The sequence below is a fragment of the Spongiactinospora rosea genome, assembly GCF_003315795.1.
GTDB classification, from domain to species: Bacteria; Actinomycetota; Actinomycetes; order Streptosporangiales; family Streptosporangiaceae; genus Spongiactinospora; species Spongiactinospora rosea.
On sequence record NZ_QMEY01000032.1, the window covers coordinates 1 to 57,671 of the forward strand.

Genomic DNA, 57,671 nt, shown 5'->3' on the forward strand with positions numbered 1-57,671 from the left:
CTTCACGGCGGCCTGCACAACGCGATCACGAACTGCGGGAATCGATAACGGGCGCAACTCCTCCCGCACCCCCGGCTTCGGGATCAGCACCCGCCGCGCGGGCAGCGGACGATAGCGTCCCTCCCGTAGTTCGCAGGCCAACTGGCCGAGCAGCCGGTCCACGCCGTACTCCTCGGCCTTGGCCAGGGTGACCTGGTCGATACCCGGTGCGCCGTTGTTGCCACGCACCGTCAGCCACGCGCGCGCCAGAACGTCTCTGCGGTAGATCTTGTCCATCAGCGCGTGGAATCGACGCCCGGGCTCGGCCTTGGCCGCCCGGTAGAGCGTGTGCTGCAAGGCTCGGACCGGATCTCGCGGAGAACGTCCACCAGATCCACCAGCGGCGGGGATAGCCGAAACGGCACTCACCGGGCCCCTCCTCAACATCGCACGCATCGACGAAGCAGTGGCCCTTCCCATCGCCGCCGGTTGTGTTGTCCGGTCGACTGGTAGCGGTACTACGGCCACCTCCGACGCCCACCCGGCCGACCATCCACTTCCCGAGGTCATCGGTTATAGGACGCCACGCTCCGGCGACTCTTTCCGCAGGTCACCGGGCCGGGGAGGGCCTCCCCAGTTCCCGCCGTCACTATCGATGCGTTCCATGCCCCATACGCCGGGGAGTTCTTGACGGCTGCGCTTCCAGGCTCTTGGCCGCGTCCGTGGCCTTCGCCCTGATCTCGAAAGGCTCGGCTCTCCCTTGTCCCGCCCCGCAGGACGGCTGAGTAACGACGCCGCAGGCTTCGCTTCATGCTACGGACCGCATCGTTGCTTCCCCTTGAAAGGGCCTTTGACGCTGGGCTTCGACCCCGCCCGTTTCCCGACGAAGCCGCCAGCCTGCTACCGGGCCTCCTGGCAGCTACCCGGACCGGACTTCCACCGGCAAGCGACGACGAGCTTACGAACACAAGATGAGCCGCTATGTCACGGCTTCACCTCCGTTCTGCTGGGCGCACGAAAAAGGTTCACTGTCGCCGGGTTGATGCTCGGGAGCCGCATCCGACGGTGACACAGCCCGCATCTGACATTCAGGTCAAGTTCCAGTGGCTGTGGGTTGACTTCGTCGAATTCCTGTAGCGCTGCGATCACCGTCCGATAATCGTGCGCGCGGGTGCTGTAGACCTGGACCCAGAAGTCATCGCCACCAGCGATCACGGGAGCGATGAGCGTCAAGGCTAATGTGATCTGTATCACACTTGATCGCCGTGTGATGTCCAGTTATATTTCTCGGAGTTTGCCGAATTAGTCCAAGCCTCTCGAACCACCGGGTTACTTCATCAGCAGTTGCAGGACTGCTCGATTGCGTTGCTTCGTGCTGCCGCCTGGTGCTTGTTCCCACGTTAGACACTTAGGCCAACACAGACATCGCTTCGTACGACAGCGCACGAACCAATGGGTCCGTCGCTTGCCAAGTGAGGCGGGCACGACTCCGCAATTCGCAGTTCCGCAGCCCCGTGCCGGCAGGCAGCGGGGCCAGCAGTCGTTTGCCCATTATATGGGGCACACGTATTTGACCACCCATTACCATAAGGCTGTCAGTAACCGAGCATGCTTATTCCCGTAGTGTGATCCAAGTCACTCTTGCCGCACCCAAGTATGCGCGCTACATTCCTTTCGATTTGCCTAGTTTGCACCACCCCAATTAGACACTCTGATCCTAGGGCGATTGGGACACAGGCTTCAGTTTTCTGATTGCTCCAGGGACGAGCACGGAGGGCGATGACCCATGCGTGGAATACGGTTGTGGATGCGTTCAATCAACCGCCATGCTCTGTTAACACTGATCGTCACCGTGCTGGTCCTGCCTGGGCTGATATCCGTGCAAGCGATTCCCGCCTGGGCCGAACCGCAAGCCGAGACCGTGCTGCCGAACACGCCTGACCAGGCCATCGGCACGGCCGCCGGGGTACCGAGCCTGGTCGGCGCCGCTGCGACGCAGGCCAAGGCAGGGATCGGGCTCTCGTCCAGCGCAGTTAAAAGACCCAAGAACGCATTGCTGCTGGAAAGATCCAGGGGAAAGGCGTCCAAGCCCGACCCTCTGCGCGACTCGACTCTCCCACCAGGGGTTCGGCGAGCGAATCAAAAGGACGCCGCCACCGTGCTCGATCCGCTCTTCTGCCTCGGCTACTACGAGTGGGAGCGTACACGGTTCTACACGGTGGGATCTCGTGTCAGCCATAAGGAAAGGATTTACGAGCGGATAGGCTTTGCCGGTTCAGGAGACGAGCCGACTCCAGGATCCTCCACCTGGAAGCCGGTCGGCTGGTGTCCGCCCAGCGTCGATTCCATGACGCCGACGGGCGACCAATTGATGACCACGCTGACACCAAAGCTGACGGCGCTTGGTTCCACCCCCTCGGGCGCACCTCTCCGCTATCGCTTCGACCTGTGCCGGATCGAGGGCGACACTTCGCATGACTGCGTCTACTCGGACTTTCTCCCGATAGGAACGCGTGAATGGACGCCGCCGGCCGGTTCCGTCCGATGGAGCGCGGAATACGAGTGGACCGTCATCGTATCCGACACCGAAACCCACCTCACCGCCGGCGCCAGCCGGACATTCGTCACGGGTGTTCGACAGCCTCCGATCACCTCGCAACTGTCCGCTCGCGGTGGAAACGGCCAGGAGTTCCACGAGCTGGCAGGCAACTACACCACCAGCTTCACTGATGCGAACGTGACGGTGGCCGGTCCCCCGTTGTCGGTGGTGCGCTCCTACAACTCGATGGATCCCCGAAGGAGCGGCGCCTTCGGCGCGGGATGGTCAACCCGATGGGATTCCAAGATCATCCGAAGTGACTTCGGTGGCATCGACACGCTGCTGGTCACCTACCCGGATGGCCATCAGGCGCGCTACGCCGCCAACGGCGACGGCACCTACCAGCCACCGCCTGGAGTGCATGCCACCCTTGCCGAAGTGAGCGGCGGATGGCGACTTATGGACAAGTCCTCGACCTCCTATCTCTTCGACGCCCAAGGCCGCCTGACAAAGGTTACCGACGCCCGGGGACGCAGCCAGGAACTGATCTACGGTGCGGATGGCAAGCTCACCAAGGCCACGTCGGTCGGCGGGCGTTCTCTGTACTTCGCCTGGGCTGGTGAACATGTCAGCTCCGTGTCCACGGACTCGGTGGACGGTGCTCCGCTCGCATGGACATATGCGTACACCGGCGACCAGCTCTCCAAAGTATGCGCGCCAATGACAGCACCCAATTGCACAACCTTCTCGTATACCGATGGCTCGCTGTACCGCAGTGTGATACTCGACTCCGATCCCTACGGCTACTGGCGACTGGGTGAGGCATCCGGTTCTCAGGCCGTCGGCCAGGGATGGGGTGCGGGAAATGGCACATACGACAGCGTCACCTACGGGCAGCCCGGCGCACTCGGCGGTACTGGTGACACCAGTGTGAACTTCGGTAATAGCCATGAGGCGGGGATGTATCTGCCTCAGGACGCTCTGGCCAACTTGGGCACACAGACGTCGGTCGAGGCGTGGTTCAAGACCGCGGTGTCCGGAATCATCGCATCTGCGGGCACGTCCTCCGGGGGCGGCATGTCGGACCCACTGGTGTACGTCGGCACGGACGGCAAGTTGCGTGGTTCATTCCGTCGCACGCTGTCCCCGATCACCACGGCGAACGCGGTCAACGATAACCAATGGCACCATGTCGTGCTGACCGTCTCCGGCCCCACACAGATCCTCTATCTAGATGGTCAGCAAGTGGGAACTCTGTCTGAGGTCATTCCGGACTACGATCTTCAACGCTCTCACGTCACCGTGGGTAACGGTTGGCCTTATCCACACCAGTCGCCTGGTGTACCCGGCCAACCGGGCACACAACAACCCTTCAGGTTTCAAGGCAGTATTGACGAATTTGCGCTATATGATAAGGCGCTTTCACCGGCGGAGATCCAGCGACACACCTCGGCTCGAGCCGGAGTGCCACACAGACTAACCAAAATCACCCTCCCGTCCGGTCGTATATGGGGCGAGAACGAGTACGACTCCAGCACCGACCGACTCAAGAAGCACACTGACCACCATGGCGGTACCTGGCAACTCGGAGCTCCCTCCTACGATGCCGGCACCGGACGTTCGACAGTCACGGTGACAGATCCCCACAACAAGCCACTGCAATACGTCTATGACGCATGGCGTAACTACCGTCTGATCAAGGAGATCGACCAAACACAGGCGACCACCGAGTACTACTACGACACGGGTGGATATCTGTCCGAGGTCATTGACCGGAACGGACAGGCCAGCAAGCAGACCCACGACAAGCGCGGCAACATGCTCAGCCGCACGACCTGCCGTTCGGCCACCGTATGCAAGGCCGAGTACTACACCTACCACGTCAACGAGGCGGATCCGTTCGATCCCCGCAACGATCAGATGATCGCGTCCCGCGACGAGCGCTCGGCCTCCGCGACGGACGACACGTACGTCACCAAGTGGGAACTTGACGCGTTCGGCGAAGTCGTGAAGGAAACGACGCCCGGGACGCCGGACTTCCCTTCGGGCCGCTCAATGACTTACGCGTTCACCGACGGAAACGAAGATGCGGTGGGCGGCGGGAAAGTGCCCGCCGGGTTGCTCAAGTCGGAGAAGGAGCCCGGTGGCGGTGAGACATCGTACGGCTACAACGCCGCCGGCGACGTGGTAGAGGTGACCGATCCCGCCGAGCTTGTGCTCACGTTCGAGTACGACGTTCTGGGAAGAGAAAGGTCCCGCAAGGAGACCTCCTCCGCCAATCCGGACGGTGTCACCACCCGGCTCACCTACGACGGCGCGGGCAGGCTCAGCACGCATACCGGTGCGGCGGCCAAAAACGAGATCACGGGAGTGACGCACTCCCCCCAGACTCGCTACAGCTACACGGCTGACGGACTAACGGCAACACAGTCGGTAGTGGACCTAACGGGCGGCGACCCCGAGCGCAAAATCTCGTACACCTATGACACCTACGGCCGGGTCGAATCCGTCACCGGTCCAGAAGGAGGGGTGGTCCGCTACACGTGGGACCACACGGGGGTTCGTACTTCGGTCACCGATGAGATGGGCAATGTCTCCCATTACACCTACACGGCCCGTGGCGAACTGGCGTCCCGCATCCTGAAGAGCTGGACCGGAAGTCCTGTCACTCCGCACGAGCCTCGCGACCTGATTCTGGAGTCCTATACCTACGACCCCGAAGGCCGGCTCGCCGCACGTGTCGATTCGATGGGCCGCAAACTCGCCTACAAGTACTACGGGGATGGGTCACTCGCCACCGTCACCGCCGAAGCCGCGAAGCTCAACGGTTCCACCACGCCACGGAACGTGGTTCTCGAAAACAACACCTATGACGTGGCGGGGAATCTGATCGAGCAGGTGACCGGAGGCGGCAAAGAGAAGACGACCTATGTCTACGACGCCGCGAGCCGACTGACATCGAAGACCTTCGACCCCAGTGCATTGGCCCGTAAGACGAGCTACGTCTACGACGCCGACGACAACGTGATCAAGGAGACCGAAACCGCGGCGGGCACCGACCGGGCCGAGGCCACCGAGTACGGCTACAACGCCGACGGTGCCCAGGTGCGTAGGGCCGTCGAGAACGGCGACACCGACCTGGTCACGACCTGGACCGTGGATGATCGCGGGCTGGTCACCGAGGTGGTGGATCCGCGGGGCAACCTGCCGGGCGCCGACCGTGCCGCGTACACGACCACGTATCGCTACGACGCCGCCGAGCATCTGGTCGAGGTGCGCGAGCCGAAGGTGAAGATCGAAAAGTCCGGGGTGCCGACGAACGAGGCGCACCCGACACAGATCTTCGGCTATGACAGTGCCGGGCGCCGGACACACAGCAAGGACGCGGAGGGGCGTGTGTCCGCGGCGGCCTATGACCGGTTGGGCCGGATGACCGCGGTGAGCGAGCCGCCGTACACGCCGCCAGGTGGCACCTCCATCACGCCGACCAGGCGCTTTGGCTACGACGCCGCGGGGCGAATGAACCGCTACGCCGACGAGCGCGGCTCTGTGTGGACGAGTGAGTACGACGCTCTGGGCAATCGGGTGCGTGTGGTCGAGCCCGGTACCGGCGGCCAGCCCGGCGGGAGGCACGTCTACGAGTACGACACGGTCGGCGAGATGCTGGCCGGCGTCGATCCGACCGGTGCTCGCACCGAGTGGACGTACGACGATCTGGGCCGTCAGATCACCGCCACGATCATCGAGCGCAAGCCGACCGCCAAGGCGATCGTGTCGCGGATTGAGTACGACGACGCCGGACGAAAGATCAAGGAACTCTCCCCCGGCAATCGCACGATCACCTACACGGTGAACGCGGCAGGTGAGACCACCAGGGTGACGGATCCTCTCGGTGACACGACCGCCTACGCGTATGACCTCGACGGCCGTACTGTCAAGGTCACCGACCCGCTGGGCAACGCGCAGGCCACGGAGTACGACCGGGCCGGCCGGGAAGTGGCGACCAAAGATCTGAACAGTTCGGGCGTCGTGCAACGGACCGTCACGTCTGACTACGACGCGGCGGGCAACATGATCGCCGAGACGTCCGGTGAGGGCTCGACCGTCCGGTACAAGTACGACGCGTCGGACGCATTGGTTGAACTGGTCGAGCCCGTCGCCGATGGGCGGTCGATCACCACAACGTACGGGTATGACGCCACCGGCGCGCTGACCCGGGCGACGGACGGTCGCGGCAACACCACCTGGACCACGTACAACAGCATGGGCCTGGTCGAGGACCAGATCGAACCGGCCACTCCCGCGCACCCACAGCCCGCCGACCGGACCTGGAGCAGCGTCTATGACGCTGGTGGCAATGTGACGTCCGCGATCCAGCCGGGCGGCGTGCGCGTCGATCGCCACTACGACGAACTCGGCCGGGTGATCAAGGAGACGGGCACGGGCGCGCAGGTGGCCACGCCCGAGCGGACGTACGGCTACGACCTGGCCGGACGCGAGAGCAAGGTCGGCGACTACAGCCTTGAGTACAACGACCGGGGCCTGCTGACCAAGGTTTCCAAGGGCACCAGCCAGACGGCGGCCTTTGGCTACGACGACCTCGGCAACGTCACACAGCGCACCGACACCGCAGGGGCGGCGACGTTCGGCTGGGACATCGACGACCGCCTCCAGACGGCCTCCGACCCGGTGACCGGCCGTCAGCTCACCTATGGCTACGACAAGGCGGACCGGCTCACCTCGCTGGCCTCGACCAACCCGGCGACCACGCAGTCCTTCGGCTACGACGCGATGGACCGGATCACCAGCCACACGCTCAAGAACGGCTCGAACGCGGAACTGGCCAAGCTCACCTACGGGTGGGACAAGGACGACCAGCTCATCTCGAAGGTCACGTCCGGTACGGCGGGCGGGGGGACCAACACCTACAGCTACGACGGGTCGGGGCGGCTCATTTCGTGGAAGGCCCCGAATGGCAATGTGACGTCGTACGAGTGGGACGCGTCGGGCAACCGGACCAAGGCCGGAAATGCGACGTTCACCTACGACGAGCGAAATCGGCTACTGAACGGGGACGGCACCGACTACACCTACACCCCGCGCGGCTCGCTGGCCAGCGAAGCCACGAATGGGGTCACCCGGAACCTGACGTTCGACGCTTTCGACCGGATGGTCTCGGACGGCGACGCCACCTATACCTACGACGCGATGGGGCGGCTTGAGTCCCGGTCGCAGAGTGGGAACACGGAACGCTTCCAGTATTCGGGCATCGACAACGACATCGTGTCGGTCACGGACGGGGCGGGGGCCGTACAGGCCAAGTACGGCCGCGATCCCTCGGGCGCGTTGCTGAGCCTCCAAGAGGGCAACGGGCCTGCCGTCGGGGTCATGTCCGACCAGCACGACGACGTGGTGGCGACCTTCTCCGGCACGGCGCTGGTGGACTCGACGGCTTACGACCCGTTCGGTGAGGTCATCGCACAGAACGGCGCGCGGCGCAGGCTCGGCTACCAGGGTGAGTACACCGACCCGGACACCGGCAAGGTGAACATGCTCGCTCGCTGGTACATCCCAGGCACCGGCGGTTTCACCTCCCGCGACGACGCGAATTTGAGCCCGTATCCGTCGGCGAACTTGAACCGGTACACGTACGCGATGGGCGACCCCCTGGCGTACACCGACCCTTCGGGTAACTGCCCGATCTGCATCCCACTGCTGTTCGCCGCGGGGCGAGTCGGAGGCCAGCTCCTGCTCCGCCGCCTGGCCCAGCGAGGCGCCACCCAGGTGGGCAAGCGACTCGCCTCCCGGGCCGGGCAGGCGGCGAAACGCACGGGGACGCGCGCGATGACGAGGGCTCAGAAGAAGGTCGCGCAGCAAGCCACAAAGACGGCTCAGAACGCCTTGAAGAAGGCGCTGCAGCAATCCGTCAAGAAGGCCGCAAAGAAGGCCACAAAGGCCATCGAGAAAAAGATCAAGAAGCAGATCAAGCAGAAGCTGAGAGAACAGGCCAACAAGAAGATAAAGCAGAAGATCAAGGAGAAGGTCAAGCAGCATACCAAGAAGAAGACTCAGCAGAAGATCAGGGAAAAGGCCAAGAGCAAGGCGCAGGAGAAGGTAAAGAAGAAGAGCTCGAACCAGAAGACGAAGTCGAAGTCGTCGTCCAAGACCAAGACGAAGAGCAAGAGCAGGTCCAACTCGTCCACCAAGACCAAGAAGAAGAGCTCGTCGAACGACGACAAGATCGAGATGATCTCGGACGGCATCGACATGTTCGTCGGCGAGATCAACGGCGGCCCGACGACGCTCGAACCCCTCGGCATCGACCTGGACCTCAACTGCGTCAGCCTGCGCGGCTGTGCCAAGGACCTGGTCGAGAATCTGGTGGACAACACCACCGACCAGGTGGTGGACGAGATCATCGACGAGGTCGCACCCGACCTGCCGCCCATCGACACTCCGGGCGACGGATCACAGGGCTGCCGCCTTCGCTCCAACAGCTTCGTTCCCGGCACACCGGTCCTCATGGCCGACGGCTCCACCAAGCCCATCGAGGACGTGAAGGTCGGTGACTACGTCCTCGCCACCGATCCGGAAGCCGGCTACAGCACGTCTCGCCCGATCACCACAGTGATCACCGGCGACGGCGTCAAGAACCTCGTCGAGATCACAGTCGACATCGACGGACCCCGCGGCAACGCCACCGACGAGATCACCGCCACGGACGAACACCCCTTCTGGGTCCCGGCCCTGCATGAGTGGGTGGGCGCGGCCCGCCTCCAGCCGGGCATGTGGCTGCAAACCTCAGCTGGCACCTACGTCCAGATCACCGCCCTCGACCGCCACACCGCCACCCAACGCGTCCATAACCTGACTGTCGCCGACGTCCACACTTACCACGTCCTGGCAGGCAGCCATGCTGCCCTGGTTCACAACGACAATCCGCTCAGCGACGACGAGTGCTTTGCAATAGCAGATGGTGCCCGCGACGAAGAGCGTGAACGCATGTCAAAGACGCAGCGCCAACTGCACGTTATGATCGTAGGCGTAGTGGACTGCACTACCGGACTGGTTGTAGTTGGAAAGAAGCGCTCAAGGGCAGGAGATTTCTGCGCCGAGGACGACGCAAGGAATAGGGCAATAGAGCAGGGCGCGGATCCAACTAACCTGCGATATGGACATCCCGTGTATCCAAACACCATGATGGACGCCGACTTCTGCGATAGATGCCGCACCCGAATAGACCCAAGCCAAGTGCCTCCAGACCGTCGATGGTGATTCGAGAAGGGATACAAATACGGCATGACGTGGATATGGAAGGAATTGAAGACACTGTCGGGCGACGCCGTCAGCATCCCGCCCTTGCTGGACGACCTACTGCATGGCACTTACGAAAAGAGGGCAAGGGCATTCCAGGCCTTGGAGGGAAAAGCTGTTAACCAAGGAGATCTCTTCTCTTCGGCCGCTGCCGTGACCGACATAATAATCACAGAATTGGAAGAGGAAGGTGTTTTATCAGAGCATGCATGGCTCATGCTCCACGAGCTGTTCAGGGGAGCCTCCTACGGCCGCACCTTCAGGCTGGGTGCTGACGAGTACGACATCGAGGTTTATTGCCGAGATAGAGTTCTAAATAGCATGAACCTTATCGATCGCGCCGTCGTTGGACTATCAGGAGATGCATTCACCTATGCATCGTTTCTATTGAGTGGCATTGGTGAGTATTCTCGCGAGGTGATACCTATCCTCGAACGAGAGATTGCTAATTCCCAAGGCGCCCGGCTCGCCTCAGCTCGTGACGCACTCGAGGTAGCACTAGAGCTTTCAAATAAAAAACTCTCCGACTGTTGACGAACCCCCGACACCACGCTGTTGCCAACTACTGAGGTTAAATGTGTGGTGTCGCATAACCGAGCAGGGACGAGTCCGGTGCCGACAGGGCAACCATCCAGCACGTCGTGGCGGTATTGAAGCCGTCGTAAGCCCCGACGCACAGCGGCGATCACCTCCTGCGGGCCAGCGAAGTCGCGGCTGGCCAGGGTGGAACGCCACAGGATCGACCAGATCCCCTCGGCCGGGTTGAGGTCCGGGGCGTACGAAGGTAACCGGTAGACGGTAAGCCAGTCCCGCTCGGCGGTGTAGCAGCGCATCTCGGCGGCCAGATGAGTGTTCAGGTTGTCCCACACCAGCGCGATCGGCCCGCCGAGCTGCCGATGGGCGGCGGCGATCAGGTCGCGGTAGTCGGTCCAGGCGAAGCTCTTGTGTTCGTCGCTGCGGGGATCGGCGCACGGCCGGTAGATCAACCGGGTCCGTTCCCCAGGCTTGTAACAGATCAGCGCCGCCACCGACAGGCGGCGGCGGGAACGGCCACGTACCCTTACGAGCGGCGTACGGCCCTTGCGGGCCCAGGTCCGGCAGATGGGCGGCGTCATCGCGAACCCCGCTTCGTCTTCGAAGACGAGCTAGGCCCCGAACGCCGCCGCGGTGTTTCCACCTGCGGCCAGGTCCCCTTCACCCAACCGGCCACCGCCGCCTCATCGCGTTCGGCCGTCGGCCGCGCTGGCACCCGGCACGACCAGCCATGCCGCTTGAGCAGCGCGGCCACTCCCTGGACGGTGTAGCTCTTGTGGAACCGGCGTCCGATCACCATCTTGATCCGTGCCAGTGTCCAGGTCTGGTCCGGCCACCCGTGCGTGAGGTCAACGAAACGGCCAAGACGATCGGGATCAACTGGCAGATCACCCAACTCGGCTGGCAACCCATCCAAGGCAAACCGAAAACCGACGCCAGCGACCGCACCATCGCCGTGGACACCGAGACCATGGCCGCCCTCCGCCACCACCGCAAGCAGCAAGCCGAAGAACACCTCGCCGCAGGCCAGGACTGGGCAGACAGCGGGTTCGCCTTCACCGACGAACTCGGACGCCCGCTACACCCCCAGCACCTCACCGACCAGTTCCATTTGCTCGCCTACGAGGCGGGACTGCCACCAATCCGCCTCCACGATCTACGCCACGGAGCCGCCTCCATGATGCTCGCCGCCGGAGTCGAACTGAAAATCGTCCAAGAAACTTTCGGACACGTCTCCTCGACCTTCACCCGCGACACCTACACCAGCGTCTACCCCGAAGTCGCAGCCGCAGCCGCCGAACAGACCGCCGCCCTCATCACCACCCCAGCCCCGCCCATGCAACCGATCCCCGCCCGCGCAGGCCGGTCGGAATGGCAGGGCCGTACAGCGGGGCCACGGCGGCTGAAGGTCGCGTGGGACGACACCACCGCCCACACCTGACCGGCTACCTGACCGAGCCGGGCCCGCTGCGGGCTGCGGCGGGCTCGGTACTCGGTCACCGCCGCCTCAGATACCGGTGCCTAAACGATCATTCATGTGCCCGGTCCGTGCCCGCGAGCGACCGGCGAGCGACCACACGAGACGAACTGCTCGCCGCGGGTGCTCCTCTGGGGAGGGAGCGCTGGTCGGATGGGGTGGGGGTGGTGGGGCGCCAGGGGCTCGAACCCTGAACCTACAGATTAAAAGCGCCCTTGATCACTGCCACACTCTGCCAGGACGTACCGCTTCGTGGCCTTCAGGACACGTCTGACTCCATAGAAGTGCCAGGCCGTGACTACAGCTGCCGTGCCGTATCGCATGCACGCGAGCAACCATCGAGCAACCACAAACCTATGCCTGCCACGAACGCCTGTACTCCCGGAAACGGGCCTCGTCTTACCGGAAGCGCTGAGGTAGCCCACCCCTGTCACCTTCTCTCTCGGTCAGGTAGTCAACGCAGACCTGCCGCGAACATGCACACCACCGGACTGATCAGGCGTCGAAGGGCCGATGAAACCTAGGCGATGTTGCACTGGCCGCTGCTAATTGTGGCCGTTCGGGACCTCGGGGACGCTGTTAGCCGAAAAGAGATGGAATACGGCAGCCCCACATAGCTGAAAACATTACAGATCGCTACGCCATGAACCATTGCGGCGTAACAGCACTGTTCCCGTGGCCTCCTGGGCGAGCCGATTCCCTGCGACGATGACGTTGGCCGCTTGGCCACGGATGGTTTCGGGAAGCCACGCAACGCGCCGCTCGGCGACGATCGGGTCGATCTTCTTCGGCGCCAATCCACGGACGTCCTGGCCGACAAGAAGGCGGTAAAGGCCCGCAGCAGGACGGACCGGTGGAAGTCCCAGCGCCGCGGCGGTCACGTTGGCTCGCTGCGGGATCGTGAGCCCGTCCTCGTCGAGGTCGCCGTAATAGGCGATGTCGGTCACGCCAGCCAGCCTGCTGATCCGCGCGACGGATGCCTCGAAGGCGTGCCCGCCGCCAAACGCCACGTATCCGACCTGCCCGCAGCGGTGCTCCAGCAGCGTGCTGAGGGTGGTGAAGGAGTCGCTGTTCTCGATCACCAGAACGATGCTGCCTGGGCCGACACGTTCGTACGCCAAGGGAGGAGGGATGCGCTCGGCGGCCAGGGTGGCCAGGGTGAGGCGGCCGGGTGCGAACAAGGTGGTGGCCGTGAGCGCGTCGAGGCGCTTCTCATCACCGAAGATCTCCAGGGAGCGCTCGCGCATCGGGACGACGGTCCGCCGTTCATCGTCCCCGTCGGTGTCGCGCAGCCACCGGTTGACCGTCTTGAGGACGTCGAGTTGCGCTGAGGACAGCGAGTCCGCGGCGGCCCAGGCGAGCTCACGGCGCCAGACGGCCATCGACGGTGCGCGGGGGTGCCGAGTGTCCTGCTTCGGCTGCGGCGGCAGGCGGAGCCAGCGTGGGAGTGGCGGGAGCGCGTCATCCCACCCATTGCGGCCTCGCGGCAGTTCTGCAAGGTGGTGGTCGGCGAGCTCATCTAGGAGTGCGGAAAGGACAAGGCGAGCCTGGGTGGTACCCGCCGTTCCAGGGCAGGCGGCGACGAAAGCCGCGAGAATCCCGGCCTGCTCGACGCGGCGCTCTGCCATCGCGTTCAAGGTGGCCGAGAGGATAGCCGCCGATTGCGAGAGCGGTCGCTCATCAGCCTCCTCGCCGCCGCTCACTGAGTGTCGCCTTCTTGCCGGGTCTCGTCGCCGGTTTCGTGCTCGCGTGGTTTCACCAGCAGCCGCGCGGCGGAGATCCGGCCGGTGACATGGAGGTGCCCTATCCCCGTACGCTGGTCGGCGTCGTTTCGCAGCCGGATACACAGCGGGAAGGTAGCCAGTACTCGATCCTCCATGTTCCCTGTGGTGTAGATCAGCTGGACGCCCAGCGCCATGGCCATGTTCATCTGCAGGCTTAGCAGGTAGTCGGCGCTGGCCTTGCCGATCGGATTGTCCAGGATCAGCATCCCGCCCAACCCGCTGCCGGTGCGGGCTCCCGTCCGTGTGCTGCTGCGCAGGGCGGCCAGCGTGCAGTACAGCATGATCGCGCCGGTGAGCTCCTGCCCACCGGAGAAGATCTTGCCCATTTCGCTGATTGACGCGTACTCGGCACGGCCCGCGGCATCGGGCTTGAGAATCTCCACTTTGAAGTCACGTGGCACCGCGGCCCCGACGCAGCGCAGCACGAGGTCCCGGCCTGCCTGGCTCGGCTGAATGCGAGCGTTCTCGTCTAGGGCTTCGGCGATCCGCACGACCAGGGTCTGCGGTTCCGGCTTGGCGAAGCCGATCTTCAAGATCCGGCGACCGGCCCATACGCCGGCGCTCTCGGGCAGCCGCGATAGCCGCTCAGCCTTCTCCAGCAGAGCCAGCGCCTCGCTGGTGTGATGCTTCAGCTGGTCGATGAGTAGCTTCCGATGGCGGTCCGAGTCCTCGAGATCGGTGGTCAGGCTCGCCGCCCGCCCGGTGAGCTCGGCTGCCCATTCGCCGGCGCGTGCGGTCAGCGATGCCTTGTCGATTTCGGTGACCTGCTTGTAGATCGGCGCCTTGAGCTTGCCGAACCGGTTCTGGTTAGCGGTTTCACGGAAGTCCATGACGGCGTCGTCCACGGCTCGGTCCACATCCCGAAGGTGATCGGACGCTTTACTGTACGCCTCGGTCGCCTTGTCCGCGGCTTGCTGCGCCTCGTCGGCGGTTCCCGCGAACGGTCCTGAGACGGGCGGGAGGTCCAGCTTGCGGACGTCGGAGGCGAGGCTGCGTTGGACGACGGCCATCTCGCGTGCGGTGGCCTCGGCCTTGTGGAGCCGGCGCTCAGCAGCCAGTTTCAGCTCGAACGCCGTCTTGAGCAGTTCGTCGGCCTCGGCGAGTACGCCGATGGCTCGTTCAGTGAGCGCCGCGCCTTCGTCGGAGCTCGACGGTGCCCAGTCGTCGTCGAGGCTGGTCCACGGCGCTCCGTTACGCTGGCCTGCCGAGGATGTCTGCGCTTGCAGGTGAATGACCTGCTCGCTCAGCTTGCCGTACTCGCCTTCCAGAGTTGCCACCGTGCGCTTGAGTCTCCGCTTCGCGGCCTCGAGAGACGCGGAGCTTCCCGCGTCCGGGGATGCGGCCAGCGCTTCTGCACGAGCCCGGATGACAGCCGGTTCGTTGAGCAGCTCCGCCTCAAGAGAGGAGATCTCCCGCTGCGCGTCATTGACGCGCTGTCGCAGATCCTGGCCCACCTCTACAGCGAGGAAGGCGGATTCAGCCTGCTCGTAGGAGATCTCCAGCGCGGCGAGGTCGGCTTCGTCCGTGACCTGGCCGAACGGCTCGTTGCCGTGAACAACCTTCTTGATCCGGTCGGCGTACGCGGCGGCGTCGCGGCGGAACGACTCGGCTTGCACCGCGTATTCGGTGGCCCGGTCGCGGGATCGCTCGGCTTGCTCGCGGAACTCCTGGGCCGCGTCACGATATCCCACGGCCTCTGCTTCGAGCCTGGCGATCTCCAGACGATCCTTGTCGGCGGCGGCGGCGTCCGCTGTGAGCTGTTCGAAGGACTCGGCGGTGCGGACATCGTCAGCTGCGGTCTCTTCGGCCTCTATCACTACCTGGGCGTGCTGGTCGACAGCGTCAGCGGCTCGTGCGTACCTGTCGCGGGCCGTGTCCAGCAGGGACTTGGCCTCAGCCGCGGCGACCGACGCCGCTTGTGCCTCCGAGCGCAAGCGCTCCACATCGGCTGCCGGATGTTCGCGAAGCCACTCACCAAGCCTGTGATTGAGCTCGAATGCGGCTTTCCGGAGCTCGGCCAGTTCGCGGAGAGCGGCGGCGCGGCCCTGGATGCGGGCGCGTGCCTGCTCCTGCAGCGCGGCGGCGGCCTCCAGGTCGTGCAAAGCGGGTGTCGGCTCCACGACGAACCCGTTCTCGGTCTCCTCTGCGCTCCCCTCGAACGACGCTGCGGTGGTGACGAGCACCGCTGCTGGTGGCAGCGGGCGTACCTCGGCGAGCACCGCCCGTGCCTTGTCCAGGGTCAGTTGGTCGGCCACGATGATGCCATCGACCAGGGCGGGGCGGGCTTGGATAATCTCGGTATGCAGGCGAGGATTCACCAGCTGCTCCAGCGCCCGCCAGCCCGCTGTCGCGGCGACCTTGTGGTCTGACAGCACCCGTAGCAGGTCCTCGACCGCCGGGCGCGGCGGCATGAGCGCTTCGTCCTCGGCGATGAGCGCTTCGATCAGCCGCTGGTCTGCCTTGTTGTCCGCGGTCAACGCGTCCAGCCGGTCCTCGGCCGATCTCTGCGCAGCAGCGGCAAGGTTGCCGAGCGCAGAGGCGTTCGTCTCCAACCACAAGGCTGGATCGCGGCCGGGGACCTCCTCGTCGTCGCGGAGTTCGGCGAGTTCGCGCAACAACGTCTCTGCTGCGAGTGCCCGTGCCACGCCTTCCATGCTCTCAACCGCGCGGACCGCGATCTCGACTGCCTGGCGTGCCTCCATCTCAGGCTCGATCAGCTGGCGTGCGGCATCCTCGAGCTTGCGGAGCTCCAACTTGAGCTGGTTGTCGGCTTCACGATACCGCGCCGCCCTGGTCGTGCTCTCCTTGGCTTTGGAGCGTAGCCTGGCATCCGCTTCGCGGACACTCTCGCCTTCCTCCAGAATGCCCTGATCCCGCGCGGCCTCCACGCGGCGATCCACGTCCTTGACCTGCTTGGTCAGGAGCTCGGCGCGTACGGTGTTCGAGGTGGCCTGCCGCTCGTCCTCGCCCGCGCGGCGTTCGGCTGCTGCAGCGCCTGCCTTAGCCTTCGCGCTTTTGCCTGCCAGGTCGTTCGCCTGGGCGGTGCAGCGCTCCACGGCGCGGTGAAGGGCGCTTCCGAAGGTGGCTCCGGCTCGGTCACGGCGGAGCTGTGCGGCTCCTGCGGCCTGCTCGGCAGTATCCAGTAGTTCGCTGGCGACTTGGTACTTCTCGCGTGCGGCAGCGGTCTTCAACAGGTTGGGGACCAGCGTCCAGGCGGCTAGCTCCGTGCGGTCGCGAGCAAGCTGCCGCTCGACCTCCTGAGCCTTGGCACACGCCTCGTCACGACGCAAGGCCAGGGTCCTTCGCCATACCTCTTTATGGACCAGGTCGGCCTGGTCGCGAGCCTGCTGCCGAACCTCGGCGTTCTGCCTCGCGGTCTTCACGTCTGCCTCATGGGCGGGCAGCGCGTCCTTGGCGCGCTGGACGGTCTCCCTGAGCTCAGCCGTGAGCTGTGCCAGGGCCGCCGCCGAAATCTGAGCGTCCTTGGCCGCCGTCACCTGTTCGGCGCGCCGGGTGGCGAGGCGATGCGCGACTGCCGCGGTGGCGGTAGAGAAGTCGCGGTCCAGCAACAACTGCTCGCGTCGCCCGATGTTGCCGGCGTATTTGGCAAAGGCCTTGCCCATTTCGATGTAGTTCTCCGCATCCAGCGCCTTGCTCAGCAGCCACTCGACGAACTGGCGGCCCGTGGTGGTCTTGAACGCCTCGGCCGCGTCGCCTTCGTCGACGTTCATCGCCTGCTGCACCGCGAAGAGATCCGGCTCCAGACCGAGTCGGCGCAGATGGTTCTCCCATTCGCCCTGCCGCCTCTCGATCTCCACGTGCAGCGACTTATCCGCAGCGTCAAGGCGCTTGAGTGCGTCGTGGAAGGCGTTCATCGGGAGCCGCCGCTGGCCTTCGGCGAATGGCAGGCTGGCCAGAGTAACGTCTTCTCCAGGGTTGAAGGAGTAGAACATCCGATCGGGCTTGCCGTCCGCGAGGGGGGACAGTACTTGGCCGGTCACCAGCGTCTCACCGGTCCGGACATTGACCCATTCCAGCGCCACGTGGGAGGGAGCTGCCGCGGACACCACATAGGCGCGCAACGCCTCACGGCCCTTACGGGACTGGCGTTCGGGAAGCACCGTGGACAGCAGCATCCGGATGAACACGGACTTGCCGCCGCCATTCTCCAGCACCAGCAGGGTCGCCGGAGCCGGACGCCGGAACACCTGGCCGGGTGACGGGATCAGGGTACGGGCCGCGATCGGCGGACCGCCGTCGGACAGGTCCAGCACAACATCGTCGTAGCGGGCGCTGCTCGGGCCGATATTGTAGAGGCGGACCCGGTTCAGCTCATACATCGCTGGATCAACCTCCTGACTCGGTCGAAGCGGGGGCCTCGCCGCCCGGGCTGTGGAACGTTGGCTTGCCGTCCAAGCCGACGGCGACCCCGAGCGCGGCCAATTCGCCGAGCATCTGCTGCCCGGCCAGTTCTCGTACCTGGATCTGGTATCGGGCCGTGGTGGTATAGGTGCCGCCGTTCTCGTTGCCTGCGCGCCGCAGCATACCGTTGTCGGCCAGGTACTCGGCGACGCGCTTGGTGATCGCATGTCTGCTCTTGGAATGGGCTCGCGCGTCTTCGGTGGGAGCCACCGGGTTGCGCCGCTGGTGGTAACGCCACAGCTGCACGAGATCTGGCTGACCGGCCGGAACTCCGTCGTCCTCGCCGGTCTCGGCCGCACGATGTTCCAGTTCCTTGGCCGCCTGCTCCACCATCTCATCGACGTGACGGATCGTGACCCGGCCGACATGGGCCTCATCGTCGAGGTCTTCTGGCCGGTAGTAAGCGAGCGCGGCTATGGCTAGGTGCGCCAGCGCGGCGATCGGGCGGTCGGCGACCTGTTTGATGTGGTCGATGACGCTAGCGGCGAACTGCGTCTCAGGCGTAGTCCCGAACACGAGCCCAGCCCGCGGGTCCACCGCGATGACGGTCAGGTCGAAGCCGCGCGCGGCAGCGTGCAGCAGCTGGGCGAACGCGGCATCGGCACGGTACCGACTCACCAGGGTGGCGTACTCGACGCTGCGCCGGGGCGTCAGCCCGGGCTGAAAGCCGAAGGAGACCAGCCTGCAGGCCGCAGCCAGGTCCTCGAAATTGCTCATGCTTATCTCTCCAGACTGTCCGCGATCAAGCCGCGTACCACCAGAAGGTCGTTTCCGGCGAAGACCTCGTCGTCCAGTTCCTCGTCGTCCGCCACCGCGGCCAGCGTCATACAGTGCTCGGCGTCGTAGCGTGGCGCCCCAAACAGAGCCAGCACCTGCAGAGCCAGCAGCCGGTCGGTTTTGCAGTGGGCGGCACGGCGTACCGCCTTCAGCAGCGCGGACAACCGGATGCCGTCGGCATGCGCCAGCAGCGATTCGACAGCCGCGTACTGCTCCTCGGAGAAGGCTGGGTCGTCGTCGGCTTCACCGAACTCCGGCTCGGTGATCAGGCCGTCTTCACTATCCCGTTCGTCAGGCAGCGTCATCAGGCCCGTGATCAAATCCGGAAGGTAGACGACGGCGGGCCGGCGCGGCGGTGTCGCCGCGCTGGCGAACCCCTCCAGCAGCGGAAGTGCCTGTCTTACTGACAGCTCTAGCACCGGTTCAAGGAGCTGGCGGTCGAGATCGACGTAGGACCGGCTCGGCGGGGGTACGAAAATCTGCCGCTCCTGTTCCGCGCGAAACCTCTCACCCACCTCCTGGAGGTTCGCCTGCAGCATCGCGTGCCTGCGCAAGCATTCCTCGAGAATTGCGATCAGCTCAGCAGCCTGAGCCGGGGTGGCCTCCTCCGTGCTGTTGTCCATCATCTGGATCAGGTTGTCCTTGATGACGCTCTCGGCGTTTATTCGGTCCTCAATGTGCTCCAGCGCCTCCGCCTGGGTCCGCCGCACGTCACGGACCCAGTCCACCGAGCGCACGTCCCTGCGCATCCCCTCCAGCCGAGTACGGATGTACTCGGCGTACTGCACCGTGCGACGCAACGCCATCTCTGCCGCGCGGTGGGCGTCGGCCAGCCGTCCACGCCTCACGAGCGCCTCCAGCTTGGCGTCCGCTGCCACCTGCTCGGAAGCGATGTCGATGTCCACCGCGCCGACTAGCACCGCGATCGCCTCGTTGGAAGCGCGAAGTCGTGGTCGGCCATCGGGGCCGACGACCTCTCGCAACAGCTTGAAGGAGAACTCGTGCGAGACGTAAGTGCCGTCCCATACGAGGCCGTACATGTGGCTGAAGTCGCGATCGACCGTCCCGACGTTCACCAGGCTGTCCAGGATCCAGCGCGCCACATCGGTGTGTTGGTCGAGGCTGCGGGTGGGCATCTGGAGCTCTGCTACACGAATCACCGCTGCCACGACGTCCTCGTGACGGGCACCGTCCTCGAAGTCCATCTTCAGCGTGACGGTGTCGATGGCGGTGAGCGCGAGTTCCTCCATCTGGTAGCCGCCCCAGTCCCGTGACGTGAGCAGTGACTTGCGGCGTTCCAGGTCGAGGACCGGATCGGCAACGGCCAGCGCCTTCACTCGCGTGGACAAGCCCAACGTATCCCGACCGGGCCTATGCGCTTCCGACATCTGGATTCCTCCCCTCCTCTTCAACTGGTTACGCCAGCGTCTGCAATCCGCTGGACAGATCTGCCTGTACCAGCTCGTCGCGTTCCGCCTGGGTCATCCATCGCGCTGTGGAACCAGCGGGCCCGTTCTCCACCCACAGGACGTCATCGACGCCTTCGGCGACGGCATGCAGGTGGCTGATCACCATGACGAGCCGGTCACCCCCGACCTGGGAGCGCAGCACGTCCAGTGCCGATTCCAGCGCCGTGGTGTCGAGGGTCGCGAAGCCTTCGTCGAGGAAAAGCGATCCCAGTCGCGGGCCGCTGCGTGAGTGCAGTTCGGCGAGTGCCAGCGCGAGAGCGAGCGAGGCCAGGAACTTCTCCCCGCCGGACAGCCGGTTAGGGTGATGGACGACGCCGGAACCTCTACTGATGATTTCGAACCCGTCGGCGAAGCCGAACCGCTGGTCGGTCAGCTGTCCGAGAAGGTCGCTCGCCACGCCTAGCAGTGCCCGTGTGCGCAGCATGGTGAGGTGGCCGAGAAACTTGGCGTCGACGAGTTCTTTGCGCAGCAGTTCCAGCGCGCTGCAGCGGGCTTTCCCTGCAGCGATGGCAGCGTCCAGGTCGGCTGCGGGCTTGATCAGGCGTTCTGCCCTGTGTTGCTCTCTACGTTGACCTTCTGCCTCTGCGGCGGCTTTCGCCGCCGCAGCTACGAGGGGGTGCAGCAGATGGGGGACCGTCAGGTCGCTGGGCTGGAAGCCGTCTACGTCGGCGACCTCGGCGGCCTTCTCGCGCAGGTTGGACAACGCTGCGTCGGCCCGAGCTGTACCGATGGCGGACGCCTGGCCGAGTTCGCAGCCGAGCGTCTCAGCGATCTTCGACAGCTCGGTGGCGAACAAGCGGATTCCAGCGATCCCATAATCGGCAGGAGCCTGCGGCCTGCGGTGCCGTCTCCGTGTGCCAAGGTGATTGATCGCCTCCTCGACGGCCTGCGCCCAGTCGTTCAGGGCTGCGTGCAGCTTGTCGAGCGGCTGTTCCATAGTGGTGCGCGCCTCGTGGTCCAGTGCTCGCTGCTGGGTGAGGACCTCGGCCTTCTCCTCTCGTACGGTTTCAAGCTGTTCGACGAGGCGCTGGATCTCGGACAGGTGAGTGGCGACAGTGGTGGCCGCTGCTGCCGCGGCGTCGGCTCGGACCTCGATCGCTTCCTCGGGCAGCATCGCCTGGATGTGTACCGGCAGTGCCTGCAAGTCTGCGGCGAGACGGCCTACAGCGCCCGAGTGTCGGTCGGAGGCTGTGTTGGCGTCTTCGATCGCCTGCTGGTGCCTGTCCTTTTGGTTTTCGAGCGCTTCTCGGGCGGCTTCGAGCCTTGCAGTATGTCTGAGGGCGTCGGTCTGCTTCCGGTCGGCGACGGCGGTGGCCTCCAGTTCGCACACCGTGATCACCTCGGTGATCGTCGTGATGTGCTGTTGGTCGTCGGCGGTAGTGAGCCTCTCTGTCGCTGATTCGGCGTCGAAGTCTCCCTCGGCCTCCAGGACCAGAGCCGCGAAGTCCTTCAGGGCGGCCGCCGCCTTTATCTGAGCCTCCTGGACGTCCTGCAAGGCACGCTGGTGATCCCTTTCGCGGTCGAGCTTGGCCTGGTCGGCCGTGGTCAAGGCTGCGCGTGCTTGGACGAGCTGTCCGAAGATCTCGTCCTGCGCCACTGTGGCCTCGCGTAGCCGCTCTTTGGCGCTGTGCAGCTCCGCGGCGTAGCTCTCGGATGTGGGCGTGAAGTCGGCAGGGACGCTCTGTTTGCACACGGGACAGCCGTCGCCGGGGTGCAATCCGGCGGCGAGCCCGGCTGCCTGGTCACGAAGAAGGAGCGTGTCAAGCTGCCTCGCAGCGATTGCGGCGCGTTCCTTGATGGCGAGAGCGTTTCCTTCCAGGATTCCGATGTTGTGGCGGGCGGTCTCACAGGTGCCGACCGCGGTGGCGTACTTGAGCGCGGCACCGGCGACGGCGCGGGCCGCCGTGGCGGCGAGGGCCACTAGGGGCCGGGCGATGGCCGCGCTCGTCCGGACCCTCTTGCTCGTTTCCGCAGCATCCTCGGCGGCGTGTGCCAGGGGTTCAGCGTTGGCAGCTCGTGTGGCCAAATCCGATTCTGCTGCGGCGATGGCAGCGCCGTCCGTAGCAAGTCGCCTGTTCAACTTGGCGAGCCGGTCACGCTCGCCGCGATGCTCTTCGGCTCGCGCTGCGAGGTCTTCGAGAATCACGGCGGACCTGCGGAGCTCTTCATCGCCGGCGTCGGCGATCGCCTTGGTCAGCTGCTCCTCCGCCCGTACTGCATCGTGGCCGCGCCGATTCAGGAGGTCGCGACGTGCCGCGATATCGGCGGCGATGGGCTCGAGGCCGTGCAGTACGGCATCGGCGTTGGCCACCCCCCGTGCCGACAAATCCTCGGCTGCGGTGGCGGCCGTCTCCGCCATGCTGCGAGCCCGGACGGCTTCGGTCTGTAGAGCCGAGATGCGATCGATGGCGGTGTTGAGAAACGCGGCACGAGCCTCGGCGGCGTCGGCGGCCGCACCCGCAGCCGTCGCGGCCTGCCGCGGGTCCAGTGGCATGGTGGTGCGTTTGCCTTCCGCAGCGCCTATCAGCGACTGGAGTGTGATGTACCGGCTACCGGCCAGTTTCTGGACGGATTCCAGGGACTCGATGCCGAACAGTTCCCGCAGCCGCCTACTCCGCTCGGTCTGGCCCGCGGTGAGGAGCTGGTCGAACCTACCCTGCGCGAGCAGGCCGACGCGCATGAAGGTCTTGTATCCCATCTGGAGGATGGCTTTGATGCGCTCGTCGACCTTGACGGCGTTGTCGAGTTCCTCGCCGGTGTGGAGGTTCCTCAGGTGGTGCCGGGCCGCGTTCGGGTTGGTGACGTGTAGGGTGCGCTGCACGTGCCAGTGCTGGGCGCCCTGTATGAACGTGAGCTCCACGCTCATGGCCTGGGCACCGTCGGCGATGCGCTGCCGGGCTTCTCTGGTCTCCCAGGAAGTCGTGCGGAACAACGCGTAAGTGATGGCGTCGAGGAGGCTGGTCTTCCCTGCGCCGGTATCACCGAGCGCCGCGACCAGGCTCTTGCCGGTGAAGTCGATGGTGACAGGGGCGGGGTAACTGCGGAGCCCGGTCAGAGACAGTTGCAGCAGTCTCATCGGCCAACCTCCTGCTCGCACGCGAGCGCGGCGGTCAGCAGCGTCTCCTCGCAGCACGGTGCGGGATCCTCAAGGTCCGATTCGGCCCGCAGCTGGACGAAGGTTTCCATGGCACAGTCCAGGGCCAGGCCGGTTATACCGCGGCTGGGCAGGTAGTCGCGAAGGAGGTCATCGACGCCAGGAAGTTCCTGGACGGTGACATCGCGATCCAGGAGGCGGCCCGCCGACTCGGGACGGCGTTCTTCGATGGCGACGACGGTCGCCGCCGGCAGCATCTTCGCGATGGTGTCCGCCAGGGACGAGGTTGAGGCGTCGACGTTCACTACCGCTTTCACCCAGGCGTCGCCGACACTGCCCGCACGGTGCGCGATCTCCTCGAGGGTGCCCTCTAGACGGATCAGGCGGCGGCCGGAGTCGAGCGGTACGAGTTCGATGCGCGGCGCGTGCCCCGGAGCGATCTCCGCCAGGACGACGCTCTTGATGTCACGGGTCTCGCCGAAGTCCAGTTGTAGCGGGCTGCCCGCGTAGTGGGCGGGGAATCCGGCGCGGGCGACGGGCTGCGGTTTGTGGATGTGGCCGAGGGCGCCGTAGTCGACCGCGGGAAGGTCGGCGGTGGCGATCGCGTAGTCGGCTTCGATGGAGAAGCGCCGCTCGGAGTAGGAGGGCATGGCGCCTTCGACGAACAGGTGGGCGGCGAAGACCAGGATGTCGCGTGCAGAACGCCCTACCGCCAGCCGGTGGTAGACATCGGCCTGGACGGCACGCATCCGCTGGGCGTACGCGGCTGTCACCATGGCGGGGTCGACGAAGTCGTAGGCGAACCTGTTGGGGTGCAAGTACGGAAGCGCGCCAACCCGCAGGGTCAGCTCACCCCCCGCGCCTGGGTACTCGGCCATCAGCAGTCCGCTGGGGCGAGCGTCGGTGGCGAACCGCACCTGGACCTGGTCCTCCTCCCGGTTACCCATATCGCTAAGGACGAACTGCAGGAATGCCAGCACATGGGCGGTGTCGTGATTGCCTGCCACCACCACTGTCGGCGCGATCGCCTCGAGGCGGCGCAGCGCTTGGGCGGCGCGGCGCATGTCGTCTAGGCCCGGGCGTGGGCCGTCGAACAGGTCGCCGCTATGCACGATCACGTCGGGGGCGAAGTCGGTGGCGATCTCGATGATCTCGTCCAGGACGGCGTCGAACTCGTTGTCGCGCCGGTGACGGCCGAGCTGGCGGCCAAGATGCCAGTCGGAGGTGTGGAACACACGTCCCATCACGGGAGTCTCCAGGGGGAAGAGCCCGCAGGACAGCACGAGTCGCGCAGCCACACGGGCGGAGGAGTAGATGTAGCCGACCGTACCTCAAACTCTGGAGAAAATCTGGAAGCTTCGGGAACCCTGGTACCGTTGAGCCATGAGTGATCCGCTGGACGCACTGGAGAAGAGCATCAGCGTCCTGCGCCGCGCGATCCGCGACGCCTCCGCAGCCGGCGACATGGAGCGCGCCAGTGAGTTGCGCGCTCAGCTCCGCCGCGCCGAACGGGCATGGGACGCGCTCATCGACACTGACGTGCCCCCCACCCCACCGACGGTGGGCTCTGGCCCGGTGCCCGGCGGTGCGCAGGGCTCGATGTTGCCGGCACGCGAGCACGTGCATCGTGCGCTGGTGCTGTTAGGAATCCCGGCAGCGCCGAAGCTGATCGTGAGCGTCCACGAGGCGTTCTTCCCTGGTGAACTGTCCGCTGCCAAGCTGTCCAGCCTGCGCCGCGACGAGGAGCGGTCCTACCGGTCGGCGCCCGGTGCCCGGCCGTACTATCTGTGCCCCGCGCTGACCCATGACCTGCTGACCCCGGCGCGGGCCCTGATCACGATCAGTACGTGGTCACTGGAACAGCGCGTCATCGGCCCGCTGTCCCCGCGTGTCGACTTCCTCACCGCCGCGATGCGCATCGCCGAGACGATACACACCGTAGCCAGATCGTCGGAAACAGGGCCTAGCGCGGCAGCGCGGCGGCTACTCTGGCGATTCGCTGTGAATATACCTGGGGCGACGCCTGTCGGACAGACCGTCCACGACGCCGTGCCCGACCCGCACCTGGTGATCGCCGCGGCTCGAGCTGAGCTGAACGTTCACAGCGACGCGGACCGTGCCACCCGGGCCGAGGCTGCGCGGCGGGCTCGCAAGCGTCTCGGTGAGGATTCGCAGCTGTTCGGCACGCCCCTGCGGAACGTCAAACGTCTGCAGGCTTAGACCTGATTTTCTTCCACAAGATCCCGTCTTCTCATGAGGATCCCCACACCGTGAATGCAGCAGTCGACGCACGCTTGGACGTGCTGCGCGGCTCCGCGCCGCGCCTGACCTACAGCGCCAGGTCACTGGCCGCGCTGGAGAACAACCCGCGCTGCACCCTACGCGCTGTCCTGGACGCCTCCGGCTCCAACAAGAACGACATCGCCAAGCACGCCGGCTACGAGCTGCCCTTCGGCCAGTCTCCCTTCGCAATCACTCGCGGCGACTCCTTCGAGGCGATGGTGAAGGCCAACGGCTGCGCGGAGCTGCTGCGGGTTCTGCGCGAGATCCTGCAGTTGCCCCTGCCGGAGGTGGGCTACCAGGATCTGAACGACGTCGGCGGCGACGGCCGGCCAGAGATCCGCCACGCCCGCACCAAGCAGCTGCTTGTTCGGGCCGCTCAGGGGCTGGGCGACGGCACCCTGTACGACCACCCGATGCTGCTGCTCCGGGTCGGTGGGCACGCCGCGTTTCTGGAGCCGGACCTGGTGGCATTCCGTGTTGGAGACCGTTTTCACGTGGTGGAGATCAAGAGCTTTCCGATCATCGACACGCGCGCCGACCCCGCGAAGGTGCGGGCAGCCACAACGCAGGCCTGCGCGTACATCATCGCGCTACGCGCGATGCTCGCCGAGGCTGGCATCGGCCCGGAGGCGGTTTCCGAGACGATCGTGCTGGTGGCGCCCAAAGACTTCACCAATCGCCCGACCGCGGCATTCGTCGACGCCCGCAAGCAAGTGTCCACCCTGACCAGGCAGCTAGCACGCATCGAGCGCATCGGCGACCTGCTCGCCGTGCTGCCTGACGACCTCACCTTCGACCTTGTCGGCGAGGCCGGGGCGCCGCGACCGGCCAGCGAGCTCGTCGAAGCCCTGGACCAAGTGCCGGCGGCTTACCGGCCGGACTGCCTGAACCACTGTGAGATGGCCTTCTACTGCCGGGCCCGAGCGCGCGACGGCGGGTCGCTGGACGTGCTCGGGCCAGTGGTGCGCGAGCAGCTCGGCGGCATCGACACCGTCACCATGGCCTTAGGCCTGGCACGCGGAGAGCTGCAGCCGAACGACGAGCAGGTCGAGATCGCCGCCTCCTTGCGGCACGCCGCCCGCTTACGTGCCGAGCTGCGTTCCACCCTCGGAACACCGGGAGCTACGACGTGAGCAGAGTGTCCGCGCTGGCACGTCTGGAGGCGATGGAGGCGATGGCCGCGGTACCACTGACCGAGTTCCGCCACCGGTTCCTGTCCGACCATCCCCTGGTGATCGTGCCGCTGGTCATGGCGGGAGAGGCAGGAGCGCCGCTCGCGGCGATGGTCGGCTCCGCCAAGAGGTCACCGAAGCTGCTGGTCGTCGCGCAGCCGCGCAGCCGGACCCAGCGCGTCGCCTTCGCCGCCGAGCTCGGCGGGATCGTGATGAGCTATATCGACCACTGCCGCCGCGAGCGCCGTACGAGCACTTCTCGAGGTCAGGAGGTCGCCTCTTACTACACCGATGCCCCTCAGGTCCTGGTTCCCAATCCCGGCGGGGTCAAAGCTCTGGCAGACCTTGGCCGGGCATGCCGGTTCCGCGCGACCACAGGCCCTTACCGCGTGGCGGACATCGTTCCGCGGCTCGGCATGTGGCTGACGTTCCTGGTGGAGTCGGCCGAGCAGGCAGGCACCTCGATGTTGCTGCCGGTCACCGGTATGCTCAGCGAGCATTGGGCCACCGGCCAGAGCGTGCTGGAAGACCAGAACCTTGCCTCGCTGATGGCATGGATCGCTCCACCCGACGGTCTGAGCGTGGCACAAGCCATGGCCGATGCGGAGAATCCTGACGTTTGCCCGCCTGCGGGTCCTGCCACGGCTCCGAGCTTCGACAGATACTATCTAGAACCGGCGATCAAGCGGTTCGACACGGCCGATCCACAAGCGAAGGCTGCAGCAGAGGACGAACTGCGGGAGCTGCTCGCCGATCAGCTCAAGCCCACGTGGCGATTGATGTGGCAGGCGATCTCCCTGCTGCGCGGCGTCCCCGAGGCGCCGCGGGCCGCGGCGCGTTTCGAACGCGACCGCGTGTCCTTTACTGCGTTCTCCGACTACCAGGACGCCAGCGGCTTGCCGCAACGCAAGCAGGACACCCCAATCGGCGCGGCCAGGCGCCTGAGCCGGCTGGAGCGGGCTTTGGCGGACTTTGAGGTGGACATGGCGTTCGACGACCCGTATGTGCTGGCTGACCGGCGCAGCGTCGGAGAGGCATTCGCCGGGACGGTGGTGGCGGGCGAGCCCGGCCGGTTTGTCACCACGGACAAGGGCAGGCGGGTGCCCAGGCCGCTGATCACCGTCCGTACCCAGGACCCTACGCGGCTGGCCCCCGGCACCAAGCTGATCAGCCCGTCCATGCCGGCGAGCCATCGGGCGCTCATCATCTCGACGGTCCCCGACGGGGACACGAGCCTGGTTACCGTCGAGGTCGTTAGCGGCATGGGCCGCGGCCTCGTTCCGAAGCCGGGAACCGTTCCCGCTGAGGGCCAGCAGCTCGCCTACCTTCCCGACCCCGGTTGGCGGCCCGCACCGGTGTTCCCAGACAACGACCGGGTTCCGTGGACGCACGCCGCCGCGACCGATGACTCTGACGAATTGCAGGAAGCCGCCACAGAGGAATGGGGCGATGATGACTGAGACCGATGCGGCTGCCAGGGCCGACGCGGCCATCACGGAGATCTTGGCCGACCTGTCCGACAGTAGGCACAAGGCGGTGGTCGTCGACTCCCCGCCGGGGGCAGGCAAGAGCACCCTCGTGGTCCGCGCCGCCGGAGATCTGGTCGGCGGCGGCGAACGCCCGATCGTCGTCGCCCAGACCAACAACCAGATCGACGACCTTGTCGTGCGGCTAGCCGCCGCACACCCAAGCCTATCCATCGGACGACTCAGCAAAAGCGGGTACACTCCCCTGCCAGAGGTGAGCGAACCAGCGAACACGTTCGTCGGTGCCACCTTGTCCGACTTGAAGGGCTGCGAGATCATCGTCGGTACGTCGGCCAAGTGGGCCACCGTCCGCGAAGGAACGTTCGACTGGGCGATCCTCGACGAGTCCTACCAGATGCGCTCCGACACTCTGCTGCAGATCGTCGAGCGTTTCGAGCGCGGCTTGTTCGTCGGCGATCCCGGACAGTTGGACCCGTTCACGATGGTCGGCACGGAGCGGTGGATCGGCCTGCCGCACGACCCGACACTCAACGGCGTCTCAGTGATGCTGGCCCACAATCGGGGCATCCCTGAGCATCGGCTGCCACTGTCATGGCGCCTGCCATCCACCGCCGCACCCACTATCTCAGAGGCGTTCTACCCGTTCACGGGCTTCACTGCGGGCACCAGCCCTGGAACGCGCATCCTGGAGTTCCATACAGCCGCCTTCGGCAACACCGATCTGGATGAGACCCTGGCAATGGCGTTTACCACCGGGTGGGCGCTACACGAGTTGCCGCGCCGCCATGTCCCACGCACTGACGCCGAGACCCTTCTGGCGGCCACACGACTAGCCACCCGAATACTGGAGCGCGGAACCCTCGCCACCTGCGAGCGGTATCCCGGTGGCCGGTTCCTGGACGCCACCGACATCGCCATCGGCGTCGCCCACCGCGACCAAGCCGACCTGGTCCGGACCACACTCGCCAGGACCGGCAACCCAGCTCTGTCACGGGTGGCCGTCGACACGGCCAACCGGCTGCAGGGCCGGGAATACGAGGTCGTCATCGTCGTGCACCCGCTGTCCGGCCGCCGGGACGCAACCTCATTTCACCTGGAAGCCGGACGGCTGTGCGTGCTCACGTCCCGGCACCGACAAGCATGTATCGTCGTCGCACGCGAAGGCATCGTCGACCTCCTGGACAGCCATCCTTCGACCGACCCCGTGCACCTGTCAGTGCCGGCGAAGTTCCCCGACGGCTGGGAGGCCAACCAGGTCGTGATGAGCAAGCTCGCGCAGCACCGCATCGCGGCGTAGCGGCTGATGCTTTCCGCACGCGCGATATCTCGTAGTGTGGTGGACTACTGTCCGTGGCCGCATCAGAGCTGACCGATCGCCAGGTCAAGGTCTTGCGCTGGATCGCGGACGGCTGCCCCGAGCGCTCGTGGCCGGATGAATCGCACAAGCACACCGCTCGGGCACTGCAGAGCCGCGGTCTTGCCAACGTCAGCCGCAAACGCAAGATCTGGACAGCAACCATCACCGAAGCCGGCCGGTACTACCTTGAGCACGGTACGTACCGGCCAGACCCTGCATGCGAGACCAGACGGCCCCGTAGACAGACGACGCGCGCGCAGGCCACTCCTGACGGCCCTCCGTCAAACGCCACCGCACGCGCCATGAGCCGGGTTGCCAACCGCCCCAAACTCACCGAGGTCAAGCAGACGAAGCGCGAGATCAAGGAGACGTACATGCGCTACAAGGTCGTGGTCACACGGGTCCAGGTAGCCGAACGTTTTGTCCGTTCCACTAGCGAGGAGGAAGCCGCAGCCAAGGTCCAGGCAGAGTTCGATCGCCCCTATGGCTACTTCGGCTCATGGAAGACGACCACGTCGGAGATCGATGTGATCGAGGCCGAGCAGACCACGGTGATCGGACCGACTCACCTATCGAACGAGGGGCCCCTGCTCCTCAGCATCAAAGACGCTGGCAAAGCACTGGGGATCAGCTACTCCACTCTGTACCAGATGATGAATCAGGGTGACATTGAGTGGGTCGCTATCGGCTCGCGTAAGTACATCTCCCGCGAACACCTAATGGAGTTCATCAAGGCCAACACACATAAGGGTTACTACGTCGCACAGTGATGCATTGACCTCTAGGCATGCGTGTCCGGCCCCAGGCCACCGCGTATAGCAGGCGACTCGCAGGGGACATTACACAGGATGGATGTCATGTTGCCGCAGCAAAGGATAAAAGGTATCGATCCACGCGGCAGGACGCAGCTCAGCGAAGCCTCAGCCGCAGTCAGCGAGAAGCGAGGCTGTTATCCCTGGTGCCGTCACCATCACCCCCAACGGCACCTGCGACAGCGGCACGCTCAATGGGCCTGGACCTACGATTCCGATGACGGTGCCCTCATCTGGTGCAACGGCTTCGGCATGGACGAATACGCTGTAGCAGAAACCAAAAGCTGGCCATCGCCATCCTCCGGCTCGCGTTCTGGCGCGCCGCAGCCAGGCAACCGGATGAAGGAGGGGACACAATGCCTGAGCTGATCATCACTGCCCCCAACGGCGTCGTATGGAAACGCCTTCCTGGCGGCACCACGTCGGGGACCGATTTCTTGGCGGCACTGGAGATGCTCGTGAGCCTCTCTGATGTCAGCCGGCAGTGGAATTGGTGGCAGGAAGGACGAGAAAGACGGGAACGCGAGCGGCTCCATCGTATACTCGAGCAGTGGGACCATGCCGCGCCTCCGCCTGGCGGATACCTGTCGAAGGAAGAGTTGGACGCAGAGTTCGCCGCCAAGCGGGCTCAACGCGAAGAGGAACGACAGCGTCGCGCCGCGTCCTACGATGAAGAGCGGGCAATGATCCGGCTTTCTCTACTCAGGGCGGAAGCCACCGCAGGTTTCATGTGCAACGCGCTTGCGATACCCGGCAGCCGCGCATGGCAACCCAAGGCGGAAGAATTACGACGCGCAAGCGAGCGAGAAGCCGCTGCGTTGAAAGAAAAACTCGGCGACCCGAACGCGGTCGTCGACCAAGCTGGCGACCTTCCGCAGACACGCCGAGAACGGCACCTATACGAGCACATGGCATTCTTTCGTCACCCCTTGCTCCAAGAGTGGTCTTCCAGCCAGCGGAAGCGATTCCATAAGCTGCTCGCCATGCCGCCACCGCGACCATCTGACATGTGCGCCGAATGCCAGGCACCCGCAGACTGGCACACCTACGGATTCTCGCTGAGCCTATGGCAAGGAAAGCCCGCATCGGGCTCCACCGCAGAGGTGCTGGGAAGACTCATGCCTGGGTGGTGGGAAAGATGCCTGGCCTGTACTCCGTATCAGCTTCATCACCAGTGGGGCCATAACGCTCTGCCTGACTTCGGATACGAGCAATGGCACGCGATGCTGCCGCCCCTGCTGCGCGCTATCTTCGCTCCGGGCACACCAGCGCCACGGAAGCCAGTTGATCCCCGTGCAGCGCTTGAGAAACGCCTCCGTGCCACCGAAGCCAAAGCTGAACAATTGCGGCGTCAACTTGCTGAGATCGAACTCGCCGACCGAGGCGATCAAGCCGATCCATGACCTGTTCCGTCGGAATCCTAGAGATCTCGCCAGTAACCGGGGAGCTGACGGCAACGCAGCTACGTCCGCTCGTAGAGGCGGGCGAAGCGCCGGATGCGCGGGAACCTGGTGTCGGTGACGTTCATGCCTAGATCATGTCATGCAGGCCCGCAGTTGTGCCGCAAACCGCAGCGCCGCCACGTGCCCTGCATCCGCCTCTGGATCATATGGGCGGACGTGCCTGCTGAAGACTCTAGATCATCCAACCTAGCCGAGCATTAACAACGTCGCGCTCACGGGCATGGCCCCTCAAAGGACCATCTGAGGCAGTGGAGCAATGCAACGCCGAAACGTCATTGCGTGAACTTCAAGCAGTGCGGATGCATCGATCAAGCCATCGATAGGCAGCTTGGCAGGCGGTGTGACCGCCTGGCCGACCATGAGCACAGCAGATGGTACCTGGCCGTCCAAGTCGATGGGCTCAGTGGCCACCGTCCCCGCAGCCTGACGTCCGTCCGCGCCCCGCCGTACGGTACGGCGAGGCGCCCAACCCGCCTAGGCCGTGTTTCAAAAGATCATCGTGAGCTGGGCGTGTCGGTGATCGTGAATAGAGGAGGTCTCCGGTAGTTGGTTCAACGACCAAGAAGAACAAAACACCGGAGACCTCGTGGCCGGCATAGCGGTGACGAGGCGGCACGACCTCACCGACGCGCAGTGGGCGGTCCTGGAGCCGCATCTGCCTGCCGCATCGGGCAAGGGACGTCCGCCGAAGCGGAGCAGGCGGCAGTTGATCGACGGGATCCGGCGGCGGACGTGTACGGCCTGTTCCGCCGCCGGCAGCGGAACGGGATCTGGGCACGGATCCTGGCAGGGTTGCAGGCCTGTGCGGACGCCGCGGGGAAGATCGGCTGGACGAGAGCGTGGACTCCAGCATCGTGCGGGCTCACCAGCACGCGGCGGGCGCGCGCCGGGACGGTCATCTGCAGAAGGAGCCGCCCGGCGGGGGACACCAGGAACCGGCCGACCACGCGCTGGGACGCTCGCGCGGCGGCTGACCACCAAGACCCATCTGGCGTGTGAGCAGGGCCGCAAGCTGTTGGCCGCGGTGGTGACCGCCGGGCAGCGGGGCGACAGCCCGCAGTTCATTGCGGTGCTGGGCAGGATCCGGGTGGCCCGCACCGGCGGTGGTCGTCCCCGGACCCGCCCGGACCGTGTCGTGGCCGACAAGGCCTACACCAGCCGGGCCAACCGGGCTCATCTGCGCCGGCGGGGGATCAAGACGTGTATTCCGAGCAAGGCCGACCAGGACGCTCACCGCAAGGCCCGGGGATCGAAGGGAGGCCGCCCGCCTGCCTTCGATCCTGTGATCTACCGCCTGCGGCACGCTGTGGAGTGCGGTATCAACCTGCTCAAACGTCATCGTGGCATGACCACCCGTTACGACAAGCTCGCCGTTCGTTACGAAGCCATCCTCACCATCGCCGCGATCAACAAGTGGCTGAACGTCTTATGAAACACGGCCTAGGAGTGTCCTGAAGATCTTGCTGGTCTGGCCAGACGGAGGTTTGGGGTTCAGACTCGGGTCGTGATGGGCCATCAGAGGGCTCCGGCCGGGCCCCCGGTGTGGGTCGTGTGCCGGGAGATGATCCCGGCCGGGAGCGTGTTCGCGTTCCTGGCCGAACACCGGCGGGTGTTGTTCCCGCCGGAGGCGTTCGCGGACATGTACGCCCCGGTCAACGGGCGCCCCTCAGTGCCGCCGGACCTGCTGGCCACGGTCGTGGTGCTGCAGGCGTTGCATGGGTTGTCGGATGAGGAGGCGGCCGGAGCGCTGCGGTTCGATCTGCGGTGGAAGGCCGCTTGCGGGCTGGGTCTGTATGATCGGGGGTTCGATCCGTCGCTGCTGACCTATTTCCGGCGTCGGCTGGCTCACTCATCAGACCCGGACCGGATCTTCGGCATCGTCCGCACGGTAGTGAAGCAGACCGGGGTACTGACGGGCCGGACGCGGCGGGCGCTGGACTCGGCGGTGCTGCTGGATGCGGTAGCCACCCAGGACACCATTACCCAGCTGATCGCCGCCATCCGGCGGGTGGCCTGCCAGGTCCCCGGCGCGAGCGCGCTGGTCGCGGCCCACTGCCACGCGCATGACTATGCCGAACCGGGCAAGCCGAAGATCGCCTGGGACGATGAGGAGGCCAAGAATGCCCTGGTCAGCGGGCTGGTCACCGACGCGCTCACCTTGCTGGACCGGCTGAGCGGCCAGGACCTGGACGAGCACGCCGAGTACGCGGTCGGCCTGCTGGCGTTGATCGCCGGCCAGGACGTCGAGCCCGCAGACACCTCGGACGGCTCCGATGGCCGATGGCGGATCGCCCGCCGCACCGCACCGGATCGGATCATCTCCACCGTCGACCCCGAGGCCCGCCACATCCACAAAAGCGGACAGCAACGCGAGGACGGCTACAAGGCCCACCTGGCCGTCGAGCCGGAGACCGGCCTGTTCACCGCCGTCGCCCTGCGGATCGGCGCCGGAGCCGCCAACCACGAGGCCACGGTCGCTCCCGCCCTGCTCGCCCACGAGCAGGGCGGGGCGTTGCAGATCCTGGCCGATGCCGCCTACGCCGCCTCCGGCCTGCGCGCCGCCCTCACCACCGCGGGGCACCGGCTGCTGATCAAACCGCCCGCGCTCAAGCCCGCCGTCCCGGGCGGGTTCACCCTGGACGACTTCATCATCGACACGAGCATCGGCACGGTGACCTGCCCGGCCGGGCACACCGCCCCCCTCGCGGCACAAGGTGGCCGCTACCGGCAACGCCGCGCCACCTTCACCGGCTTATGCGCCGCCTGTCCACTGCGTGATCGCTGCACCACCACCGCCGCCACCGGCCGCGTGGTGACCATCCGCCCGCACCACGATCTGCAGGCCGCCGCCCGCCATCAGGCCGCCACCGACCCCGCCTGGCAGGACGACTACCGCCGCTGGCGACCCATGGTGGAACGGGCCGTGGCCTGGCTGGTCGCCCGCGGCAATCGCCGCCTGCGCTACCGCGGCACTCATGCCAACGACCGCTGGCTTCACCACCGCGCCGCCGCTCTCAACCTCCGCCGCCTGATCAACCTCGGACTCACCCACATCAACGGCATCTGGGCTCTCGTCCCGATCACTGCATAGCAATAGGGTGGGCCAGCTCATGCCGACCCACCCAGCAAGATCTTCAGGGCATTCCTAGGCGAAGGCAAGCCTGAAGAAGGACTGGATCCCTCGGGAGACGGTCCGTGCCAGGCTTCGTGCAAGCATCAAGCGCCTGCTCGCACGCTTCAACTACCCCGCCGCACTACGAAGCAACGGTGAGAACACGACATCCGTTCCCGAAGCTTGGTAGCTTGGTAGGTGAGGGTTGGGGGCCCACTTATGACGACGTGAAACATCTTGGGATCTCATGGTTCAAGACACCCGTCGGGTCCAGACGGCAGTACTCGGACGACCCGATTCCGATCACCCCATTTCCCTCCCAACGGATCGCCGGAAGGCTGTGTTCTACCTTTCGCGTTATCGAGGCAAGCGCTTCTTCTGCGGGATACACCTTGGCGGGTGCGGCTGGGAGCTCATGCACAAGCTCTATGGTGACCGTGTCTGCCATTTCGCACATCACCCCGATACCAAAGGGATAGCTCCGAGGTGTGAGCGCCGCCACGTCGGCACCGACAGCGCCGACCATCTCTACATTCACCGTGGATTGACTCATCAACTGGGAAAATCCGCAAGCCCGCAACGATTTCAAGGCACCATGGTGAACGGCCAATGTACTGACCTGCTGGTCAACGCAAGCCAAGGCCGTGCTGCGATCAAAGTCCAGTTCATGCACCTGTCGCGCGACGCCTGGACGAAAAAAGATGAAGAACTTCGCTCCCGTCTTGGCCAAGTCGACTGGGTCATCGGCCCTTATGCAGCAGAGACCACGGAGTATCTACTCGATCGCAACGGGTATGCGCTGCGTGTTCGATGTGAACATGAAGGTAGTACCCGTGTCGTCAGGGTTGGCACAGAAACACGTGAAGGTGACCTTGAGTGGTCTCGCCTGGATGAGTGTGAGATCAATGAGCAGGGGATCGTCACACCACCCCTCCGCAAGATACGTCGGATCGCAGAGCGGAAGGTACCTGAAGTTATGCAATATCCAGGCCTACCGCTGACGGTCAAGAAAATAGTGATCTACCCTAGTGAGCACAGCACTCGACCGGCAGAAGGTGCCGATGGATTTCATGCCACCGCCGCCACCGTCCGTGTCGCCGAAAGCGAACCTATGCATGCGTGGATCATGCTGCCAACGCCTGCCAAGCTCGTGGTGGGCGAGCCGTACTCCCTTCGAGAGCCAGCCTCTGTAGATGTTACGAGAAACCCTGGCCATTCTCCACGCATCTGGACGATTTTCAGTCCAGGATTGCTTCCTATCCGGCCAGCCGAACAGACAAGCGTATCTCCGTCGAGACTGCGCCAGCCGGGCACTACACCTCCACTCATTCGAAACAAGCTGAGCTCGCTCATTCAAGATATGCGCAGAGCAAGGAAGGCCGGAGATTACGAACACATCATCCAAACATTGACAGATAATGCAGATCTTCTCAACATTTAACCCATCGCGATTTCAAAAAGGAACAGGACGCGATCGGAGAACTTCGCCGCTGGGCGGCTGCAAAGGATGAGGCGCGAGCAAGGATAGAGCAGGAGGTCCACGAGGAATGCGCCCTACTCATTAACCAAGTTGCTGGGGCCAGGGCGGAGGGGGATCTACCAGAAGTACAGCGCGCGATCTCGTCACTCCGCAAGACTTTAGTACGCGTCTCAGCGAGCAACCCAAGATTCACCGTAGAGACCGCGAATTTATATGGACACGAGTCCTGGCTTGAGCGAACACAAAATCAAATGCGATCGAAACAGCATTACCGACTCTACGCCATAATAGACCGCCTCAGGAAGGCAGAGGTAGCAGGGCAAGTAGATGAGGTGCGCACACTATACAATGAGTGCCAGTTCCTACTCAAGGAGCTGGGCTCTCATGCGTCTTCTTATGAGAAGAGACAAATCGGCCTGACCTCCCGGTGGCTCACAGCCGTCCCGGCTGGCGACAGTCTTGCTATCTCACCGCCGACCGCCCCATCAGGGAGGCTCAAGGCTGCCGCACACGGGCTGAGCGATTACCTGAGCGCTATCTTGACGAAAACCGCCCGCTCCCAGACGACCATCAGCCTGAAGGACTTGGCGGAACAGGCTGGGGCGACCGAACGGTTATGCACGGGTGCGCTGATAATGATTGATAAGGAATCAGGCGCGAACGGGCCGATGTTGTCTGCTCTCGTCGCTTCGCCACACGGCGATGCAAGACCGGATTTTCGCCAGGTCCTCGCCGAACTCAACTACGAGGTCCCGCAGACTGACATAGCTCTAAATTATGTCTGGCGGCGCGAACTGGAGCGGGCATACGCCTTCCACGCGGAGCCGCCACGGGAAATGCCAGCGAGACTGGTTCCGCGCAAGAAAACGCCATAAATGGTGAACTTGTGACTACTATACTCCCGCCGAAGGTCGGCGCAAGGTCGGCTGCGGCCTAGTGCGCTTCCCGTCCCGTACTCTTGCGCGCTTCCTCGGGAGAACGTCACATCCTGATCCTGATCCTGATCCTGATCCTGATCCTGATCCTGATCCTGATCCTGATCCTGATCCTGATCCTGATCAGTTGAGTGTGACGCTTGGGGAAGACTCGGCCGACCGCTGGAGCAGGTACGACAGCGCCGATCGGCCATAGAGAGGAATCAGAGCCGGATGATGGCACCAATCGCGATCCCAGGCCCCTCACCACCTCGGCGGCGAGCTGGCGGTCGAGGTGTGTCGGCGACATGTGAAAAAATTGAGCGCCGTTGACAGAGATCCCCGGCTAAGGCCCGGCAAAGGCAACACCCCACGGCTACCAACGACACGCATCCTGGCTCTGACACTTTACTTGCGATCTTCTCTTCACAATCTTTCTGTGAGTGGTAGCGGCCGCCTGAGGACCATGTCGGAGCGAGGGCCTCCGCCTCGCTTAGTCACCAAAAAGTAATGCCATCGTGCTCACGGGTATGGCCCCTGGAAGAACCGTATAAGGGGGCGAAGCAATGCGACTTCGAAATGATCACTGCGTGGTCTACAAGCGGTGCGGATGCATCGATGAAGCCACCGGCAGGCAGCTCGGCCGGCGGTGTGACCGCCTGGCCGACCAGGAGCACGGCAGCTGGTACTTCGCCGCCCAAGTCGATGGGCTCAGTGGGCGGCGCGAACGTATCCGGCGTGGCGGCTACGCCACTGCGAACGAGGCTCGGCAAGCGTGGCGGGATATGATCCCGATCAGCGCCGAGCAGGCGGCCGGAAACGGCTATACCGTCGCGCGATGGCTGAACCACTGGCTGGAAACGCACCAAGGGCTGCGCCCCAACACCCGCAAGTGCTACGCCGACCACGTACGACTGCATCTCATCCCGCACCTCGGCCGCATCGACCTGGGCAAGCTCACCAGCCGGGACGTGGCACGGATGTTCAGCGCGCTCGCGCAACGCCGTACCCGTTACGGGGTACCGATCGCCGCCTCTACCCTGCACCGCATCCGGGCGACTCTACGAGCCGCGCTGAACACCGCCATCCGCGAAGGCCTCCTCCAGGCCAATCCGGCCCGGCTCGTCCGGCTGCCCTCACCGCGGCGCCCCTACCCGGTGGTATGGACCGACCGCAGGATCGCAGCCTGGCAATGCAGTGGAGAGCGCCCCGCCGTAGCCGTATGGACCACCCAGCACTTGGCCGAGTTCCTGGACTTCGTACGCTCAGACCGGCTCTATCCGATGTGGTGGCTGATCGCCCTACGCGGACTGCGCCGTGGCGAAGCCGCGGCTCTGCGCTGGGTAGACCTCGACCTGGACCGGCACGAACTCACCGTGACCCAGCAACTGATGCACACCGGCCAGAGCCTCATCACCTGCCCACCCAAGAGCGATGCCAGCCACCGGACCATCGCCCTGGATACCGAGACCAGCCGCTTGCTGCGCCGCCACGAGCGCAAGGAACGTCAACGGCTGGGCAGCCGCTGGAGTGAGACAAGTCCCGTGTTCGCCGCTCCCGATGGGAACTGGCTCCGCCCCGACCACCTCACAACCCGCTTCCATGCCCTCGTGAGGGCCAGCGGACTGCCGCCGATCCGGCTGCACGATCTCCGCCACGGCGCGGCCACCCTTGCTCTGGCCGCCGGTACGAATCTGAAGGTGGTCCAACACACTCTCGGCCACTCAAGCATCGTGGTGACCGCCGACACCTACACTTCGGTCCTGCCCGAAACCTACCACCACGCCGCGACAGCGACCGCGCAACTGGTGATCGCCCAAGCACGCAGAACCGCACGAAAGGCCCGCACACCAGCCGCCTGCTCATCGTGACCCACGTATGACTCACACGTGACCCACTATCAGCAACAAACCTGCCCGTATGCGGCAAAGCCGCAGGTCGGAGTGGTGGGGCGCCAGGGGCTCGAACCCTGAACCTACAGATTAAAAGTCTGCAGCTCTACCATTGAGCTAACGCCCCCTGTGAAGACTACAGAGAGGAACCGTCGGCGGCGACAGGGTTCCTCCGTGAGGATAACTTACCGCACCACCGGCCATAGATCGGGACAGTGGACGGGTTGGGGGGGTTTGGGCTCGCAGGGGGCGGGTGGGCTACAGGGTGTAGGGCTTGAGGGAGATGGATTCGGCGGTTTTGCGGGCGCCCTTGGCCATGAGGGACTTGCCAGGGAGGTAGGGCATGAGCTTGTAGTTCTGGCGGAGGAACCAGGCCATGGCGCGGCTTTGGGGGACCATGAACTTGCTGACGCCCTCGCCCATCTTCATGCACTTTTGGGCGTAGCCGCGCATCTGCTGTTCGTAGGCGGGGAAGGCGGTGCGGTGGTCGCCGTGGGTGGTGGCGAGTTCGCCGGCGAGGATGTAGGCGCCTACGAGGGCGAGGCCGCTGCCCATGCCGGACAGGGGGGATGGGGAGTAGGCGGCGTCGCCGAGGAGGGCGGTGCGGCCGGTGGTCCAGGTGTCCATGTGGACCTGGCCGATGGCGTCGAAGTAGAAGTCCGGGGAGTCCCACATGGCGACGAGGAGGGGGTCGCTCTCCCAGCCGTTGCCGCGGAAGGTGTCGGCGAGGATCTCCTTCTGGCGGGCGATGTCGTGGCGGTGGTAGTCGGTGGATGGGGAGGCGAACCAGAGGACGGCCTTGGCCTCGGTGTTGTGGCGGGCGCTGTAGATGGAGACGAGTTTGCCCGGGGTGCTGTAGGCGAGGGCGGTGTACTGGAGTCCCAGGTGGTTGGGCGTGGTGAAGATGGCGCAGTGCAGGCCCAGGTGCTTGAAGTAGCGGGACTCGGGGCCGAAGGCCAGGGAGCGGACCTTGGAGTGGATGCCGTCCGCGCCGATGACCAGGTCGAAGCGGCGGGGTGGGGCGTGTTCGAAGGTGACGTGGACGCCGTCGCCGTCTTCGCGCATGGCGGTGATGGAGTCGCCGAAGATGTACTCGGTGTGCTGGGCGGTCGCGTCGTAGAGGATTCGGGCGAGGTCGCCGCGCAGGATCTCGACGTCGCCGGCGAACAGGTCGGCGGGCATGCCGGCGAGGCGTTTGCCCGCGCTGTTGACGTACCAGGTCGCGCCCATGCGGGTGCGTGCGGCCTCGACGGCGTCGAGGATGCCCATGCGGCGCAGGACGGTGAGGTGGGCCTCGCCGCGGAAGTCCACGGCGTGGCCGCCGTCGCGCAGGGCGGGGGCGCGTTCGACGATGGTGGGGGTGAAGCCGTACCGGTGCAGCCAGTACGCGAGGGCGGGGCCGGCCACTGAGGCGCCGGAGATGAGGATGTTCCGGTTGGTGGGTGAGGTCGTCATGTGGATGAGGATGCGCCGGCGCGCTCACCGGCCGCTCTCCGGCCGCTCACCGCGTGCCCACCGGCCGCCGGCCAAAGCTCACGGTGACCCGTCGAAGAGGGTGTGGAGCGGCGAGGCCGCGATGACCTGCTCGGATACGCCCGCTTGGCGGAGTGCCCGGGCGCGGGTCATGGTCAGGCCGCGGGTGAACGCGTGCTCGAACGGAAGGTCGCCCAGGGCCTGCCGTACGTCTTCGGTGAGGGCGGACGGTTCGGTGGGTACGCCGCGCAGGGTGACGGCGGCGCCGAGCAGTACGGCGGCGGCGGTCGCGTCGCCCTCGGCGTACGCGACCTCGGCGAGGGCTTCGAGGGGGCGGGACGTCTCCGGGAACGCGCCCATGCTCACCGCCGTCTCGGCGGCCCGCCGATGGAACTCGCGGGCGGCGGGCAGGTCGCCGCGCAGGTGGGCGATCCGGCCGAGGCCCATGAGGGTACGCGCGCGGTTGCCGATGCCGCGCATGGCGTGCGGGTCGAAGCGGGCGAGGGCGTCGGTGTAGTGGCGTTCGGCCTCGTCGAGGTGGCCTTCCAGAAGGGCGATGTCACCGAGGCCGCGCAGGGCGGCGGCCAGGTAGGTGGCGCTGCCGGATTGGCGGGCGAGGGCGGCGGCCTGTTCGTAGTCGGCGCGGGCCACGGCGATCCCCTCCTCGGCACGTTCGGCCATGGTGTGGTCGGCTCGGTTGCAGAGGAGGTCGGCGGTGTCCTCGGTGGCGGCCAGGGCGTGGGTGAGGGCGAGGGCCTGGTCGGTGAGGTCGAGGGCGCGGGAGGGGTGGCCGAGGTTGGCGAAGAGGCCGGCGAGGGCGTCCAGGGCGAGGGCGGTGCCCCATCTGTCGCCCACCGCGCGGAAGGCGGTGACGGCGGAGGTGAGCAGGCGTTCGGCGGTCTCGTACCGGCCGCTGCCGTACTCGGAGTAGCCCCAGATCAGTTCGCCGCCCGCGCGTTCCCAGGGGTCGGGGCTGCGGCGGATGGCGTCGATGAGGGCGAGGGCGGGGCCGGGCTTCATGTCGGCGGCGTGGGTGAGCAGCCACAGGAACGGCGCGGCCGGGTGCGAGGGGCCCTCGGCGTTGACGAGGACGCGTTCGGCGGTCGCGCGGTGCTCTTCGGCGCGGGGCCCGGCGATCAGGACGCAGAGGGCGTACGGGCGGCCCAGCTCGGACGCGGCGGCGGGCGGGGTACGGTCGAGGAGGGCGGTGGCTTCGGGGAGTACCGACGAACGTAGGCCGCGTATCAACAAATACGTGGACATGGCGGCGAGCAGCCCGAAACCCATGTCCGCTGAGACGTCCCCGCTGACGGCCCAGCGGAGGGCCGTGCGCAGGTTCTCGTGCTCGGCGGCGAGCGTACGCAGCCAGTCGAGCTGTTCGGTCCGCCGGGTCATCGGGTCGGCGGCGCGGGCCAGGTCCAGCATGTGGGCGGCGTGCGCCCGTCGTACCGCCTCGCCCTCCCCCGCGGCCTCCAGTTGTTCGGCGGCGTACGCCCGGATCGTCTCCAGCATCCGGTATCGGCCGCCCGAGACCTCCAAAAGGGATTTGTCCGCCAGCGACTCCAGGATGGCCTCGGTTTCGGCAAGCGCCCCCGAGCCCGCCACCCGGTGGACGGAATCGGCGGTCGCGCCCCCGGCGAACACCGTGAACCGTCTGGCGATCTCCTGCTCCCGCCCCGGCAGCAGGTCCCAGCTCCACGCCACCACCGCGCGCAGCGTCTGGTGCCGGGCCTCCGCCGTACGGCTGGCCCACGGCGGCAGCGGGGAGGGCGCGGTCAGGCGGGCGGCGAGCGCGGCGAGGTCGTGGGTGCGCATCCGGGCGGCCGCGAGCTCGATCGCCAGGGGCAGGCCGTCCAGGGCGGCGCAGATCCGGCGTACGCCGGGCTCGCCCGCGGCGTCGAGCGCGAAGCCCCGGCGTACGGCGGCGGCCCGGTCGGCGAAAAGCCGGGCGGCGGCGGTGCCGGCGAGGGGACGCACCTGCCACAGGTGCTCCCCCGGAATGCCGAGAGGTTCCCGGCTGGTCGCGATGATCCGCAGCCGGGGGCAGGCGGACAGCAGGTACTCCGCCAGCGCGGCGGCGGCCTCGATGACGTGCTCGCAGTTGTCGAGCACCAGCAGCGTGGCACGATCGGCCAGCGCGGCGACGAGCCGGGCCGCCCCCACCGGCGGGGACCCTGGCGAGAAGAGGGGGGATTCGCGCAGGCCGTAGGCGGCGGTGATGGCCTGGACGACTTCGGTGGCGTCGCGGACCGGGGTGAGGCGGACGAAGCACACCTCCTCCGGCAGCGAAGCGGCCAGTTCGGCGGACAGCCGGGTCTTGCCGACGCCGCCCGGCCCGTGCAGCGTGATCAGCCGGGCCGTGCCCGCCAGGGCGCGCAACTCGGCGAGGTCGTCGTCCCTGCCGACGAAGCTGGTCAGCGGTGCCGGTGGGCGGGCAACGGCCGGGGAATGGCCGTGCAGCAGCCGCTGGTGGAGGGCGGCGAGGTCCGGGGAGGGGTCGGTGCCGAGTTCGTCGGCGAGGACGCGCCGGGCGCGTTCGTACGCGGTCAGCGCCTCGGCCGGTCGCCCGTCGGCTTCGAGGGCGCGCATGAGCAGGCCGTGCAGGCGTTCCCGCAGGGGGTGGCGGTCGGTCAGCTCGCGCAGCTCGGCGGTCACCTCGCGGGCGGCGCCGAGCAGCAGGTCGGCCTCGGCGCGGTCTTCGAGGGCGGCCAGCCGGTGCTCCTCCAGGCGTTCGGCCACGGCGGGTTCGGCGTCGGCGGCGTCGGCCAGGGCGGGGCCGCGCCACAGCTCCAGGGCGGCGCGGAGCAGGGACGCGGCGTGCCCGGGGTCGCCGTCCAGCAGCGCCCGGCGGCCCTCGGCGGCCAGCCGCAGGAAACGGCCCGCGTCCACGTCGTCGGGGTCGGCGGCGAGGCGGTAGCCGGTGGGGGTCCGCTCGATGGACGCGCCGGGGCCGAGGATCCGGCGCAGCCGGGAGACCTGGGACTGCAACGCGTGCGCCGGACCGGCGGCCCCGGGGGCGTACAGGGCGTCGAGCAGGCGGTCCACGGTGACGGTCTCGCCGGGCGCGGCCAGGAGCAGGGCCAGCAGAGTACGCCGGGCGGGGCCGCCCAGCGGCACCTCGCCGCCACCGTTCCGCCAGACCCGCGTCGTCCCCAGGATGCCGAACCGCACGCCCGCCATTCTCCCCTGCCGCGCCGCGGCGGGTAGCGTGTGCCCATGTCCGTGGACGTGGGCTTCGAGGACCTGCTGCGCGAGCTGGCGCCGCAGGTGCTCGGCACGCTCATCCGCCGCCACGGCGCCTTCGACGCCTGCGAGGACGCCGTCCAGGAGGCCCTGCTGGCGGCCAGCCTCCAGTGGCCGCAGGAGGGCGTACCGGACAACGCGCGCGGCTGGCTGATCACCGTCGCGTCGCGGCGGCTCACCGACCAGATCCGCAGCGAGACCGCGCGCAGGCGGCGGGAGGTCACCGCGGCGACGCAGGTGCCCGCCGACGAGCTGATCGCCCGGCCGCCCGGCGAGGACGACGCGGCGGCCGGCCGGGACGACACCCTGACGCTGCTGTTCATGTGCTGCCATCCTGCGCTGTCCGCGCCGTCGCAGGTTGCGCTGACCCTGCGGGCCGTGGGCGGGCTCACCACCGCGCAGATCGCCCGCGCCTTCATGGTGCCCGAGGCGACCATGGCGCAGCGGATCAGCCGGGCCAAGCAGCGGGTCAAGAGCGCGGGCGTGCCGTTCGGCATGCCGCCCGCGGGCGAGCTGGACGACCGGCTGCGCGTGGTGCTGCACGTCCTGTACCTGATCTTCAACGAGGGGTACACCGCCTCCTCCGGCCCGGAGTTGCACCGGGCGGAGCTGACCGGGGAGGCGATCCGGCTCACCCGCGCGGTGCGCGGGCTGCTGCCCGGGGCGGGCGAGGTGGCCGGGCTGCTCGCGTTGATGCTGCTCACCGAGGCCCGGCGGCCCGCGCGTACGCTGCCGGACGGGTCACTGGTCCCGCTGGCCGAGCAGGACCGGCGGCTGTGGGACACCGCCCTGATCAAGGAGGGCGTGGCGCTGATCACCGGCACGCTGTCCTGGGCGCCGATCGGGACCTACCAGATCCAGGCGGCCATCGCCGCCGTCCACGACGAGGCGCCGCGCGCCGAGGACACCGACTGGGAGCAGATCCTGGCGCTCTACCAGTTGCTGGAGCGCGTTTCCCCCAATCCGATGGTCACCCTCAACCACGCGGTGACGCTGGCCATGGTCCGCGGCCCCGAGGCGGGGCTCGGCATGCTGGCGGGGCTCGACGCGGACGAACGGCTGGCGGGGCACCACCGGCTGGCCGCGGTACGCGCGCACCTGCTGGAGATGGCGGGCGACGTGGCGGGGGCGCTGGCGGAGTATCAGGAGGCGGCCCGGCGTACGACGAGCCTGCCCGAACGGCGCTACCTGGAGGGCCGCGCGGCCAGGCTGAAGCCGTGACCGGCTAGAGGTTGTGGCGGGGGTTGACCGGCGGGCGCCAGCCCAGGATGGCCTCGGTCATCCGCACCGCCGCGACCGCCTGGGGCACGTCGTGCACCCGCAGGACGCGCGCGCCCTGCAGGACGCAGACCACGTTGGCCGCGATCGTGCCCTCCACCCGCCCGTCCTGGGGGGCGTCCAGGGTCTCGCCGATGAAGTCCTTGTTGGAGACGGCGGCCAGGGTCGGGTAGCCGATCGCGGCGATCTCGCTCAGCCGGCGGGTCAGCTCCAGCGAGTGGTAGGTGTTCTTGTTGAGGTCGTGGCCCGGGTCGATGATGATCCGGTCGGGGGCGATCCCGGCGTCGAGCGCGTGCCGTACGCGCTCGCGCAGGAAGTGGGCCACCTCGTCCACCACGTCGGTGTACGTCGGGCGGCTGACCACCGTGCGCGGGCCGCCGATGCTGTGCGTGACCACCACGGACGCGCCCGCCTCCGCCACCGCCTTGGCCATGGCCGCGTCGCGGATGCCGTTGGTGTCGTTGACGACGTCGGCCCCGGCGGCCAGCGCCGCGCGGGCCACCTCGGCGCGGTGGGTGTCCACCGAGATCACGACGTCGGAGGCGGCGCGCACGGCCTCGATGACCGGCGCGACCCGGTCGATCTCGGCGGACACGGTCAGGTCGTCCTGGTCGGCGCGGAAGGCCAGGCCGCCGATGTCGACCCAGTCCGCGCCGTCGGCGACGGCGCGGCGGGCGGCCTGGACCGCGTGGTCCAGCTCGTATGTACGCCCGCGGTCGTGCATCGAGTTGGGGGTACGGTTGATGATCGCCATGACGGCGACCTGGCGGGAGAAGTCGAACTCCCGGTTTCCGATCCTCCGCACCGGAGCGATGATCTCCGGCTGGAAGACGCTGGTCCCCCCTGCCACGGCGCTCGCTTCCCTGGTCTCCTGGCTGACGGTGCTATGGACCGGCAGTGCTGCCGAGGTCGAGCCTAGCGCGCGTGGACGACCACGCCGCCCCTGATCGGACGCGTCCGTGATCGGACACGGTCAGCGGGCGGCCGCGTCGTTCTCCTGGGTCGCCTCGTCGTCGCGCTCATCCTCTTCGGCGCCCGACAGCTCCGCGCGCAGGCGGTCGATGTCCATGCTGTGCGTGCGGTACTTGAGCTGCCGTGCGACCTTCTTCTGCTTTGCCTTGGCTCGGCCTCGTCCCATGGGGCTCCACTCCCTCGCCCTGTCCCGGCATCTCCCTATCAACCTTACTATTTGCGCAAGCAGGAAAGTCACGAGTTAAACAGTGTGACCGAACACTCACCAAGGACGGGTAGCACCAGGTCAAACGTACCGGAGCGGCCCGGCGCCCTCACAACGCCGAGGTCGGACGGCCTCCGGCCTGCGGTTCGGCGGGTTGGGAGCCGCGCGCGGCGCGGGGTCCACGCGCGGAGCGCGGGGGCGGGAGCGGCCGGTTTGCGGGAATATGCAGGTGCCGTGACGTACGGCGGGCCGAGGTCAAGCGCAGGGGACGTACCGCCGGAGGGAACGCAAAAGTACCCCCGCCGGTCTCATGACGCGGAACGGCCGCGGTGCGTACCATCGGGCCCAGGTGATGATCCGCTGGACAAGATCGTGGTTCCCGATTTCCGCGGCATGCAGGCGCTGAACGCCTGGCTCGCCGGGCACGACGCGGGCGTACTGCTCCAGGGCATCGAGCCCGACGGCCCGGCCCCGCTCACCGACGGTGTGGTGGTCGCGCAGCGGCCCGCCCCGGGGAGCGTGGTGCACCGCTGGGACGTGATCACGGTGTGGCTGCGCGGCGAACCCGGCGATGGGGCGGGCGACCGCGAGCCGCGCGAGCCGTCCCCGCCGGTCGGAGCGCTCAGCCGGGAGCTTCCCGGAGAGATCCCCGATCGACCCGGCTACCCTCCCACTCGGCCGCCCTCCTGATCGGGCTGATCGGATCGATCGGGCGCGGGCCCGAGGTCGGTCGTGAGGGTCGGGACGGCGGGCGTGGCGGGCACGTCGGTGACCGTCTCGGCGTCGGTGGTCGGGTGGGGTTGGTTGCGGTTGGTGAACAGGGCGAGGAACTCGTCGAGGTTGAGATCGGCCTCCGCCGGATGGCGGAAGCCCCGGTCTTCGTTGATGGTGTAACGGTTGCGGCGGCCGACCCGGGTGCGTGTGAGGTAGCCCGCGGTCACCAGGTCGGAGACGATGGCCTGAGCGGCGCGCTCGGTGATCCCGGCGGTGGCGGCGACGTCGCGCAGCCGTACCTCGGGGTCGCGGGCGATCTCCAGGAGTACGCGGGCATGGTTGGTCAGGAACGTCCAGCGGCCGGCCTTCGCACCGTCGTCGGGACCCATGACCATCTCCGCATCATACGGTCGTGAAGGGAGGGTCAAGAGACCCCTCATCCATGGGCGAAACTTTTTTCGTGCATCAGTTGACAGGTGTTCGAGCCGCAGAGCACGCTGAGGGTCTTACCAGACACAGACGATTTGTCCGGCCCGACTGCTGCGAAGGATCGGTGGAATCATGACCAATACCCTGGTCTCGCAGCCACATCCGTCTGGGTGACCCACCGTGCCCGCGCGAGAGGGACCGCCCCTGGGGGGCGGCCCGGTGAGTGCCCGGCGCGTGCTCTTCAACGACGGACGGCTCCGCGTCGTGGCACTCGCCTCAATGGACGATTCGGCGACACTGTTGATCAGCGGTGAGATCGATCGGAGCAACAGCGATCGGCTCGGCGCGATCCTGGCCGAGGTCCAGGTGACCACCCGGCCGGCCGGCGACGCCATGGTCGTCGATCTGGCCGAGGTGTCGTTCGTGGACCTGTCGGGGCTGCGCGTACTGGCGCTGATCCCTGGCGTCCCGCGGGAGCAGGCGCCGCGGGTGCTGAACATGCCGCCCTTCGTCCAGCGGCTGCTCGGGCTGCTCGGGCCCGATGGCGATGAGGGCGGCCGTACCGGGTAAGTCCATCGTCACCGGGACTATCGGGGGTCGGCCGCGCACATCCCGAGTTCTTCGACAGTATTGGTACCGGCGCGTCCATAGCGACCCCCGTGCCATGCCCGAAACATGGTGATATCCCCGACCGACAATAAGGAACGCGACACAAAATGTCCGAGAACGACTTTCCCCTCGTGCAGTTCATGCGCGAGGGCCTGGACCCGGTCGCCGAGCTCGCGCGCATCCGCGCCGAGCAGCCGGTCTTCCCGCTCAAGATGCCGGACGGGCAGACCGTCTGGCTGGTGACCCGGTACGAGGACGTCCGGTCCGTGCTCGGTGACGCGGGCCGGTTCAGCAACGACTTCGCCAACGTGTCGGGGGCGGTTCAGCAGGAGGACCCGGGCGGCCTGGGCTTTCGCGACCCGCCCGAGCACACCCGACTGCGCAGGCTGCTCACGCCCGAGTTCACCGTGCGGCGGCTGCGACGGCTGGAGCCGCGCATCGAGGCGATCGTGGCCGAGCACCTGGACGAGATGGAGCGGGCGGGGGGTCCGGTCGACTTCGTGCAGAAGTTCGCGCTGCCGATCCCGTCGCTGGTGGTCGGCGAGCTGCTCGGCGTACCGAAGGCGGACCAGGCCGGTTTCGTGAAGCTGGGCGCCGACCGCTTCGACTTCTCCGCCGGGCCCGAGGCGTCGCTGAAGGCGGTCAACGACGCGATGACGTACCTGACCGACCTGGTCGCCAGGGAGCGTGCGAACCCGGGTGACGGGCTGCTCGGCATGCTGCTCCGCGAGCACGGCGACGAGCTGGGCGACCGGGAGCTGGCCAGCCTCGCCGACGGGATGCTCACCGGCGGGCACGACACCAGCACCAGCATGTTCGCCCTCGGCACGCTGTGGCTGCTCGGGCACCCGGAGGAGGCCGCCAGGGTGCGCGAGGAGGAGGGCTACATCGTGCAGGTGGTGGAGGAGCTGCTGCGTTACCTCACCGTCGTGCAGGTCGCCTTCCCGAGGTTCGCCAAGGAGGACCTGGTCGTCGGCGGGCAGCCGATCGCCAAGGGCGAGATGGTGCTGTGCTCGCTGGTGGCGGCCAACCGCGATCCGGCGCTGGGCGAGGACATGGACACGGCACGCCCGGGCCGCGAGGTCGCCTCGCACATGGCGTTCGGGCACGGCCTGCACCACTGCATCGGGGCGCCGCTCGCCCGGATGGAGATGAAGATCGCCTACCCGGCGCTGCTGCGCCGCTTCCCGGGGCTGCGGCTGGCCGTTCCCGAGTCGGAGATCCCCTACCGCGGGATCTCCATCGTGTACGGCGTGGACGCCCTGCCCGTTGCCTGGTGACGATCGTCGAGCCTAAACTCATCAGAGGAGGAATTACCTCGCTCGATTAGGCCCGGGTAGGAGAGTGCGCCATGCGCCGGACTCCAGCGGCGATCGTGACTTCCATCTTCTTCGGAGTCGGTCCGGGTACGGTCGCCGTGCTGGTGCCGTGGGTCATCACGCGCTGGGAGTTCGCCGATCCGCTTTCTGCTGGGTTGATGCCGCCGCTCCGCGCCGCCGGTGTGCTGTTGATCGCCGGCGGCGGGGCGGTGCTGGTCCACGCGTTCACCCGGTTCGTCCGGGAGGGGCTGGGCACGCCCGTCCCGGTCGCCCCGCCGGAGCGGCTGGTGATCGGCGGCCTGTACCGGTACGTCCGCAACCCGATGTACGTCGCGCTCTTCGCGGTGGTGGCCGGGCAGGCGCTGCTGTTCGGCCAGGTGTCGCTGCTGCTGTACCTCGCGCTGGTGGCCGGGCCGGTGGTCGCGTTCGTCAAACTGCGCGAGGAACCCCTGCTGACCCGCAGGTTCGGCGCGGACTACCGGCGCTACCGCGAGGAGGTACCTGGCTGGTGGCCGCGCGTCCCGAGGCGGTGACGAAGAGCGTCCGCGACGCTCCCTAGAGTCACTCTTTGCCGGAGCCACCGTCTGCCGCTCCGAGACAGCGGGGAGAAGACCACTATCTCTTCCATCTGTCTGGAGGGCCCAATGAGGGGCTACGGGGTTTGCCGGACAGGGGCCGTGGCGCTCAGCCTGCTGGCCCTCGCCGGGTGCATGTCGGACGCGGACGACGCGGTCAAGGTGGCCGCCGCCAAGAAGGCGGCGAAGGCCGTGTCGCCGCAGGAGGTGCGCAAGGCCCGGCTCGCCGTGGCGGCCAAGGCCAAGGCCAACGAGCTGGGCCAGGTCCCGGTGCTGATGTACCACCGGGTGGTGGCCAAACCGGACATCGCCGACGACCGCACCCCCGCGCAGTTCCGCGCCGAGCTGGAGCGGCTGGCCCAGGAGGGGTACGTCCCGATCACCGCCGCCGAGTACGCCACCGGCAAGATCGGCATCCCGGCGGGCAAGCACCCCGTGGTGCTCACCTTCGACGACTCCTCGCCCTCGCAGGTCACCCTGGACGGCATGGGCGAGCCCGCGCCGGACAGCGCGGTGGGCATCCTGCTCGACGTGGGACGCAGGCATCCCGGCTTCCGGCCGGTCGCCACCTTCTACGTGACCCGTGACATGTTCGGCAAGGCCCGGCCGGAGGAGCAGACGCAGATCCTCACCTGGCTGCACGAGCGCGGCTTCGACCTCGGCAACCACACCCGCGACCACCTCAACCTGCGCGGCAAGGCCAAGAAGCAGGTCGAGAAGGAGGTCGCCGCCGGGCACCAGGTGATCAGGGGGCGCATCCCGTTCGACCCGGTGACGCTGGCGCTGCCGTACGGGAACCAGCCGAACACCAAGGAGTGGGCGCTGCGCGGCTCGGCCTCGGGCACCCGGTACGACTACGGTGGGGTGTTCCTGGCCGGTTACACGCCCGCGGCCTCCCCCTTCTCCAAGGACTTCGACCCGCTGGGCATCCCGCGCATCAAGTCGCAGGACAAGAAGGGCGAGTGCCTGCGGTTCTGCTCGACGGCGTGGCTGGACTGGCTCAAGGAGCACCCGGAGGAGCGGTACACCTCGGACGGCGACATCAGGACCGTCGCCTATCCGAAGTTCAAGGCCGCGTTCGGCGCCAAGAAGTACGCCGCCTACGCGCTGCCCTACTGACCCTTGCCGCGAAGGGCCGCGGGCAGGGTGAACCGGATCGTCTCGTGGGTGACCTCGCGTTCTTCCACCGTGACGCCGCCGAGGCCATCGAGCGCCGCGACCACCGCGTCCACCAGGTACGGGGGTGCGGACGCCCCGGCGCTCAGCCCCACCACCCCGGCCCTGGCCAGCCACTCCGGGCGGATGTCGGACGCGTCGTCGATCAGGTGACTCGACGTGCCGTGCCTGCGGGCCAGCTCGACCATCCGCATCGAGTTGGAGGAGTTGGCCGAGCCGACCACCAGCACCACGTCGGACTCCCGCGCGATGGCCGCCACCGCCTGCTGGCGGTTGGTGGTGGCGTAGCAGATGTCGTCGGTGCCCGGCCCGCGCAGCGCGGGGAACCGGCCGCGAAGGACGTCCACGACCTCCTGGGCCTCGTCCACGGCCAGCGTGGTCTGGGTGAGGTAGGAGACCCGGGAGGGGTCGGGGACCGACACCAGGGCGGCCTCGGCGGCGTCGGCGACCACGATGGTCTCGCGCGGGGCCTCGCCGTAGGTGCCCTCGACCTCCTCGTGCCCCTCGTGCCCGATCAGCAGCACGGTGTCGCCGCGCCCGGCGAACCTGCGGGCCTCCGCGTGGACCTTGGTGACCAGCGGGCAGGTCGCGTCGATCACGTCCAGGCCGCGCCGCGCGGCGTCCTCGCGTACGGCGGGCGACACCCCGTGCGCGGAGAACACCACCGTCGCCCCGTCGGGGACCTCGGCCAGCTCCTCCACGAACACCGCGCCCCGCCCGGCCAGGTCGGCCACGACGTGCGCGTTGTGGACGATCTGCTTGCGTACGTAGATCGGGCCGCCCCGGCGGCGCAGCACCTCCGCGACGATCTCGATGGCCCGCTCGACGCCCGCGCAGAACGAGCGCGGCGCGGCCAGCAGCACGAGCCGGGGCCGGGCCACCGCCAGGCACGCGCCGAGCGCGGCGCGGGCGGCGGGCCAGGCGGTGATGTCGTCGCGGACGGTGGCCACGCCGAGCCCGGCCGGGCCGTTCGCGCCGGACACCGTGACCGTGAGCGAGTCGAGGCCGGGGTCGCCCTGGTGACCGAGCGGGCCGCGGACGACGAGCACGCCGCGGCGGCGCAGGTCGCCCTCGACCAGGCCGGCCGCCGGGCAGCGGACCGGGGGGCCGCCGGGAACGATCAGCTCATCGGCGACGAGCACGGCGCCTGGCTGTGGGATGGGGGCCGTGCGATCCTCCGGCATGGAACCTCCTGGTGCAGTCGGTCAGTGATCTCGTCGGGTGACCAGGCGGGCCAGGCTCTGAAGTTCGGCCGCGGCGCGGGCGGACGCGCCGGTCTGCGCCCAGTCCAGCTCCCGCGTGGCGGTGGCCAGCAGGCCGTCGGCCTCCGCCTGGCTCCACGCCCTGCCGCCGGCCTCCTCCACCAGCCGGGCGGCGCGGGCCAGCTCGGGGTCGGTCAGCGGGTGCGCGGATCGGTACAGGGCGGCCAGCTCCCGGCCCGCGGGGGTGTCGGAGGTCAGGGCGGCCACCACCGGCAGCGACTTCTTGCGGTTGCGCAGGTCGGAGTACACCGGTTTGCCGGTGACGCCGGGATCGCCCCAGATGCCGAGCAGGTCGTCGACGTGCTGGAAGGCGAGGCCGAGGTGCCTGCCGAACGCGCCCAGGTGCTCGACCCGCTCGTCGGGGGCGCCGCCGTACAGTGCGCCGAGCGCGCACGCGCCGCCGAGCAGCGCCCCGGTCTTGGCCGTGGCCATGGCCTGGCACTCGGCCAGCGCGACGTCGTCGCGCCGCTCGAAGGACACGTCGGAGTACTGGCCGTCGATCAGCTCCAGGACGGCGGCGCCGAGGGCCCTGGCCGCCCGGCGCGCGGCCGGGCGGCCCGCCGCGGCCAGGACGTCGAAGGCCAGGGTCATCAGCGCGTCGCCGGCCAGGATCGCCGGGCCGCGGCCGAAGATCGTCCAGGCGGTGGCGCGATGGCGGCGGCTGGTGTCGCCGTCCATCACGTCGTCGTGCAGCAGCGAGAAGTTGTGGGTCAGCTCGACCGCGACCGCCGCGGGCACGGCGTCGGCCGCCTCCCCGCCGACCACCTCGGCGGACAGCAGGACCAGCGCGGGCCGGATCGCCTTGCCGCCCCCGGCTTCGTCGGCCTCGCCCGCCGGACGGCCCTGCTCGTCGGACCAGCCGAAGTGGTAGCCCACGATGCGCCGGACCGCCTCCGGCAGCGACTCGACGGCCTCGCGCAGGGCGGGGCCGATCAGGGCCCTCCCCCAGGCGAGCACGTCGGCGGCGGGCCGCGGGTGGATCTTCTCCTCGACTGCGGACATCTCTCGCCTTTCGGTCCTCGCCCGCGGATCAGCGCGCGATCTCTACGTTCTCCAGTACGCCGAGCGCGTCGGGGACCAGCACCGCCGCCGAGTAGTAGGCGCTCACCAGGTAGGAGGCCACCGCCTGCTCGGTGATCCCCATGAACCGGACGGTGAGCCCCGGCTCGCGCTCGTCGGGCAGCCCCGTCTCGCGCAGGCCGACGACGCCCTCGTCCTTCTCCCCGGTGCGCATGACCAGGATGGACGTGGTGCCCTCGCGGCTGATCGGGATCTTGTCGGAGGGCAGCACCGGGACGCCGCGCCAGGTGGTGACCCGGGTGCCCTCGAAGTCGATCGACTCGGGGTAGACCCCGGCCCTGGTGCACTCGCGGCGGAACGCCGCGATGGCCCGCGGGTGGGCCAGGAAGAACCGGGACTTCCTGCGCCGGGCGAGCACCGCGTCCATGTCGGCGGGCGTGGGCGGGCCGGTACGGGTGTGCACCCGCTGCTTGAGGTCGGCGTTGTGCAGCAGCCCGAACTCCGGGTTGTTGAGCATCTCGTGCTCCTGCCGCTCACGCAGCGCCTCGACGGTCAGCCGGAGCTGCTGCTCCAGTTGGTCCATCGGGTCGTTGAACAGGTCGATCACCCGGGTGTGCGCCCGCAGCAGCGTCTGGGCCACGCTGAGCTGGTACTCGCGGGGGGCCAGCTCGTAGTCCACGAACGTGCCGGGCAGCGCCGCCTCGCCGCTGTGCCCCGCCGACAGCGCGATGGCCGCCTCGCCGTGCTTGTCGGTCGCCCGGCCGGGCGCGGCCAGGTGGCGGGCCACGTGGTCGCGCAGCGACTCCGAACGCTCCTGCTCCGCCGCGAAGGCGGCGCGCGGCAGCACCAGCAGGATGACGCCGGTGACGGCCACGACGCCCTCGTCCCAGGTGGCGTCGGGGCTGGTCAGCGCGGCGTCGCCGAAGTGGTCGCCGTCGGCCAGGTGGCCGGTCTCGGCGGGCTCGCCGTACGGCCCGGCCACCGTGCGGCGCAACTTGCCGTGCGCGACCAGGTACAGGCCCTCGGCGGGATCGCCGGGCGCGGCGATCTCCGTGCCCGCCGCGTATTCGCGCTGCTCGAACCGGCCGGCCAGCGCGACGAGCGCGTCGTCGTCGGCCAGCCCGCGCAGCAGCGGCAGCTCGCGCAGCTCGGGCGCGACCACCTGGACGCGCCCCGCGGCCGAGATGAAACTGACCCGGCCGTCGCCGACCGTGTAGGTCAGCCGCCGGTTGACCCGGTAGGCGCCGCCCCTGGCCTCGACCCAGGGCAGCATCCGCAACAGCCAGCGCGGGGTGATGCTCTGGGACTGCGGCTCGGTCTTGGTGGTGGTGGCCAGGTTGCGCGCGGCGGCCGTGCCCAGGCTGAGCCGCGCGTCTTCCGGTCGTGCCTCGCGGACCATCAGTGGCCGATCTCGGCGTTGTCCAGGACACCGAGCGCGTCGGGCACCAGGACGGCGGCCGAGTAGTAAGCGCTGACCAGATAGGACATGACGGCCTGCTCGTTGATGCCCATGAACCGCACGGACAGGCTCGGCTGGTACTCGTCGGGGATGCCGGTCTGGTGCAGGCCGACGACGCCCTGGTTGTTCTCGCCGGTGCGCATCAGCAGGACGGACGTGGTGCGGGCCTTGCTGATCGGCAGCTTGTCACAGGGCAGCACCGGCACGCCGCGCCAGGCGGGGACCTTGTGCCCGGCGATGTCGACGCTGTCGGGGTAGACCCCGCGCTTGCTGCACTCGCGGCCGAACGCGGCGATGGCCTGCGGGTGGGCCAGGAAGACCGAGGGCTCCTTCCACACCAGCGCCAGCAGCTCGTCGAAGTCGTCCGGAGTGGGCGGGCCGGTGCGGGTGTGCACCCGCTGCTTGAGGTCGGCGTTGTGCAGCAGGCCGAAGTCGCGGTTGTTGATCATCTCGTGCTCCTGGCGCTCGCGCAGGGCCTCGATGGTCAGCCGGAGCTGCTGCTCGACCTGGTTCATCGGCTGGTTGAACAGATCGGCCACCCGGGTGTGCACCCGCAGCACGGTCTGCGCCACGCTGAGCTGGTACTCGCGCGGCTCAAGCTCGTAGTCCACGAACGTGCCGGGCAGGACCGGCTCGCCGTCGTGGCCGGACGACAGCTCGATGGCGGACTCGCCGTAGGCGTCCTGGGCCTTGGTGGGGGCGGCCAGGTAGCGCGCGACGTGCTCGCGCAGCCCGTCGGAGGAGTCGATCAGCTCCTGCAGCGCCGCGCGCGGCAGCACGAGGACCGTTCCACCGGTGATCGCCTTGATCGAGTAGTCCCAGTCGCCTTCGGGCTCCACGATCTCGTGGTCGCCGAAGTAGTCGCCGTCGGCGAGCACGGCCAGCACGTTGTCCTCGCCGTACTGGCCTTCGCCGATCTTGTTGACCTTGCCGTGCGCGATGATGAACAGCTCCTGGGCCGGGGAGCCGCTGGTCACCAGGGTGTCGCCGACCTCGAAGGGCCGCTGCTCGAACCGGCCGGCGAGCGCGGTGAGCAACTCGGCGTCGTCGAACCCGCGCAACAGGCCCAGCTCGGTCAGCTCGGCCGGGATGACGCGGATGTCGGCGCCCGTGGAGGTGAAGCTGACCCGGCCGTCGCCGACCGCGTAGCTGAGGCGCCGGTTGACGCGGTATGTTCCACCGGACACCTGGACCCAGGGAAGCACGCGCAGGAGCCACCGTGAGGTGATGCCCTGCATCTGCGGTACGGTCTTGGTCGTGGTCGCCAGATTACGTGCGGCGGCCGTACTCAGGCTCAGCTGCGACGACTCTTCGACGCCTGCGCCGTTCTCCACCGTCTCGGTCACGATGCGCACCACCAATCTCCATCGGGGGGATGGACATAACGGAATTGGTCAGACAGGTTGACCGGACGGATCACTGCAAATAGGGCATATGAGTGCGGCGTCTGCCGCCCGGCCTGTCTGATGTGGGGAAACTCAGGACCACCGGACTACGCGCGCACACGCGCACGGCCCATGGCGAATCTATCGAGCTTTACCCTACCGAGGGTGTACAGGGCGAATCCTTTGCGGATTCGGCCGGGTTTTCGTGGACGCCCACCAGTATGCTTGTGCGCCATTCTGAAGTCAATGAGTCACTAACCGCAACGGGAATTACCACTTTTCCCGCTTAATTCCGGCTTCACCCGGAGTTGCCGTGTGGTCAATATTTTCCGACCTAGGGGATCAATCGGTCGTTAGTGGTATATAGTGACTTTTGTCGCATTCGCCCATTTTGTCGGCGTTACCGGGTGATCCTTCGCGATCGGATGAAGTGGGCGTTCAGCCGGACAGACGGGCACTACCCTGGCCCGCTATGACGTACGGCGCGCCTCATCACCGACCCCCTCAGCAGAACGCTCCACACCCCCACCACCAGCGGTGGCGTCCGCCCATGGGCCACCCGCCGGTCGTGATCGACGTGGCCGCGGGGGCGAGGCGCAAGGCCGTGATCGGTGGGTCGGTCTCCGGCGTCGTCGGGCTCATCGCCATCGTGTCGGTGTTCACCGGCCAGGTGCTCGGCGGGCAGGCGACCTACGTCACGGGGTTCATCATCGGCCTGGTGTTCCTGCTGATCGGGCTACTGCCAGTGATCGCCTGGCGGAAGCTCACCCGGCCGCGCAAGCTCGTCTTCGACATGGGCGGCGTGCGCTGGGACGACCCGCAGGGCAAGCCCTGGGCCGTCCCGTGGCACGATCTGTCCGCCGTCGTCATCTCACGGTCCAAGCAGCCAAGGGTCCAGCCCAGCGACTACGTCCTGCGCAAGATCATGGTCCGCCTGGACCTCCATCCCGCCGACCCCGCGTTCCGGGGCCGGCATCCGGAGATGGAGCATCTGTGGGAGTTCCACAGGGTCAAGAACGGCTACCGGCTGCCGCTCGGGTCCTCTCCCGCCTACATCCCGATCATCGAGGGCGCCATGCGGGCCTTCGCCCCCGGGCTCTACCAGGGGATTCGCGACGAGGGGTTCGTCGGCGGGCTCGTGTAGGGGTCAGTGGGGGCTCACCTGCCGCGGCGGCGCCAGCGGTCCAGCAG

The 57,671-nt window shown here is 67.1% G+C and carries 39 protein-coding genes, 1 tRNA gene and 2 pseudogenes (1 of these 42 running past the window's edge); 22 read left to right on the forward strand and 20 right to left on the reverse strand.

Going from position 1 to position 57,671, the window contains the following annotated elements:
• A partial coding sequence (locus DP939_RS40045) for a hypothetical protein (protein ID WP_450097549.1) occupies positions 1–336 on the reverse strand: 336 nt, incomplete at its 3' end.
• A gap of 1,450 nt (positions 337–1,786) precedes the next feature.
• Between DP939_RS40045 and DP939_RS40050 the strand changes: the two genes are divergently transcribed.
• Positions 1,787–9,793 (forward strand): LamG-like jellyroll fold domain-containing protein, encoded by an 8,007-nt coding sequence (locus DP939_RS40050; RefSeq protein ID WP_158578954.1) that lies wholly within the window; start codon positions 1,787–1,789, stop codon positions 9,791–9,793.
• 24 nt (positions 9,794–9,817) lie between these two features.
• The gene (locus DP939_RS48290; protein ID WP_225878796.1) at positions 9,818–10,366 is read left to right on the forward strand and encodes a hypothetical protein; all 549 of its coding nucleotides are present in this window, start codon (positions 9,818–9,820) and stop codon (positions 10,364–10,366) included.
• A 179-nt stretch (positions 10,367–10,545) separates the two neighbouring features.
• Here the strand turns inward: DP939_RS48290 and DP939_RS49470 are convergent.
• Both DP939_RS49470 and DP939_RS49475 read right to left on the reverse strand, forming a co-directional pair.
• Positions 10,546–10,965 (reverse strand): annotated as a pseudogene (locus DP939_RS49470) (transposase); the annotation flags it as partial.
• On the reverse strand, positions 10,944–11,282 hold the full coding sequence (locus DP939_RS49475; protein WP_225878786.1) for a helix-turn-helix domain-containing protein: 339 nt from the start codon (positions 11,280–11,282) through the stop codon (positions 10,944–10,946). The pseudogene DP939_RS49470 and the gene DP939_RS49475, both read right to left, overlap by 22 nt.
• Here DP939_RS49475 and DP939_RS40065 point away from each other — a divergent pair.
• Positions 11,205–11,807 (forward strand): tyrosine-type recombinase/integrase, encoded by a 603-nt coding sequence (locus DP939_RS40065; RefSeq protein ID WP_147268320.1) that lies wholly within the window; start codon positions 11,205–11,207, stop codon positions 11,805–11,807. The genes DP939_RS49475 and DP939_RS40065 overlap by 78 nt on opposite strands.
• Positions 11,808–12,469: 662 nt before the next feature.
• On the opposite strand, the gene DP939_RS40070 is transcribed toward DP939_RS40065, so the two are convergent.
• The 6 genes from DP939_RS40070 to DP939_RS40095 form a co-directional block, all read right to left on the reverse strand.
• The gene (locus tag DP939_RS40070; protein ID WP_199565726.1) at positions 12,470–13,546 is read right to left on the reverse strand and encodes a Wadjet anti-phage system protein JetD domain-containing protein; all 1,077 of its coding nucleotides are present in this window, start codon (positions 13,544–13,546) and stop codon (positions 12,470–12,472) included.
• The gene (locus tag DP939_RS40075; protein WP_113986075.1) at positions 13,543–17,967 is read right to left on the reverse strand and encodes a coiled-coil domain-containing protein; all 4,425 of its coding nucleotides are present in this window, start codon (positions 17,965–17,967) and stop codon (positions 13,543–13,545) included. Before DP939_RS40075 ends, DP939_RS40070 begins: the two co-directional genes overlap by 4 nt.
• A gap of 7 nt (positions 17,968–17,974) precedes the next feature.
• Positions 17,975–18,766 (reverse strand): hypothetical protein, encoded by a 792-nt coding sequence (locus DP939_RS40080; protein WP_113986076.1) that lies wholly within the window; start codon positions 18,764–18,766, stop codon positions 17,975–17,977.
• 2 nt (positions 18,767–18,768) lie between these two features.
• Positions 18,769–20,163, reverse strand: coding sequence for a hypothetical protein (locus DP939_RS40085; RefSeq protein ID WP_199565727.1), 1,395 nt, complete (start codon positions 20,161–20,163; stop codon positions 18,769–18,771).
• A gap of 79 nt (positions 20,164–20,242) precedes the next feature.
• Positions 20,243–23,371 (reverse strand): AAA family ATPase, encoded by a 3,129-nt coding sequence (locus tag DP939_RS40090; RefSeq protein WP_113986078.1) that lies wholly within the window; start codon positions 23,369–23,371, stop codon positions 20,243–20,245.
• Positions 23,368–24,633, reverse strand: coding sequence for a metallophosphoesterase family protein (locus DP939_RS40095; protein WP_199565728.1), 1,266 nt, complete (start codon positions 24,631–24,633; stop codon positions 23,368–23,370). The genes DP939_RS40090 and DP939_RS40095 overlap by 4 nt, the downstream gene beginning before the upstream one ends.
• A gap of 139 nt (positions 24,634–24,772) precedes the next feature.
• Between DP939_RS40095 and DP939_RS40100 the strand changes: the two genes are divergently transcribed.
• The 12 genes and pseudogenes from DP939_RS40100 to DP939_RS40145 all read left to right on the forward strand — a co-directional run bounded on the left by DP939_RS40100 (position 24,773) and on the right by DP939_RS40145 (position 39,340).
• Positions 24,773–25,609: a hypothetical protein gene (locus tag DP939_RS40100; RefSeq protein WP_113986080.1), complete on the forward strand. Its 837-nt coding sequence runs from the start codon at positions 24,773–24,775 to the stop codon at positions 25,607–25,609.
• A 50-nt stretch (positions 25,610–25,659) separates the two neighbouring features.
• Positions 25,660–26,805 carry a hypothetical protein gene (locus DP939_RS40105; protein WP_113986081.1) on the forward strand — a complete coding sequence of 382 codons (1,146 nt, stop codon included), beginning with the start codon at positions 25,660–25,662 and terminating at the stop codon, positions 26,803–26,805.
• Complete coding sequence (locus tag DP939_RS40110; RefSeq protein ID WP_113986082.1) at positions 26,802–28,304, forward strand: hypothetical protein; 1,503 nt, start codon at positions 26,802–26,804, stop codon at positions 28,302–28,304. The genes DP939_RS40105 and DP939_RS40110 overlap by 4 nt, the downstream gene beginning before the upstream one ends.
• Positions 28,294–29,628 (forward strand): AAA domain-containing protein, encoded by a 1,335-nt coding sequence (locus DP939_RS40115; RefSeq protein ID WP_113986083.1) that lies wholly within the window; start codon positions 28,294–28,296, stop codon positions 29,626–29,628. Before DP939_RS40110 ends, DP939_RS40115 begins: the two co-directional genes overlap by 11 nt.
• Before the next feature lie 53 nt (positions 29,629–29,681).
• A complete protein-coding gene (locus DP939_RS45690; protein ID WP_147268321.1) occupies positions 29,682–30,458 on the forward strand; it encodes a helix-turn-helix domain-containing protein in 777 nt (258 codons plus the stop codon).
• Positions 30,459–30,856: 398 nt separating this feature from the next.
• Positions 30,857–31,903: a hypothetical protein gene (locus DP939_RS45695; protein ID WP_147268322.1), complete on the forward strand. Its 1,047-nt coding sequence runs from the start codon at positions 30,857–30,859 to the stop codon at positions 31,901–31,903.
• Between the two features lie 661 nt (positions 31,904–32,564).
• A pseudogene (locus DP939_RS40125) lies at positions 32,565–33,395 on the forward strand (IS5 family transposase).
• A 75-nt stretch (positions 33,396–33,470) separates the two neighbouring features.
• Positions 33,471–35,054: an IS1182 family transposase gene (locus DP939_RS40130; protein WP_113986085.1), complete on the forward strand. Its 1,584-nt coding sequence runs from the start codon at positions 33,471–33,473 to the stop codon at positions 35,052–35,054.
• 70 nt (positions 35,055–35,124) lie between these two features.
• Positions 35,125–35,265 carry a type I restriction enzyme endonuclease domain-containing protein gene (locus DP939_RS49480; protein ID WP_113986137.1) on the forward strand — a complete coding sequence of 47 codons (141 nt, stop codon included), beginning with the start codon at positions 35,125–35,127 and terminating at the stop codon, positions 35,263–35,265.
• Positions 35,266–35,490: 225 nt separating this feature from the next.
• Positions 35,491–36,516, forward strand: coding sequence for a hypothetical protein (locus tag DP939_RS45700; RefSeq protein ID WP_147268323.1), 1,026 nt, complete (start codon positions 35,491–35,493; stop codon positions 36,514–36,516).
• 290 nt (positions 36,517–36,806) lie between these two features.
• The gene (locus DP939_RS45705; RefSeq protein ID WP_147268324.1) at positions 36,807–37,430 is read left to right on the forward strand and encodes a hypothetical protein; all 624 of its coding nucleotides are present in this window, start codon (positions 36,807–36,809) and stop codon (positions 37,428–37,430) included.
• A 629-nt stretch (positions 37,431–38,059) separates the two neighbouring features.
• Positions 38,060–39,340 (forward strand): tyrosine-type recombinase/integrase, encoded by a 1,281-nt coding sequence (locus tag DP939_RS40145; RefSeq protein ID WP_158578955.1) that lies wholly within the window; start codon positions 38,060–38,062, stop codon positions 39,338–39,340.
• Positions 39,341–39,413: 73 nt separating this feature from the next.
• On the opposite strand, the gene DP939_RS40150 is transcribed toward DP939_RS40145, so the two are convergent.
• The 3 genes from DP939_RS40150 to DP939_RS40160 all read right to left on the reverse strand — a co-directional run bounded on the left by DP939_RS40150 (position 39,414) and on the right by DP939_RS40160 (position 44,005).
• Positions 39,414–39,488, reverse strand: a tRNA-Lys gene (locus DP939_RS40150).
• 131 nt (positions 39,489–39,619) lie between these two features.
• On the reverse strand, positions 39,620–40,816 hold the full coding sequence (locus DP939_RS40155; RefSeq protein WP_113986087.1) for an FAD-dependent monooxygenase: 1,197 nt from the start codon (positions 40,814–40,816) through the stop codon (positions 39,620–39,622).
• A 78-nt stretch (positions 40,817–40,894) separates the two neighbouring features.
• A complete protein-coding gene (locus tag DP939_RS40160; RefSeq protein ID WP_113986138.1) occupies positions 40,895–44,005 on the reverse strand; it encodes a BTAD domain-containing putative transcriptional regulator in 3,111 nt (1,036 codons plus the stop codon).
• 45 nt (positions 44,006–44,050) lie between these two features.
• On the opposite strand from DP939_RS40160, the gene DP939_RS40165 reads away from it, so the two are divergent.
• Positions 44,051–45,298: an RNA polymerase sigma factor gene (locus tag DP939_RS40165; protein WP_113986088.1), complete on the forward strand. Its 1,248-nt coding sequence runs from the start codon at positions 44,051–44,053 to the stop codon at positions 45,296–45,298.
• 4 nt (positions 45,299–45,302) lie between these two features.
• On the opposite strand, the gene folP is transcribed toward DP939_RS40165, so the two are convergent.
• Both folP and DP939_RS40175 read right to left on the reverse strand, forming a co-directional pair.
• Positions 45,303–46,160, reverse strand: a complete 858-nt coding sequence (folP, locus tag DP939_RS40170) for a dihydropteroate synthase (RefSeq protein ID WP_225878787.1) — start codon at positions 46,158–46,160, stop codon at positions 45,303–45,305.
• 168 nt (positions 46,161–46,328) lie between these two features.
• Complete coding sequence (locus DP939_RS40175; protein WP_113986089.1) at positions 46,329–46,493, reverse strand: DUF3073 family protein; 165 nt, start codon at positions 46,491–46,493, stop codon at positions 46,329–46,331.
• Between the two features lie 411 nt (positions 46,494–46,904).
• Between DP939_RS40175 and DP939_RS40180 the strand changes: the two genes are divergently transcribed.
• Positions 46,905–47,222 carry a PASTA domain-containing protein gene (locus tag DP939_RS40180; protein ID WP_147268325.1) on the forward strand — a complete coding sequence of 106 codons (318 nt, stop codon included), beginning with the start codon at positions 46,905–46,907 and terminating at the stop codon, positions 47,220–47,222.
• Here the strand turns inward: DP939_RS40180 and DP939_RS40185 are convergent.
• The gene (locus tag DP939_RS40185; protein WP_113986091.1) at positions 47,195–47,641 is read right to left on the reverse strand and encodes a helix-turn-helix transcriptional regulator; all 447 of its coding nucleotides are present in this window, start codon (positions 47,639–47,641) and stop codon (positions 47,195–47,197) included. The two genes, DP939_RS40180 and DP939_RS40185, sit on opposite strands and share 28 nt — an antisense overlap.
• A gap of 253 nt (positions 47,642–47,894) precedes the next feature.
• Between DP939_RS40185 and DP939_RS40190 the strand changes: the two genes are divergently transcribed.
• From DP939_RS40190 to DP939_RS40205, 4 genes are all read left to right on the forward strand, one after another.
• Positions 47,895–48,245 carry an STAS domain-containing protein gene (locus DP939_RS40190; protein ID WP_147268326.1) on the forward strand — a complete coding sequence of 117 codons (351 nt, stop codon included), beginning with the start codon at positions 47,895–47,897 and terminating at the stop codon, positions 48,243–48,245.
• 146 nt (positions 48,246–48,391) lie between these two features.
• Positions 48,392–49,564 carry a cytochrome P450 gene (locus DP939_RS40195; protein WP_113986093.1) on the forward strand — a complete coding sequence of 391 codons (1,173 nt, stop codon included), beginning with the start codon at positions 48,392–48,394 and terminating at the stop codon, positions 49,562–49,564.
• A 71-nt stretch (positions 49,565–49,635) separates the two neighbouring features.
• On the forward strand, positions 49,636–50,136 hold the full coding sequence (locus DP939_RS40200) for a methyltransferase family protein (protein ID WP_113986094.1): 501 nt from the start codon (positions 49,636–49,638) through the stop codon (positions 50,134–50,136).
• Positions 50,137–50,280: 144 nt separating this feature from the next.
• The gene (locus tag DP939_RS40205; RefSeq protein ID WP_225878788.1) at positions 50,281–51,297 is read left to right on the forward strand and encodes a polysaccharide deacetylase family protein; all 1,017 of its coding nucleotides are present in this window, start codon (positions 50,281–50,283) and stop codon (positions 51,295–51,297) included.
• On the opposite strand, the gene ispH is transcribed toward DP939_RS40205, so the two are convergent.
• Genes ispH through DP939_RS40225 form a run of 4 tightly spaced genes read right to left on the reverse strand, consistent with a single transcriptional unit; the run spans position 51,291 to position 56,441 of the window.
• Positions 51,291–52,538: a 4-hydroxy-3-methylbut-2-enyl diphosphate reductase gene (gene ispH / locus DP939_RS40210; protein ID WP_113986096.1), complete on the reverse strand. Its 1,248-nt coding sequence runs from the start codon at positions 52,536–52,538 to the stop codon at positions 51,291–51,293. The two genes, DP939_RS40205 and ispH, sit on opposite strands and share 7 nt — an antisense overlap.
• 21 nt (positions 52,539–52,559) lie before the next feature.
• The gene (locus tag DP939_RS40215) at positions 52,560–53,618 is read right to left on the reverse strand and encodes a family 2 encapsulin nanocompartment cargo protein polyprenyl transferase (RefSeq protein WP_113986097.1); all 1,059 of its coding nucleotides are present in this window, start codon (positions 53,616–53,618) and stop codon (positions 52,560–52,562) included.
• Between the two features lie 28 nt (positions 53,619–53,646).
• The gene (locus tag DP939_RS40220) at positions 53,647–55,035 is read right to left on the reverse strand and encodes a family 2B encapsulin nanocompartment shell protein (protein WP_113986098.1); all 1,389 of its coding nucleotides are present in this window, start codon (positions 55,033–55,035) and stop codon (positions 53,647–53,649) included.
• Entirely contained in the window at positions 55,035–56,441 is a 1,407-nt protein-coding gene (locus DP939_RS40225; RefSeq protein ID WP_113986140.1) for a family 2B encapsulin nanocompartment shell protein, read from the reverse strand. Before DP939_RS40225 ends, DP939_RS40220 begins: the two co-directional genes overlap by 1 nt.
• 589 nt (positions 56,442–57,030) lie before the next feature.
• Between DP939_RS40225 and DP939_RS40230 the strand changes: the two genes are divergently transcribed.
• The gene (locus tag DP939_RS40230) at positions 57,031–57,624 is read left to right on the forward strand and encodes a hypothetical protein (RefSeq protein ID WP_113986099.1); all 594 of its coding nucleotides are present in this window, start codon (positions 57,031–57,033) and stop codon (positions 57,622–57,624) included.
• Between the two features lie 14 nt (positions 57,625–57,638).
• Here the strand turns inward: DP939_RS40230 and DP939_RS47320 are convergent, their stop codons facing one another.
• Positions 57,639–57,671, reverse strand: partial view of a hypothetical protein gene (locus DP939_RS47320; RefSeq protein ID WP_199565729.1) — the 3' portion only. The gene runs 117 nt beyond the window's last position; only the last 33 of its 150 coding nucleotides appear in the window; its start codon lies beyond the right edge, outside the window; its stop codon occupies positions 57,639–57,641.

Excerpts from the sequence above, each read along its gene's own strand:
- DP939_RS40115 (WP_113986083.1), top strand. The coding sequence starts at position 28,294 with ATGATGACTGAGACCGATGCGGCTGCCAGGGCCGACGCGGCCATCACG.
- DP939_RS40095 (WP_199565728.1), bottom strand. The coding sequence starts at position 24,633 with ATGGGACGTGTGTTCCACACCTCCGACTGGCATCTTGGCCGCCAGCTC.
- DP939_RS40080 (WP_113986076.1), bottom strand. The coding sequence starts at position 18,766 with ATGAGCAATTTCGAGGACCTGGCTGCGGCCTGCAGGCTGGTCTCCTTC.
- DP939_RS40175 (WP_113986089.1), bottom strand. The coding sequence starts at position 46,493 with ATGGGACGAGGCCGAGCCAAGGCAAAGCAGAAGAAGGTCGCACGGCAG.
- DP939_RS40220 (WP_113986098.1), bottom strand. The coding sequence starts at position 55,035 with ATGGTCCGCGAGGCACGACCGGAAGACGCGCGGCTCAGCCTGGGCACG.
- DP939_RS40100 (WP_113986080.1), top strand. The coding sequence starts at position 24,773 with ATGAGTGATCCGCTGGACGCACTGGAGAAGAGCATCAGCGTCCTGCGC.
- DP939_RS40195 (WP_113986093.1), top strand. The coding sequence starts at position 48,392 with ATGTCCGAGAACGACTTTCCCCTCGTGCAGTTCATGCGCGAGGGCCTG.
- DP939_RS45695 (WP_147268322.1), top strand. The coding sequence starts at position 30,857 with ATGCCTGAGCTGATCATCACTGCCCCCAACGGCGTCGTATGGAAACGC.
- DP939_RS40165 (WP_113986088.1), top strand. The coding sequence starts at position 44,051 with ATGTCCGTGGACGTGGGCTTCGAGGACCTGCTGCGCGAGCTGGCGCCG.
- DP939_RS40185 (WP_113986091.1), bottom strand. The coding sequence starts at position 47,641 with ATGGTCATGGGTCCCGACGACGGTGCGAAGGCCGGCCGCTGGACGTTC.
- DP939_RS40050 (WP_158578954.1), top strand. The coding sequence starts at position 1,787 with ATGCGTTCAATCAACCGCCATGCTCTGTTAACACTGATCGTCACCGTG.
- DP939_RS40130 (WP_113986085.1), top strand. The coding sequence starts at position 33,471 with ATGGGCCATCAGAGGGCTCCGGCCGGGCCCCCGGTGTGGGTCGTGTGC.
- DP939_RS40230 (WP_113986099.1), top strand. The coding sequence starts at position 57,031 with ATGGGCCACCCGCCGGTCGTGATCGACGTGGCCGCGGGGGCGAGGCGC.
- DP939_RS45700 (WP_147268323.1), top strand. The coding sequence starts at position 35,491 with ATGCACAAGCTCTATGGTGACCGTGTCTGCCATTTCGCACATCACCCC.
- DP939_RS40090 (WP_113986078.1), bottom strand. The coding sequence starts at position 23,371 with ATGAGACTGCTGCAACTGTCTCTGACCGGGCTCCGCAGTTACCCCGCC.
- ispH (WP_113986096.1), bottom strand. The coding sequence starts at position 52,538 with ATGCCGGAGGATCGCACGGCCCCCATCCCACAGCCAGGCGCCGTGCTC.
- DP939_RS48290 (WP_225878796.1), top strand. The coding sequence starts at position 9,818 with ATGACGTGGATATGGAAGGAATTGAAGACACTGTCGGGCGACGCCGTC.
- DP939_RS40215 (WP_113986097.1), bottom strand. The coding sequence starts at position 53,618 with ATGTCCGCAGTCGAGGAGAAGATCCACCCGCGGCCCGCCGCCGACGTG.
- DP939_RS40200 (WP_113986094.1), top strand. The coding sequence starts at position 49,636 with ATGCGCCGGACTCCAGCGGCGATCGTGACTTCCATCTTCTTCGGAGTC.
- DP939_RS40155 (WP_113986087.1), bottom strand. The coding sequence starts at position 40,816 with ATGACGACCTCACCCACCAACCGGAACATCCTCATCTCCGGCGCCTCA.
- DP939_RS40075 (WP_113986075.1), bottom strand. The coding sequence starts at position 17,967 with ATGTATGAGCTGAACCGGGTCCGCCTCTACAATATCGGCCCGAGCAGC.
- DP939_RS45705 (WP_147268324.1), top strand. The coding sequence starts at position 36,807 with ATGCGATCGAAACAGCATTACCGACTCTACGCCATAATAGACCGCCTC.